Here is a 55,874-nt window from a genome sequence, read left to right as displayed (position 1 = left end):
AGTCGCGAGCTGCGCAGGCCTGCGTCGCGGGCCTCGACGATCTGGCTGGCGGCCCAGATCAGGATGTCGGCATCCCAGATCGTCGCGATGCCGTGTTCGGCCGTGCCTTCCACGCGTACCGTCACCGGCCCCGCGCGGAAGTCGATCGGAACCGTGCGCCGGCTCTTGGCGAGCGAGAAGAACGGGTAGGCCATCAGGTCCTGCACGTCGCGCGCGGGCATCTCGCCCGGCAAGGCATGGAACAGTTCGAGTTGCTCGCGCTGCGGGTCGCGCGGGGACGTCATCGGCTGCAGGGTCCATGATGGTCAACGCCCGCCGTCGCGGCGCAGAGAGAGGCGTTCGGTGCGCAGCTCCACGTACTCCGGGTCACAAGTCGCCTCGAAGCTGCGGGCGTCCGCCCAGGCTTCGAGATCGGACAGCGCGTACATCACGCGCCGGCCGAACTTGCGAAAGCGCGGCCCGCCACCGATCACGCGCTGCTTCTCGAGCGTGCGCGGCGAAAGCCGGAGAAAGGCCGCCGCCTCGTCGTTGGTGAGATAGCGCGACTGCGCTGAGGTTGTCGCCGTGGTCGGGTGGGTCGACACCGGCTGGAGCGTCGATGAAGGTGCGGCTTGTGGCCGCAGCGCAGCGTGTCTCATGAAAGTGGCCTCCGTCGTTGCTGGTCGCCGACGGGCGAATCGCCGCCGGATGGAAGCAGTCTCAGGAAACGCAGGCGTCCTGAGGACGGACGTTCAGGGGTCAGCCGGAACGTCCGTCCCGGGAAGGTTCAGTCTGGAGCAGGCGCCGGTAGCCGCCGTCCACGAGCGCCCGGCCGCGACGCGCGAGCCGGCGCACTTGGGCGCGCATCTCGCCCAGGTCGTGCCACCGCTCTGCCACCGCCTCTGCGCCAAACAATGCCTGGGCGATCTCTCGCTGTGTGGCGCCAGCGCCCAGGCCGTCGAGCGCCTGCAGGCTGCGCATGTGCAGCAGCGCGATGCGGTCGGGCCGGCCATGCGCGTGCGCATGGGCGCCCGGCAACGCAGCGTCGCGACCGTAGTAGCCATCGAGGCGCTCCATCGTGGCGGTCGCCGCGCGCCAGCGCTCGCGCAGCCGCCCGCCGGCCATCAAGCCGTAGGCGTAGGCCGTGCCATGTTCGAGCTCAGGCGAGAACGCAGCGCGCAGCGCGCCCTCCGGGCGGTACACGGTCAGCAGCAAGCGCTTGCCGTCATGCGCGAGTTGCTTGCGTCCCGGCGTACGCCACAGCGCGAAGACCGGCGCATCCGCCACCGCCGCCGCGTCCGGGTGGAGCTGCGGCAGGCCATCAGGGTCGGGCAGCCATACAGGCTGCGCGTGGCGCGCATCGCGCGCGGGGTCTTCTAGCAGGCGCAGGCCCCAGCGGGCCGCATGGTCGGCTTCGGCATGGCTGCCGTCCACGAGCAAGCCATAGTCGGCTCGGTAGTTCGGATTGCGCCGCAGGTACTCCCAAGCCAGCGCTGGCCCGTCCAGCGTCAGGACGTAGAGATATGCGGCCGACGGATGCCATTCGTGAGTGCGTGCGCCCATGACGAAACCTCCTTGCTTGAAAGGGCGTCTCGGGCAGCGGCCCGGCGATGCCGCCACGGCTTCGCAGGAGAGGTCCATCAACGGCAGTGTCGTTGTCTCGGTGTTGGATGGAGGTGGGGAAAAGGCACGCGATGCCGCATGCGGCCGCCCTTGCGCCGCTGCATCCATGATACGGGTGAGCCCGGCCTCTGTAGGTGTGCAAGGTTCCTGAGCCTTGATTCTATTTAATCAACGACTCAGGCAACAACTTTGAAAATCCTGCCACGCGGAAAATCATGGAACGTGAGCTTCTCCCATCCACTGCGCACAGGAAGTGACCGACGTCGATGAATAGTCTCAAGTCTTTCGAGCGCTTCCGTCGCAACGCCTGTCTACTAGCAGATCTCGACGTTTCGCTGTGCGACTCTAAGCGGAATTAGCTACGCGCCGGCGGCAGACGCTCGCGGCATCAAAGGGCACAGTCCGCGAGCCGAAGAGATCATTCAGGAAAGCACGCGCTCAATGCGCAGAGGTTCGCACTACCAACGTTTCGGCTGCACAGCGCTTCACGGTGGTGGGGCCTACAGTAACTCAGAAGCGCGGTCCCGCATCTTGTCTGTGCAAAGCTCCCGCACCATCCGCAGCGCTGGCGTTTCAGAGATGCCTTCAAGTGTGATGAATGCGAACTGAGAAGTCAGGCCCAAGGGGCGGGATAACTGGATCTCCACGAGCTCCTCGCGATCAAGCAGCAAGCGGGCGGCCTCGACTGTCCCAAAGAAAATGGCATCTGTCGTTCGCACCATCTCCAGCAGACTGAAGAGCTCGTCCGATTGGAATCGCAGCGCCTCTTCGAAATGCACCGATTTGCCGAAATAGCTGTTGAGGCTTTGCACCACCTCGTCGCTCAAGCCGAGCCCTCCGGCGACCAACGGGTACTGGCGAAGCACGCTAAAGGTCGGCAGCCCTGCCGCCAAACCAGGATGCCCTCTGCGGCAAATAAACCCGAGGCGCATCGTGGGCAGCAAGCGAATGCTCAGATCGTCACTGGCCGGCAGCAGTCTGCGGTGCATGACCAACGCATCCAGCGTGCGCACGCGCAGGCTCTGAAGTTGAAGCTCAGCAGGCCCGGTGGAGATGCTGATCTTGATGCCCGGGTAGTGCTCGGCAACGTACTGCATCAGCGGGGCCGCCAGCACTGACGTGGGCGCCGGCCCGAGGCCCAATCGCACGTAGCCCATCTCCAGCCCAGCCAGCAGGGCTGCGCTGCGCTTGATTTCTGACGTTTCCAGCTTTACCCGGCGCGCCCGCGCCGCGACGATATCGCCGAGCGGGGTGAGAATCTTGCGCCGGCCAACGCGATCAATCAGCGGCCCGCCAAGCTCGGATTCAAGCGCTTGAATGCTTCGACTGAGCGCGGGCTGCGTCAGGTGCACCGCTTCAGCGGCCAGGCTGAATGAACCTGTCTCGAGCACCGCAAGGAGGTGTTCCAGCTGCTGCAAGTTCACTAAGACCTCTACATGAGTTCAGGTAATGCAAGTTCCACCAATTATGCATTGGACGCTCTCCTTGCGACTGCCTAGCATGAGTTCATATCAACTCGATAACCCACTGACATGGCCGTCAAACCGCTCGTTCTATCTGCCGCATTCAGCCTGATCGGGCTGTTTAGCGTGCCCGGCCATGCGCAGCCGGCGTACCCCAACAAGCCAATCACCGCCGTCGTGCCGCTTCCCGCAGGCGGCGCCGCGGACAGTCTGGCGCGCGCCTGGGCCGACTACATGACCAAGGCACTGGGTCAGCCGGTGGTCATCGACAACCGAGCCGGGGCGAATGGCAGCGTCGCAGCAAGCTACGTCGCACGGCAGCCCGCGAACGGATACACGTTTTTGTTTGGAAGCACATCCAACATGTCGCTGAACCCTTTCTCGTACAAGACCCTGACCTACGACCCGGTCAAGGATTTCGACCCCGTGCTGATGCTCGCGGGAACCGCGCAAGTGCTGGTGACCAGTTCGGCAACGGGTATCAAAAACTTTGACGACTTGGTGAAGAAAGCGCGAGCAACGCCCGGCTCCTTGAACTTTGGCTCAGCGGGTAAGGGCAATTCGACGCATTTGAACGTGGAGTTCGTCGCTCAGCACTACAAGCTGCAGATGACGCACGTTCCATACAGGGGCGCAGCCCCGGCGATGGTGGGCTTGCTCGGCGGCGAGACGCAGATCACGGCCGACGCGCTCACAAGCGTCGTGCCACAGGTTCGAACGGGCAAGATCGTGCCGCTGCTGGTCTTCAGTGACAAACGCTCGGCGGCGCTCCCGGACGTGCCCACGGTCTACGAGGTGGGCATGAAGGATTTCCCTGCAGGGGGCTGGTATGGCCTGATGGCCCCGAAGGGGACGCCCAAGGAAGTGATCGCGCGCTTGAACGAGGAGACGAACAAGTTCTGGGCTGATCCGGCCATGAAGGCTCGCATGCAAGCTCTGTTCATGGAACCGCCAACAGCTCCGGGACCTGACGCCGTCGCGAAGACCATGCGCGATGAAGCCACCGTGTGGGGTCCAATCATCCAGCGCCTTGGCGTTCAGAACGACTGAGCGACACCATGTCTGATGTGAACGTCATTAAGCGCACCACCACGCGTCTGGCATTGCCGAGAGCGCATTTGCCTCGCAGTGAGGACTTCCTGCTGTGGTCGCCGTGTCTGCAGTCGTACGGCTACCGCATCGTTGACCGGCTATTCGCTACTCGGGTGATCCAACGTGGCCCAAACGTTCGGCCCGTGCAGCGGGGCGAAGAGCTTGAGCTCCGCTACGAGCATCAGGGAGAGGCCAGGACGGTGGAGACCTTCATGGACCGCAACAGCGTGGCGGGCTTGCTCGTCATCAAGAGAGGGCAGGTCCTTCTGGAGCGTTATGGCCTAGGACTCCAGCCAGGCGAGCGCTGGAGCACGATGTCGACAGTCAAATCAATGACGGCGCTCTTGGTGGGGGCTGCAGTGCGAGACGGTGCGATCAAGAGTCTCGACGACGAAGTGACCCGCTACATGCCGCAATTGCTGGGGTCGGCTTACGCGCGTGTCACCGTCCGGCAGTTGCTCAACATGTCCTCGGGTGTGGCGTGGACAGAGGTCTACACGGACAAGAATTCCGACGTGAACCGGTACAGCAAGTCGCTGGCGGACAAGATCCCCGGGGGCGTTCTGAGGATGCTTCAAACGCTGCCTGAGCTGCATGAGCCCGGCTCGACATGGCACTACAACACCGCGGACACCTACTTGTTGGGTTGCGTCCTGTGCGCTGCCACAGGACAGACGCTCGCCGACTACATGTCAAAGACGATCTGGCAGCCTTGCGGCATGGAGGACGAAGCGTTCTACACCTTGGAGTCTACAGACGGACAGGAGATCGCTGGTAGTCGTGCAGGGATGTCGCTTCGGGACATGGGACGCCTAGCCGCCCTGGTAGCCGCGGGTGGCAGCCTGGATGGGGTACAAGTTCTGCCGGAAGAATGGAGTGACGCCGTGGGTCAGCGTGCCTTCGATATCCCTGAGACCTTTCACCCCTCGCGCAAGTCCCTAGGGTTGACGGGTTACGGATTCGGGTGGTGGCTGACCGATGACGGCGGCATGTTCGCGATGGGCCACTCAGGCCAGCGCATTTATGTGAACCGGCAGGAGGAACTTGCCGTAGTCAACCTCGCTGTATACCCCGAGCCTCGGTATCAAAGCAGCTCGGAACATGATCGCGACGCAGAGTTGCATAGCTGGATTTGCGCGTGTCGCGAGGCTATATAAGTCTGGGCAGAATGGCGACCGGCAGCTTTGGGGCGAATTGGTCCGGCGCGGCCGACCGTCCGGTTATGGCCCCAGAGGCGACTCACGCTCGGCCAGGTTGGCAAGGCGCCAAAAGCAGACGCTGAGGCCCTCAAGTTGCTCAGCGCTCGACGCTGCCCGCTGAGCGAAACTCCGCTCCTGATGTTTCGAGTCCGAAAATGCGCTCGCGCTCAAGTAAGTCCAGGTGCATCCATACGGCGGTGAGGAGGACCAACTCGAAGCGCCGCTTTGCCTGCCGCAGCACGTTCAGCGTTGGCAGATGGTCTTCCACCCAATCGATTGCAGTGCCCCATGGAGGCGCTCGCCTTCGCGGCGCAGCTCGTCCGTGGGCTCCACTGCAACGACCTGATGACCGCGGCGAGCCAGCGCGGCAGCATCCCGGCCAGAACCCGCGCCGATGTCGAGTACTGCAGCAGGCGGCGCAGGGAAACAGGTGAATCAGGTCGCGATGGACCTCGGCGAAGGTGATGCTGTCGTATTGAGCGGCCAGGGCGGAGGCGTTCGCGCATAGCCGGCTGCTCCGGGGACGTCAGTAGGCATGAGTTGAAGATGAACTGGATGAACAGGATGAACAGGTTCGATAACTTTGATTACCTACAACCTCGGCGGGCGGAAGCCATGGCGCGACGGGACGGCCTACTTCAATCGTTGATCGAGCCGTCGGCCTCAGCGCGACGCACATATTCCGACAGCGGACGCTGGGGCACGAAGTGCTTATCGCGCAGCACCGGCAGGTCGCGCGGACCGCGAATGCTCTGTAGGTCGGACAAGCGCACGTGATCCAACCGGGGCATGCCCATTCCAAGGTCGCACAAGCCGTAGGCCGTGTCTTCGTCGTGCGGATCGAGCTCTACCAGCAGCCAGGTGGCGTGTGCATCCGGCGTGAACAACTTGACCACCGGCCAGGGATCAGCCTCCAGGCCATCGGCAGCGGCTTTGCCGTTGTCGAGCAACTGGCGACGCTGATCTTCGGTGATGAGCGTGGTCACCGACACCCTCTCCGGGCGAAAGGACCGCGCGGAAGCGGTGGAGGGAAGGCGGGTCGCTGCGCAAGCGCGGCGACCACCGGATGGGGGTTGGGGCGGGCCATCATGAAAGGATTCAAGGGGTCAGCATAAAGCAGGCCAACGGGAGCGCAACCGGGGGCAATCCGCAAAATGAATCCTATAGATTGTAGCCCTATAGATGTCGATGCGATGTCATCTTGGACTTGCCCCAAGTCCATTGATGATTCCGAAGAACTCATTTCCTGCTGCTCTCAGATCCCTCCGAAAATCGCGCGGCTTGAGCCAGGAAGCATTTTCGGACGTATCGAGCCGCACGTACATGAGTTCGCTCGAACGGGGCCTGAAGAACCCGACGCTCAGCAAGGTGGACGAACTGTGCGAGGTCATGGAGGTGCATCCGCTCACCTTGCTGGCCTTGACCTATGGGCACGACGCCAAAGGCGCGGACAAGCTGCTCGCGCGTGTGCAGCTTGAACTGGCCGCTCTGCACCAAGTCCCCGACGATTGAACGCTGCAGGGCGCCGCTGGCGGCGCCCTGCTCTACCTGCTACGTCACGATGCGTCCGACCAGCCGCGCTTCGCGCGCATAGGCGCTCAGCCGCTTCTCGGCGCGAAAGTACAGGTCACGCTCTACCGGTAGCCCAAGCCGGCCGCGCACCGCCGCCAGTTCCGACAGGCTCAGCCAGCCAAGCTCGGGGCTACCCAGCCCCAGGTCGCACAGGCCGAACGCATGGTCGGGCTCATTGGGATCGATCTCGGTCAGCAACCACGTCGCGCCGGCGTCCGGCGTGAACAGCTTGACCACGGGGGCCGGGTCAAAGCCATCGTCTTCGAGAGCTTGCCGGCCGTTGGCCAGCAGCACGGTGCGTTGCTCGTCAGTGATGAGTGCGGTCATGGTCTTCTCCTTGGAAGGAATGCCGGGCGGGATTGCCCGGGACCGCGGAGAAGCACGCTGCAGCGCAGCCGTCAGGGTTCGGCAGACGGCCGCAGGCCGCCAGCGTGCGCAGCACGCGCAGACTTTGACGGCGAGACCGGCGTGATACGGTGGGCGGACCCACAAGCCAGCCCTGCCACCACTACCCGCCTCCACCCTGCCTTGGCTCGCGCTGCGCGAGCGCGTCAGCGATGGAGGCCGGAGGGGCGAGACGCCCGCAGCGCAGCGAGGACGACTCGATGCGCAGCACGACAGCGCGACCCGGCTCGCCGGGGGACGCCCGGTTTTACGACCCCGTGCAGAAACTCGAACGCTCGCCGCCATATCTGTTGAAAGACACGAATCCCCGAATCAGCTTTCTCATGAGGCCACGCAAGCACGAAGGCGCATTGGCGATTCCACGTGCATGTGGGAAGGCACGAACGAACGAAAGCGGCTTCCCTTGCAGGAACAAAGCCACGAAGCCACGTTTACGGAAAGTCGCCGATGTGGGGCGTTGCCATTGAGTCCGGCCGCGAGCTGCGACCGGCAAATGAAGCGGCGCCCCGCCGGCGGCCGGGGCGCGGGGGGTGGACGGCGTTCAGTCGCCCTTGCTGCGCGACCAGATCAGGTGGTGCGTGCCGTCCTCGGCCTCGACCAGGCGGGCGTAGATGGTGGCCGGGAACGACGGGTCATCGAGCGTCACCGACAGGTAGGGCCGGTCCGCCTTGCTGATCTTCTTCCACGCCGCACCAATCTCGAAGTTGCCGGCGACGATGCGGTAGTCCGGAGCGTTCTCGCTCTCCTTGTCGTTGGGGACCAGCTTGACCTTGACGTTGAGCGTCAGGGTGCGGACGGTGCCGATGAAGCCGTTGTTCTGTGCGGTGAAGGTGCCGATGTTTGCCATGATGAAACTCCTTGTGGTGGTTGACTGGTCGCGCCCATCGCGGCCTTGTCGGTGATCCGAAGGGCGAGGCACGGGCGGGCTGCACCTCGTAGCGGAGCGAAGAGGCCGCAACAGCGTGGAGGACCGGGAGTGCCCGAAGAAATTTGTCTCGCGAGGAAGCGGCCGAACGCAGTGACAAAGGCGGGGAAATTTGTTCGGGGCGGACGGTTGCTGCCATGAAGCCCGAGGCTTTAGCCGCTGCATCGCCAGGATTCACGACAAGCCAAGGCCGCCCTGGGCGCGACCACCACCGCAAGGGGTCATGGCCGACGCTCAGCCCCACGAACACCACCGGCACCGTCCGCACCCTGCCGCCGTCACGGTCGGTCCCCAGCGCGAGCGATCCGATCCCGGCATCGGCGCCGGCAGCGCCAGCGCGGCGTGGAAGCGTATGGCGGACCGGCTTGGTGCGAGAACCCGGCCTCGGCGGCATCGGGCGCTGCTGGTAGGTGGCTCGGGAATGCCGCAACCTGATCTGGACGGCGGCCCGCGGCGAGGCGGCACACTCCGACGCGCGCCACGCGGCATGCGGTCATAAGCCAGGTTCACGCAGCGCGCTGACCTTGGCCAGGATGCGCGACTCGATGTTCTGGCGCGACGTCGCCACCAGGGTCACGACGGCTTCGCAGACGACTTCATGCGCGTCATGGGCGCGCACGCGGAAGGTCACGCTGCGGTCGCTCAGGCGCTCGACCCATCGGCGCAGCCGCAGTGGCGAGCCCGGCGGGATCGGTCCCAGGTGGTCGATGCGGATGGAACGCCCGACCACCACTTCCGCGTCGGCGTCCGTCAGCTGCTGCACCTCGCGAATACACACCGACTCGATGACCGCGACCAAGTAGCCGGTGGCCAAGCATTCGATCAGTTGCTCCGCGTAGCCGCGGCCATGGGGCAGCCGTGAGAACAGCGAGCGCGCCGTCTGGTCGGCCGGGACGGTGTAGGACTCCTCGAAGAAGACCGCGCTGACCGCTTCATGGTTCATGGGACATAGGAGCAAGAGGAGCGAATGCTTCCGATCCACCGATGCTCCCGTGCAGCGGCCCGACCGCAAACCCGCCGCAGCGTGCGCTGGCGCGCTGCGGCGGGTTTGCGGTTGCCGTGGATGTGAAACGCGCGCGGCAGACCTGCCGCGCGCGTCGCGCCTATGGGAAAAGCCCCGGCCCGCAGGCCGGGGCCCATCATGCTCACACGGCTTCGTGCAGTTCCGGCCCTTCTTCGGCGCCCTCGTCGTCAGCCGCTGTCTCCGTCTCCTGTGCCTCGCGCTGTGGCTCGGCGTCCTGGGTCACGGCCTCCGGCGCGCGGAACATCGCGGGCAGCCAGCCGCTGCCTGCGGCCAGCCGCTCGGCCTCGGCGGCGATCTGCGTCTTCTTGAGCTTGGCGAGCCGGTGCACTTCACCCGGGGCGAATACCTGCACGGCTTCCAGCGCCTTGGCCTTGGACACGTACTCGAAGTAGCCCGCAGCGGTCGGCGTCCACCATTGGCCCATGTCCAGGCCCACGGCCTGCGCCAGCAGCGCGGCGGGCCGGTCGCCTTCGCGCGACGTGATCGCGCTCAACGTGTAGCCGACGCACACCGCTAGCAAGGACAGCAGTTCGGACTGGGGAATCGCCAGCAGCTCAGCGAACAACGCCTCAGGGTCCTCGGGCAGGCGCTGGCCCCAGGCCTCCCGCACCTTGCGCATGCCACGGCGGCCGGAGCATCGGCCACGTCCGGCGCGTGCCGCTCCAGCCGGTCCTGTGGATCGGCACTGATGTTCAGCGGCGAGCCGTGGTAACCCTCCAGCACGATGCGCTGCGCGAGCCGGTGCACCACGGCCACCAACGCGACATGCGGATGGCGTGCCACCTCGGCCTGCAAGGCGGCGGTGCGGTGCGCCGACAGACGGCGCGCCAGCTTCTCGGAGATCGTCAGCGCGGGCGGATTGCCCTCGGTCTGCTCCTGCGTGCCAGCCTCGCGCATATCGTCCCCGGCCTTCGCGCCGCGCTGCTGCACGCGCAGCGCCTTGGCCTCGTCCTCGCGCAGCAGGCCACGATGCACCACCACCGCGCCTTCGGAATCGAGAGATACCACGGCCCCGGCGACCGGCACCGCGCCCACGGGGTAGACCAGCAGCTTGCGCTCGATGGCGTCCAGGTCGTTGCCGATCGCATCCATCGCGTCCTGCCGCGCCTGCGCCTCGTCGTCGCCGATGGCCTCGTTCTCGTCGTCCAGCCGCTCCTGTAGCTTGGCCTGCTCGGCATCGAGCTTGGCGATGCGCTTGGCCTCTGCCTTGCCCGGCTCGCGGCGCGCCGCGCGCACGCGCTGGAAGCGGTGCAGGTCGGCATAGGTGGCGCGGGGTGCCACGTCCACCCAGCCCCAGCCCTCGGCGCGCACCTCGTCGGCCACCGCCGCGAGCTTGTCGCGGGCCAGCTTGTCCAGCAGCACGGCATCGGCGAGGAACACGCCGCTCTGCTCGTCGGCAAACAGATCGCGGCGCGTAGCCCCGCCCGCCTGCTCGTAGGCTTCCAGCCCAACGAAGCGCGCCACCGGGTCACGGCCCGCGTCGATTTCCTCATGGGTCAGGTGATCGCGCAGCCACTCGGGATCGCGCTGCCACTGCGGGGCCTCATAGAACGCGGCTTCCTGCGCCGCGTGGTCGTCGGTGATGGCGAGCGCCATCAACTGGTCAAGCGTCACCGCATCCGCCCGGTAGTCGGCCAGCAGCCGGGGCGAGACGTTGGCGAGCTTGAGGCGCCGATGCACCACCAGCGGCGTCACGCCGAAGTCGGCGGCAATGTCCTCGACGGCGCGTCCCTCGGCCACCAGCGCGGCGAAGGCCTCGAACTGGTCTGCGGGGTGCATGGCCTCGCGCTGCACGTTCTCGGTCAGGCTCACGGTGCGCGCGGCCGCATCCGGCACCAGCAGGCACGGCACCTCATGATCCCTGGCGAGCTTACGGCGCCTGACCAGCAGCTTGAGCGCGGCGAGGCGGCGCCGGCCGGCGACCACCTCGTAGTGTTCGCCATCGGCTGACAGCACCACGGTGAGGTTCTGCAGCAGGCCCACTCGGGCGATGCTCACGGCCAGTTCGGGAATCGACGTGCCGCCGCTCTTGCGCACGTTGCGCGAGGACGGGCGAAGCCGCGACAGCGGGACCAGCAGCAGGTCCTGGCCCGTGCCGATGGCGGCCACGGTCTGCACGGCGGCAGCGATGGCGGTGGTTTCTTGAAGGGTTGCGGTATTCATGGTGAAACTCCTGTTGAACGAGAAAAAGGACAAGCCAACGAACGAAGGGACGAAGGGGCCTTGTTGGCGTGAAGCCCCTCCGCGTGCGGTTGGGGGTCAGGCCTTGAGGCGCCGCATGCCATCGGCCAGCAGCCACAGCGCGCGGTTCAGGCGCAGGTTCTGGTCGATGCCCTGCACAGGGCGGGTGCTCTGGCGGCGGCCATTCGTGGCGCGGCCCTGCAGTCCGCCCTTGATGAGGTTTTCCTGCGTGCGGTTGAACACGCTCCACAGGTCGGGGCGGCGGTCGTCGAAGCGGCGCGGCGTCAGCACCTGCGTTTCGGTGATGGGAGCGGGCTTGCTCTCGTCGTCGTACTTGAGGGCCAGCGCGGCGCGAGCGAACACCTGGGATTCGCCATCGTCCAGCGTGACGGCCTGCATGGCTTCGCGGGACTCCAGCGCGCGGTCGAAGCCGCTCAGGACCTCATAAGCGCCGTCGATGACGTGCACCGCCACGTCTCCCTTGTGGGGCACGCGCACGTCGGCCACGGTGTCGCCGCACACCAGCCCGTTGTGGCAGACGAATCGGAAGGCCCCCGCGAGCATCTGATAGCTGCTGGTCCCATCGTGCGAATTGAGCAGGATGATTTCGTTGGCAACGCCCCGGGCGGTGATCTGGCTTGCATGGCGCAGCCGCAGCATGTGCTTGGTGAAGTCGCGCCGCCCCTCTTGTCGCACGCGGGTCTGGCACGCCATGAAGGGCTGGAAGCCTTCCCCGCGCAGCTTGTGCAACATCGTGGCGGTGGGGATGTAGCTGTAGCGCTCTGAGCGGCTTTCGTGGGGCGCGTCGGCGAAGATGGATGGGGCCACGGCCCTGATCTGGTCATCCGACAGGGGATGTTCCGAGCGCAGCACCGGCGAACGCGGTGCGAAACGGGAAGTGAGTTGCATGGTCTTTCTCCAATGAAGTTGGCTGTTGAAGAAGATCCCACCGGATTCCTAGATTCAGAGCCCTCTTCGGACTCCGATGGGGTCGGCGCGAAGAACCAGGTCGGCCTCGTTGCCACCGTCTTTCCTGAGTTCATCGCCCGCGACGAAAGGGAGCCCGTGGACGGGGGACCGTCAAGGAGACAAGCGCAGGGTTGGTGCGGCCCGCAGGCGCAGCCGAGGACACGGCCCTGCGCGCCTTGACGGCACCCGGCCGCGGGCCACAGTCGCGGACAAGGTGATGGGCCCAGGAAAGACGGTGACTGCGGCAACGGCCGCTCTCGGCGCCGGCACCACGCAAGCGAAGCGCGCAGGCCCGGATCAACGAGCCGGGCCGAAGGCGTCCGCCGAGCAACGCGAGGGAACGATGGAAGCCCGAAGGGGGTGAGACGCCCCGGGCGGCTCGATGCGCAGCACGACAGCGCGGCCGGCCATGTCCGCCTGGCCGGAGACGCCCTGAATCGGATACCGTGACAGACCGTTCAACCCAGACAGCCAGAACCCGGATGAGCACCACGCCGACAACAACAGAGACACGCGTGGCCGTCCTGGTCGACTGCGACAACGTGCCGCCCGACATCCTCGAACACGCGCTGCGCATGGTGGCGCAGTTCGGCCGCGTCGTTCTGCGCCGCGGCTACGGCAACCAAGGCACGCTGGGCAACAAATGGCAGGAAGCCCGGTGCGCCTGGCCTTCACACCCTGCCTGCAGTACCAGTACGCCACCGGCAAGAACACCGCGGACATTGCCCTGGCGCTGGATGCGTTGGAAGCGCTCTTCGACCAGCGGGCCGACACCTTCTGCCTAGTCACCAGCAACTCCGACTTCGCCTACCTGTGCCGCAAGCTGCGCGAGCGCGGCGCCACGGTCTGCATCGTCGGCGAGCCCAAGACGCCCGACGCCCTGCGCAACGCCAGCGACCAGTTCTTTGAATGGACGCGTCCCGAGCCACCCGCGGAAGCCATCGCCGAGGTCGCGCCGAAGGCAACCGCGAAAGCGGAGCCGGCCAAGGCCGAACCAACGAAGCAGGAACCGCCCAAGCCGGCGCCGAAGCGCCGGACACGCTTCCTCGTCGAGGCCGTGTCGCTGCTCGCCAGCGACACGTCCGAAGGCAAGGTGGGCCTGGGCGTCCTGGGCCAGTACCTCAAGCGCACCGACCCGGCCTTCTCGCCCCAGACCTACGGCCACTCGGGAGTGTTGAACATGGTCAAGACCTATGACCTGCTGGCGCCCCAGCAGAAGCAAGGCGGCCATTGGTCGGTGAGCCTGCTGCCCAAGGCCGAGGGCACGGCAGAAGCCGACATGCCGCGTGAGATTAGAGGAAAAAGCCCGTCCCTGACTAGGGACTGTCTGGCTCGGTGATGAAGCCGATCTCGCGCACCCCAGCCTCGCGTGCGGCCGACATGGCCTTTGCCACGCGTTCGTAGCGCACTGCCTTGTAGCCGCGAATTAGCATTTCGGGCTGGGGCGCCTTGCCCGCTTCGGCCGCAAGGAGTCCGGGGAGCGCGCCGTCGTCGATCCTGGTCTCGCTCCAGTAGTAGCTGCCGTCCGTCGCGACGGTGAACAGGATGTTCTGCGGCTTGGTCTGTTCGGGCTCGCTGGTCGCCTGGGCAGGTCGATGTTCACCGCGTGCTTCATCACCGGTACGGTGATGATGAAGATGATCAGCAGGACCAGCATTACGTCGACCACCGGCTTCATATTGATCTCGTTCATCACCTCATCCGGATCGTCTTGGGTTCCTAAGGCCATGGCATCAACCCTTCTTGAGCAGCATCGCCGCGTCGGTCGCCTGGACGAGCGCACGATCCCGCGATTGAAGCGGCAATGGCTGCGCTTGGTTTGTTCCGCTTCGGGCTAGAACGCAGCGAAGCTGTGCACCCCGTCCTAGCTTGCGCCGCTCTGGAACACAGTGACGGGTAGTGGCCCAACGTTTGTGGCTGTGGCCACCCGGTCGTGGCGGGAAGAGCACCTCCCTCACCCCTGATTGGATGTCTAACGGCGTTGCAACCTCCAGGGCGGTTGCGCATTGATGTGCGTATCCGCAGCAGCTCGAAGGTAGGGGCTTGGACCTTGATTCGAGCCTCTACGGCCCCGCTGTGGGCGAATCGAATTTCGGCGCTCATCGACCAGTCCGAAGGGCTGGAGGCACGGCATTCCGTTATTGACCATGCTGAACTCAGCCTCCCCCTTCCCCCAACAGCGAGTAGACAACATACACTCGCAGCTGGCCTCGTAGCCACGCGATGCCGCTGGCCGCCGCGTGTGGCAGCGAACAGACGCCGTAGCGCGTGCAATGCCGAAGGGGGTGCTCGACCGGACGAACCAAGCATGGCAATACCGCTTATGACTGAGGCTGAGGCAAAGTTTCCACCCGTGGACGCGGAGCTTGATGAGATTCTTTGCTGGAACGAGCGCACGCGCGTTGTTCGTCGGCGAGCAGCAAGCGGCCAGGGACACACCATCTGCAAGCAAGCCATCGGTCCGGATGCGCTGGAGCGGATGCGCCACGAGCGGCGGATTCTGGAACACTTGGACGCGGTCGCGGATGTGCCGAAACTGGTGGCGCAGACATCGCCTGACGACACACTCGCGGTTGAAAGCGTGCCGTGCGTGGCGCTGGTGGACGCTTTGCGCGTGGCGCCGCTGGAGGTTCCTGAACTGCTTTCCATAGCGCTGCTGCTGGCGCGCGTCGTCGCCGCCGTGCACAGGGCCGGTGTGATCCACAGGGACATTAACCCCTCCAACATCGTGTTGTGCGGCGCGGACCGGCGCCCGATGCTGATCGACTTCGATCGGGCTACATTGTTTGCCGAGCAACAGCCGGGCTTCACCCAGCCTGTCGAGATCGCCGGCACGCTGGCCTACCTGGCACCCGAAGTGACCGGCCGCACCAGCCGCACGGTGGACCAGCGCGCCGATCTGTATTCGCTGGGCGCGACCTTCTACGAGCTGGCCACGGGACGCCCGCCCTTCGAAGCGGGTGACGCGCTGCAGTTGATCTATGACCATCTGGTGCGCGAGCCCACCGCACCGGTCGAGTTGGACGCACGCCTGCCACAAGGCTTGTCCGACATCATCTTGCGCCTGCTGGCCAAGGAGCCGGACGCACGCTATCAAAGCGCCCACGGCCTGGTTCACGACCTGTCGCGGCTGGGCGCCGCGTTGCAGTGCGGCGACTGTTCTGCCTTTGCGCTGGGGGAGCGAGACTTCGCCGCGCGGCTGGCGCCGCCATCGCGGCTGGTCGGCCGCCAGAGCGAGATCGCGAGCCTGAAACGGGCTTTCGAGAACGCGCTGCATGGAGGCTCGCGCGGCGTGCTGGTGAGCGGTGCGCCGGGCGTTGGCAAGTCCAGCCTGATCAACGAACTGCGTCCGATGGTCGCGGCACGGCACGGCTGGTTCGTCTCGGGCAAGTTCGACAGCCAGCGCCAGGATGTTGCGTCGGACGGCGCCTACCAGGCGCTGCGCGCGCTGGGTCGGATGCTGCTGGCCGAACCCGAGACCGAACTGCGGACCCTGCGCGAACGCATCGCACTGGCCTTGGGCCCCGCCGGCTGCCGCCAGATGGCGCGGGTACCCGAGATGGCCCTTCTGCTGGGCCAGCAGCCCGACCTTGCCGAACCCGATCTGCTCACGGCGAAGCAACAAACGGTCGAGGTTGCACTCGACCTGTTCCGCACCGTCGCCTCGCCGGCACGCCCGGTGGTGATGGTGTTGGACGATCTGCAGTGGGCGGCCGCGCTTCCGATCGCCCTCGTCCATGCCATGCTGACCGACGGTTCCTTGAACGGCTTACTGCTCGTAGGCGCCTATCGCGATGGCGAGGTGGATGCCCTGAGCCCGCTCGCGTCGATGCTGCCGCGCTGGGCCCGGCTGGATCCGCCGCCGCTGTCGCTAACCCTGCAGAACCTGCCGCCTGCCGAACTGGCGACGCTGCTGGCCGAGATGCTGAGGCTGGTGCCGGCACAGGCCGCGTTGCTGGCGCAGGCCTTGCGCGCACACACCGACGGCAATCCCTTCGACACCGTGCAGCTGGTTGACGCGCTGCGCCGTGACGGCGCGCTGGTGCTGGACGAAGGCGGCTGGACCTGGGATGCCAAGGTGATCGCCCGCCACATCGGGCGAGGCAACGTGGTCGATCTGCTGGCCCGGCGCGTTGCAGCCCTGACGCCCGGGACCCAGCAAGTGCTGGATGTAATGGCCTGCCTCGGCGGCGAGGTCGAGTTGCCGCTGCTGCAGGCCGCCAGCGGCGCCTCGGCGGAGGAACTCGAACAGCGGCTTGCTCCGGCGCTGGAAGACCGCCTGTTGGCGATGCAGCACGAGGGCCTGCCGGCGGTGCGCTTTGCCCACGACCGTGTGCAACAGGCCTGCCTGGAGCGGATCGTCCCGGCCGAGCGCGGGCAGCTGCACCTGGCGCTGGCGCGGCGGCTGGGGGAGCTGCCCGAGTTCGAGGCCACGGCAGCGCACCAGTACCTGCCAGCGCTGGACGCCATCGATGACCCGTCCGAATGCCTGCGCGTCGCAACGCTGCTGCACCGCGCCTCAGGCCAGATGAGCGCGTTCAACCCTGCCGTCGCGGAGCGCTTCCTGTCGGGCGCCCTCGCGTTGTTCGGCCGCACGGGCCAGCCCGCCGCGGTGCTGCTGTCCTTGCACATCGAGCGCCATGCGCTGCTCTACAACCTCGGGCGGCTTGATGAAGCCAATGCCTTGTACGCCTCCATCGAGCAGGGCTGCACCGACCCGCTGCAGCTGGCCGATGCCGCCTGCGTGCAGATCAGCAGCCTCACCAACCAGGCCCGGCCGCACGAGGCCGTCGCCCTGGGCACGGTCGTGCTGGCCCGGCTTGGCCAGGCACTGCCCAGCCGCGAGCAACTGGGCGCCCTAATGGGCCAGGGCAGCGCCGTGCTCAGCCGTTGGCTGGACCCCGCTACGCTGGCGGCCGATTTGCAGCGTCCGAACGCCAGCGATCCGCACGCGCTGGCCGCCGGGCGGCTACTCAAACACATGGCCGCGCCCAGCTTCTTCTGCGATCCGGCGATCCTGGTGAGCCTGGTTCTCGCCGGCCAGCGCTTGTGGATCGAACACGGGCCGGCGGCCCAGTTCGTGGGGCCGTTGTCAGTTGCGGCCTTCGTCTGCATCGGGGCTTGGCAGGACTACCGCACCGGCATGGCGGTCGTGCGCCGCATGCTCGATGTCAGCGAAGTGCGGGGATACCACCCCGAGGCCTCGCAGGCCCGGTTCCATATTGCGTTCGCTTCCGGGCACTGGGCCATCTCGCTGGAAGACAATGCCCGCGAAGCGCAGCGTGCCCGCGAAGGCTTGCTGCAGGGAGGCGACCTGTTTGACGCCTGCTTCACCTACGCTCCGTCCATCGACTCGCTTCTGGACAGTGCACCATTGCTCGAACGCTGCGCCGCGGAGACCGATGCGGCACTCGCCTTCGCCGCCCGCACCGGCAACGACGCTGCCGCCGCCAGCTTCGTGTCGCCGCGGCAACTCGTGCGCATGCTGCAGGGCGCCACCGAGGGACTCGGCAGCTTCGACGACGCCGTCTTCAACGAGGCGTCGCACCTTGCCGGCCTAGGCGCCAATCTCGTCGCGGCGGCCAATTTCCATGCCAGGCGCGCCCTGGGCGCGGCGTTTGCCGGGGACATCCCGGTGCTGGTCAGCCATGCCGCGGCGGCCATGCCGCTGCTGGCTGCGGTTCCGGGAACCTACCTGACGGCCATCGCCCACCTGGTGCAGGCGTTGGCTCTGGCGCAGCGTGCACGCACGGCGACGCCGGAGGAGCTCACTCTCTGCCTGGGCGAACTGGACGCCTGCCACGACTGGCTCGCGCTGCGCGCCGCGGATGCGCCGGGCAACTTCCTGCATCTGGTGCGCTGGATCGAGGCCGAGCGCGCCTGGGCCATCGGCGATTTCGGTGGCGCCGCTCGCGCCTTCGATGCCGCGCAGGAGCTGGTCGAATCGCGGCAGCGGCCGTGGCACCAGGCCTTGATCACCGAACGCGCGGCCCTGTGCCTGCTGGAGCATGGACTCCAGCGTTCCGGCGAGAAGCTGATGGCCGAAGCGCGGCGGCATTACGCCCAGTGGGGCGCCACCGCCAAGGTGCATGCGCTCGATCGCACGCATGCGTTCCTGCGCAGCGCAACCAGCGCAACCAGCGCAAGCGAGCCGGCCCGGCCGGGCAGCAGTATCGGCAGTACGGGCGACGCCATTGACATGCTAGGCGTCTTGCGCGCCTCCCAGGCCTTGAGTTCGCAAACCAGCCTGGGTGGATTGAAAAGCAGTGTCGTGAAGCTGCTCGGTACGATGACCGGCGCCACCTCGGTGCTTCTGGCGCTCTGGAACGAGGAGCAGAAGCAATGGCTGCTCAGCACCACCTCCGATGATCAGGCGGCTCCCGTCACGGTTGAGGCGGGCGGTGCCCGCGGGCTGTTGCCGCTGTCTGCCTTCCGCTACGCCGAGCGCACCCTGGAGCCGCTGCTGGTGGAGGACGCGACGCAGGACGACCGCTTTTTGCAAGACCCGTACGTCGCCGGGCTCGAGCGTTGCTCGTTGCTGGTGATCCCGATCCTGAGTCAGGGCGTGCCGCGTGCGGTGCTGCTGCTGGAGAACCGACTCAGCCGCGGAGCCTTCTCTGCCGGGCGGCTGGACGCAGTCACGCTCATCGCCGGGCAACTCGCGGTCTCGCTGGAAAATGCACTTCTGTATCAAGAACTGGAGCAGCGCGTCGAGCAGCGCACCCTCGAGCTGCGCCACGCACAGGCCGAGCTCGTGGGCACGGCGAGGCGCGCCGGCATGGCGGAAATCGCCACCAACGTATTGCACAACGTTGGCAACATTCTGAACAGCGTGAACGTCTCGGCCAACGTGGTCAGCGCCAAACTGCGCGCCTCCAAGAGCAAGGGACTGTCGCAGGCGATGCAGCTGATGGATGCGCACAGCGCCGATCTGGGCCACTTCCTGACCCAGGACGCGAAGGGTCGCCTGCTGCCGGACTATTTGAGGAAGGTTGCGCAAGCCCTGGCGCTGGAGCACCAAGAGGTGATCGAAGAGCTGGGACATCTGAGCACCAGCGTCGACCACATCAAGAATGTGGTGGCCACGCAGCAGTCGTACGCCGGCAACTCCAGCGTGCTGGAGCCGGTACAACTCGGCGAGCTGGTGGACGACGCGCTGCGCATGAACGACGACTCGCTGGCGCGCCATCAGGTGACGGTGGTCAAGGAGTTCGCCCCGGTGCCGCTGGCACAACTGGACAAGACACGGGTGATACAGATCCTGGTGAACCTGATCAGCAATGCCAAGCAGGCGATGGGAGGGGTGAGCCAAGCGGAGCACCGCATCACGCTGCAGGTGGACGTGGTGGGAAACAGCCTGCGCGTGCGCGTCAAGGACGACGGGGTGGGCATTGCGTCCGAGAACCTGACGCGCATCTTTGGGCATGGTTTCACCACCCGCAAGGCAGGCCATGGGTTCGGCCTGCACAGTTGCGCGTTGGCCGCCAAACAAATGGGCGGCACGCTCACGGCATACAGTGACGGTCCGGGCAAGGGCGCGCTGTTTACGCTGGAACTCCCGCTGGCGGGGTCCGGAACCTCGAGTCGCCATGTGACCGAGGAGGCCCCATGAACCAGCAGCAGAACCGCCGTATTCTGCTGGTCGACGACATGCCGGTCATCCATGAAGACTTCCGCAAGATTCTCCTGCCACCGGCCGCCGATACGGGTCTAGACGAGGCCGAAGCCACGTTGTTCGGCACCGTGGCGGCGCCAAGCGCCGTGAGTTTCATCATGGACAGCGCGTTCCAGGGGCAGGAGGCCCTGGCCAAGGTGCGCGGCGCTTTGCAGGCCAGGCAGCCGTATGCGCTGGCATTCGTGGACATGCGAATGCCTCCGGGTTGGGATGGGGTCCAGACAATCGAGCAGCTGTGGCTAAACGACCCACGCCTGCAGATCGTTATTTGCACCGCCTACGCCGACCAGTCGTGGGTCGAGGTGCTAGAACGGTTGGACGCGCGCGATCGCTTGCTGGTGCTGAAGAAGCCGTTCGATCCGATCGAGGTGCGCCTGCTGGCCCTCGCGCTCACCGTCAAGTGGCAAATGACGGAGGACGCGGCATTCAAGATGAATCTGCTGGAACAGGCGGTCGAGGAGCGAACCCGAGAGTTGTCCGACGCCAATATCATTGTCCAGAACAGCCCGACCATTCTCTACCGCCTGCGTGGTGAGCCCTCGTTTCCCCTGATCTACATCTCGCACAACATCACCAAATTCGGCCACGACGCGGCAGACCTGTTGGCGAACCCGGACTGGGCCGATCGTTTGATCGAGCCGGGAGATCAGGCCAGGGTCGCCTCGGCGATGGCGCGCGTGTTGGACAAGGAAGCCCAGGGGTCCTCGATCGAATTTCGCCTGCGCACCGCGGATGGCTCCTTGCGTTGGGTCGAAAACCGCTACATCCCGGTGCGCGACAAGGAAGGACGGCTGGTCGAAGTAGAGGGGATCATCATCGACATCACGGAGCGCAAGGCGGCGGAGGAACACATCGCCATTCTTGCGCGCACCGACAGCCTCACCGGGCTGGCGAACCGGGCCACGTTCACCGCAAGACTGCACCATGCTTTCGCGGCGGCGCAACGCGGCACCACGCCGTTTGCGATCCTGTACATCGACCTGGACCATTTCAAGCCGGTCAACGACACGTTCGGCCACCCGGTCGGCAATCTGCTGCTGCGCGAGGTCGCCCAGCGACTAAAGAACTGTACCCGGGAAACCGACCTGGTAGCGCGACTCGGCGGTGACGAATTCGCGGTGCTGCAGGGCGCCATGGGCGAACCGTCGAGCGCAGCCTTTTTGGCCGGGAAGATTCAGAAGGAGCTGGCGCGGCCTTACCAGCTCAATGGCAACGAAGTGCAGATCTCGGCCAGCATCGGCATCTGCCCCTATGTCGCGGGCAGCGCGGGACCGGATGCCATGGTCGTGCAGGCCGACCTGGCGCTTTATCGTTCGAAGGACGAAGGCCGCAACCGCTACCGTTTTCACTCTGACGATCTAGACCAGGAAGTGCTCGACCGGGTCACGCTTGGCGACGAATTGAGAAAGGCGATCGACAACGACGAGCTAGAGCTGTATTACCAGCCGCAAGTCGAGTTGCCCTCGGGAAACATCGTCGGCATGGAGGCACTGGTGCGCTGGAACCATCCCCAGCGCGGCCTTCTGAATGCCAGTGCATTTATTCCAACCGCGGAGAGAACCGGCGCCATCGTCGTGCTGGGCGCTTGGGTGCTGGACCAGGCGTGCAGGCAGATGAGGCTTTGGCGTGACGAAGGCATGGCACCGCTCATCATGGCAATCAACCTGTCGACGGGCCAGCTCAAGAGTGGCGGTGAACTGGTTCGCGATGTCGCCAGGGCCATCACGAAATGGCGGCTGGCGCCGTCCGATCTAGAGTTTGACGTAACGGAGGCGACCTTGGCCCAGATGACATGGACCCGCAATGAGGTGCTGCCCAAGCTACGGGAACTCGGCGTCCAGATCGCCATCGATGATTTCGGGACCGAATACTCGTCGTTCGAGTATCTCAAGACCTACCGCGTAAATCACCTCAAGATCGCACAGTCCCTGCTCAGAAAAGCCATCGACGATCCGATCAGCGCAGCGACCATCCGCGCAATCATCAATCTAGCGCGCGAGTCCCGCATTGGCATCATCGTTGAAGGCGTGGAAACGCAAGCGCAGCGCCGCTTCCTGAACTCCATCGGCGCGGCGACACTCGCCCAGGGTTTCTACTTCAGTGAAGCAGTAGACGCGGCTCATGCTGGCGATTTCCTGCGTGTGGGCACCATCGGACAGGTCGCCCCTGTTTAAGTGCCGGCCAGGAAAATACAAGTTCCAATGACGGCTGTGGTGGCTGATTTCCTGTATGCGCACAGCCATGCGTTTTCGAGTTCGTTGGTCGCAGCTGCCGGCGCATTGGTCGTCGCTGCCGCAGTGACCTTGGCTCTGTAGCGAGGGACGGGCCCTCACTCGCGAGGTGACCGTGGAAAAAAGGCCTTGATGGGGTTGCTGCGCCAACTCACCTTCTTGGCATCACGAACTCCGCACCCTTGCCAATGCTCTCGGGCCGGCGCAGCATGATTGACTTCTGCTTGGTATGGAAGCGCACACCATTCTTGCCGTAGGCATCGGTCATTTTCCACGCCATTGGCGACGCCTCGTGAGTGCGGGAGAGTCCGGCCATCGTCGCCCGATCGGGCCAGGACCGAAGCGCAAGACCCAAACAGGCTCCCTCCCGCTCTGAGCTGGCGTTGTATCGCTTGGCCGATTGCTGCATGGGTCATTGCGCAGATTGGCATTGCGCGCCGCCTGTGCCGAACAACATACTGCGACGCCGCGCTCGATTGCTGGTGCGGAGAGGATTGGCCTCTCCATGGTGGCGGTTGGCGAAACGCAGGAGAAGTCATGCTCGCGAAATCTCTGAGGTCCCTGCTCTTGGTAGCAGGCGTGCTATCCGCTACAACAGCGCAGGTCTGCGCCCAACCCATCAAGGTCGGCGTCCCAATGATTCTTTCCGGAGCGGGCGCCCAGTTCGGCGTCCCTATCCTGGATGGTGCGCGCCTGTACGCAGATCAGGTGAACGCCAGCGGCGGAGTGCTTGGTCGCAAGATTGAGTTGGTGCCGCGGGACACGAAGTCCCGCCCCGAAGAAGCCGTGCGAGTGGCCAGGGAGCTGATCCTGCGCGACAAAGTGGATTTTCTCGTCGGCACCTTTACTTCAGCCGAGGGAACAGCGATCTCCCAGGTCGCAAAGGAGAACGAGATCGTTACGATCGTTCCGGGACCCAAGACCGACCGCCTGACTGCCCCGGATCAGCTGCATCCCTATATCTTCCGGACGTCCGGAAACACGACCACCGAGGGCCGAGTGGCCGCGGAGATCGTCGCCTCCATGAAAGTCAAGCGAGTAGCGACCATCGCTCCAGACTTTGCGTATGGCCGTGACGCGGTCACGGCCTTTGCCGCTCATCTGCGCAAGCTGGTGCCTGACGTGCAGATCGTCGATCAACAATGGCCCAAGCTCAACGAGTCGGACTACACGGCCTTCGTCACCGCACAACTTGCCGCAAAGCCAGAGGCGGTGTTCTCGGTAATTTGCTGCGGCAACTTCGATGCTTTCGCCAAACAGGCCAACGCGCTTGGCTACTTCAAGCAGCTCGGGCCGCGTCTGGTAGCCGTCGGTGAGGCGGGATCCGTGGAAATGTTGAAAGCGCTGCGTGACGAATATCCGGTGGGGATTTGGGGTAATACCTACGACGCCGACAACTGGGATGCATCGCCTACGCACAAGGCATACATCTCTCGCGTGCGCGAAGTCACCAAGCAGGCCGTTCCTTCCTCATGGGTCATCCAGGGCTATATCTCCATGCAGTTCCTGGTCGAGGCGATCAAGAAGGCCAACTCAGTCGATGCCATGAAGGTTTCAGCGGCGATGAAGGGATTGACCATCGCCTCACCGCAGGGGCCGATCACCATGCGTGCCAAGGATCAGCAAGCCGATCGGGCGCATCTATGGGGCCAGGCGGCCAAGGTCGTCGGTTCGGAGACTCTGGTTCTCACCAACATCCGCAGCATCGCCGTCGGCGGCTTGATGGATTAGTCAGCTCGATCTGAAAGCACAGCCATGGACCTCTCATTTGTTCCAGCACAGTTGGTCAGTGGACTGACGACGGCCATGACGCTGTTCGTTACGGCCTCGGGCCTGTCGCTAATCTTCGGCGTCATGGGGATTCTCAATTTCGCTCATGGCAGTCTGTTCATGCTGGGTGCCTTCCTGCTCGCCTCGTTGGCGCGGTTGCTTGGTGCATCGGGCGTCGGCTTCGTGGCCGCGCTGTTCCTCGCATCAGTCGCAGTGGGGGTAATTGGTGCAGCTCTAGAACGCTGGTTCATCTCACGTCTGTACGGCAAGGAGGAGCTGTTTCAGCTGCTCTTTACCTATTCGCTGGTTCTGGTGCTGGCCGACTGCGTCCGAATGGTATGGGGCGTCAACCAGCAATCCGTGATGCGGCCGGCGATGCTGTCCGGATCCTTCGAAGTCGCTGGTGCGACGCTTTCCCACTACAACCTGCTGCTCATCGGCGTGGGGTTCGCCATTGTGCTCGGTCTGTGGTTCCTGCTGCACCGCACGCGCATCGGGGAGCTGATCCGCGCTGCGTCGCAGGATCGAGAAATGCTGCTGCTGCTCGGAAAGAACGTGCGCTGGATTCAGACCGGCGTCTTCTTCCTGGGGTCCTTCCTCGCCGGCTTATCGGGTGCGCTGATGGCGCCCCTGGTGTCGGTGGTTCCGGGCATGGACTCCGAGATCATCATCGTACTGTTCATCATCGTGGTGATCGGCGGGCTTGGCTCATTGGCCGGCACACTTGCGGGTTCGCTGGTCTACGGCGTCGCCTATTCATTCACCGTGTACTTCTTCCCTCAGCTTGCTCTGTTCGTTGTCGCAGCACTCATGGTGATCACCCTCACCTTGCGACCGCAGGGCCTTCTCGGTCGGCGGATTGGCTAGCGTTCTCGCAAAAAGGTCCATCATGAAGAGTCATATTGAAGCCACGCTCGCTCTGATCCTCTTTCCTCTGGCGCTCGGCATCGGCATCTTCGGCTCCCGCCTCTGGTTGAACTTTGGTGCCGAGGTGGCGATCTGGGCATTGTTCGCCGTAAGTCTAAATCTCTTAGTCGGCTTTGGCGGCATGGTGTCGTTCGGTCATGCCGCCTACTTCGGCCTCGGCGCCTATGGCGCGGGACTCGCCGCCATGCGCTGGGGCATCGGGCTGGTTCCGGCCACATTGATCGGCATGGGCTTGGCGGCACTCTTCGCATTGCTGTTCGGCATGCTGTGCGTACGGCGATCGAAGGTCTATTTTGCGATGCTGACACTCGCATTCAGTCAGTTGGTGTGGGCGGTGGCCTTCCGGTGGAACGATCTCACTGGCGGTGATCAGGGAATCAACGGCTTGCCGATGCCGCAGTTCGGGAACCTGCTCGGGTGGACCAATCAGCGCTGGTTCTACTGGATCTGCCTTGTGCTGCTGTGCGCCGTCCTGTACCTGTTGTATCGCCTGGCGCGCTCTCCGTTTGGCACCCTGCTCAATGCGGCGAAGCTCAACCCGGAGCGCGTGCAGTTTCTGGGTACCTCGGTGCCGAGGGTGCAGCTGGTGGCCTTCGTGATCGCCGGCGCGCTGGCCGGACTCGCTGGCGCGCTATTCGCTTTCCATACACGAGGACTTTTTCCCGACTATCTGTTCTGGACAAAGGGTGCCGAGGCGCTGAACATGGTCGTTCTGGGCGGCATGAATCAGTTGCTCGGACCGGTGCTCGGAGCAGCCATGCTGCTGTTGATCAATCAGGAAGCTACCGCGTTTACTGAGTACTGGTCCGCAGTGACCGGGGTGATGCTCGGTGCGCTGATCCTCTTCGCGCCCGGGGGGCTGGCCGGCGGTCTGCAGCGTCTGCTTGGGGTTGTGACGCGCAAGCGTGCGAGCAAAGTTGACCAATCTGCACCAGATCTTGAAGCCGAACTCCGGAGGCTCCAATGAGCGTTCTAATTGAGATCGAGGGCCTGAGCAAGACCTTCAGCGGCTTCAAGGCACTGAGCGATGTAGGTTTTGCCATCCCCGAGGGCAAGATCACAGCGGTGATTGGGCCGAACGGCGCGGGCAAGTCGACCTTGTTCAACCTCATCACGGGCAAGCTTGTACCCACCAGCGGGGCAATCCGACTTCGAGGCCGTGATATCACCGCGCTGCCACCGGAGGCTCGGGTACGCAGCGGGTTCGGCAGGACTTTCCAGCGCACAAGTGTTTTCAGTGAAATGAGTGTGCGGGAGAACCTCCGGACGGCACTGTTGTGCCAGGGAAGTCAGGTCTGGTCGTTCTGGCGCGCGGCAACAGCGTTCTTCGAGTCGGACGTCCAGACGCTCGCGTCGCGCTTCGAGCTCAGTGACGCGTTGGATCTGCCGGCCAAGACCATGTCGCACGGCGATCAGAAGCAGCTCGAGTTGGCCATGGCCGTCGCGCAGACGCCCAAGGTGCTGTTGCTAGACGAGCCTCTGGCAGGAATGTCGCCGGTGGAGACACGGACAGCCGTCGCAGCGATCGTCGACGAGGTTCGTCAGCGAGGCATCACGCTCCTTTTCACGGAACATGACATCGATGTTGTGTTCGAGATCGCCGACGTGATCGTGGTGCTGGACAAAGGGCGCTTGATCGCCAGTGGACCAGCGGCGCAGATCCGTTCCGATGCGAGGGTGCAGGCTGTCTATCTCGGCCAGAGCGACGCGCTCGAGGCAACAGAACTGCAGTGACCAACAGGCTTTCTCCGAACCTATCCGATCATGAAACCAATCCTCGAAGTTCTTGCGCTCAGGGCGGGCTATGGCTCTAGCCAAATTCTCTTTGACATCACGTTCAATGTCTATGACGGCGAATGCGTCTGCCTGCTTGGCCGTAACGGGATGGGCAAGACGACCACCATGCGCAGCGTACTCGGCCTCACTCGTCGCCTCGGTGGCAGCGTGCGCTTCCGCGGCCGCGATCTCGGCCGAGCTTCGGGTTTCGAGGTTGCCAGGCTGGGCATCAGCCTTGTGCCAGAGGACCGACGCATCTTTGCTGATCTGACCGTCGAGGAAAACTTGCGAGTTGCGGATGCGCGCGGAGAATGGACGCTGTCACGCGTCTATGCGCTCTTTCCCGAGCTTCAGGAGTTCGCGACTCGCAAAGGCGGGCTGCTGTCGGGTGGACAGCAGCAGATGCTAACCATTGCGCGTTCGCTGATGACATCCCCTCGCCTCCTGCTGCTCGACGAGCCGTCGGAAGGGATTGCCCCCATTGTGGTGCAGCGGCTGCGCGACCAGATCAGGGAACTCAAGCGGTCTGGGCTGACCCTGGTGCTGGCCGAGCAGAGCCTGGCTTTCTGCCTGGCAGTGTCTGATCGGGTCGTTGTGCTTGAGAAAGGACACGTTCGCTACAGCGGAACAACCGCCGCATTCTCGAGCGATGCTGCATTGCAGAAGAGGCTGCTTGGCGTAGGGCACTGATTCACACTACTAAAGAAAACTATATGACAGCAATGATCATCGAGAACGCGCCGGCGGAAGCGTACGGCCCCTCAGATCGCAGATTCCCCCTGCGCAAGCGCGAGGGCTTCGTTCCCCAAGTGCAGCGCTGGTCCTTCCAACTGCCTCCCGACTGCATGCAGATGCGCGTGGGCTTCCTGGCGGTGCAAGGCCCGGACGATGCGACGCTCGAGCAAAGCGCCTTCTTTCGATGGGCACAAAATGCGCTGTCGCATGCTGCCGGGCCGACGACCTTTGATCACGCTCGCTTCACCGACGCGCAGGGATTGCGCAATCACGTGATTGCTGCCTACTGGGTTGACGAGTGTCGGTTCGAACGCTGGCGCTCTGACGACGTGCTGCAGTCGTGGTGGGCCTCGAACGAGCGTTTGCACGACAAGACGGGCGTGTGGCGCGAGATATTGCGCGTGCCGCGTGAACGCCAGGAGAGCATCTACTGGCGGGACTATCCGGCAGGTCTGATGTCGAGCGACGAGGTGGCGATCTATCCGACCCCCTACTGTGGCTACTACGGTGCAATGCGTGACCGCATTCCGCTGGCCGCGCGTGATCCCCTGAATGCACCAGAAGACTTCGGGCTTGTTGAGCAGACCGGCCGTGCTGGATACGGCGAACGCTGGCGTATTACCCCGCCTCACAATCTGGCGGTGATCCGCTCAGCCAATACGTGGGGACGCATGGACGAGGAGCAACTGGCCGACTACGAGAAGAATCTCAGGCAGCCGCTGGAGAACGGCATGGACTACTTGCGCGAATCACCGTTGCCTACCGGATGTGCCTCGTTGCGCATGCAGCGCACGTTCGACTCGCAGGGGCGTCCACTGCCCGAGGAGCATGCGCTCGGGCATTTTCTTTCGCTGCGCCACATGGAGGCCTGGGCGGAGAACCATGCGACGCATGCGGCAATCTTCACGGCCGCGATATCCCGGTACAAGCGCTACGGGACCGACAATCAACTGCGTACCTGGCATGAGGTTTATGTGCTTCCCGCCGGCGATCAGTTTTTCGAGTACATCCATTGCGGCCCGGAAACCGGTCTGCTGCGATGGTTCGACGGCGAGCGTGTGGGCTAAGAAAGCTTCCTTCGCGGCACCGGGCTTCCGCCACCCGAGTGGGCCAGCCCGCACTGGAGTCCAAAGGCGTGACTGAAATTCCGCGCGCAGCGAAACGGTCGCGGTCCCGAGGGCCCCCTTCGCCGGGGCCGCATTCAGAATGCCTCCGGACGGGGCCAAACACGGGCGCGTTAGTAGCCACGCGGATCCACGTCGGGGGGACCGTTAAGCCATTCTTGCTCTGACTCAAAGAACTGCTGCAGGTACTCGGTGACGGCCCGGATTCGGGCGGAGTATTGGAGATCATGGTGCACGCTCACCCAAAGCGTTCGCATCGCCCTCGCCGTATCAGCGAGCACCGGTACTAGGGTCTCCTCTTTCACCACGGAGAACTTGGGCAGCAACACCAGCCCCAGCCCAGAGGCTGCGGCGGCCATCTGCGCCAGCATGCTGTTGGACTGGAAACTCATGTGAGGTCTTGAGATCAGTTCATCGAGCCAGCGTACAGCGTCGAGCTGAATCAGGTCGTCGAGATATCCTACGAACTGGTGCTTCGGGAGGTCGGCCAGACTCGCGGGTGTTCCGTGTCTCTCGAGATAGCTCCGCGAGGCATACAGATACAGAGCGAACGAACCCGCCGTCTCGCATGCGAGACCCTGACCGATCGGCTTGAAAAAGCTGACGAAGACGTCGGCTTCCCTGCGGCTAACATTGACAACCGAGGGGGAAGTCACGAGTTCCACCCGCAACTTGGCGTGCTTGCACAGCAGCGTGTCGAGGTGGCGAGCCACAAAGGTGGTGCCGATGCCCTCCATCATGGCGATGCGCACGCTGCCCGACGGCTCTCTGTCGGTTCCGCCCAGTTCTTCCTGCAGCGACAGGACCGCGCGCTCCATGTTGTCAGCCTGAAGCGCAAGGACATGTGCCAGCTCCGTCGGCTTGAGTCCGGCGCGGCGACGTTCGAACAGGGGACCGCCCAAGCACAGCTCCAGCTGTGACAGACGACGGCTGACCGTAGAGTGATCGATGTGGAGTTGCCTGGCCGCCTGCGACAGGCTGCCAGTGCGATTGATATGCAGGAACAGGCGCACATCATCCCAGTTGAGATTGGCGAGAGGTACCTTTTTGGTCGTCATGCAGCCTTCGTGGTCGTATGCAATGTTGCTCCTTCGCCTCAGATATCAGTTTGTATATTGATGCGCAATACAGACGAACACTACGCTCGAACGGCAACGATGGAAACGGGTAAGCAATTTTCGTTCCCTCGCTAGCGGCCATTGCGCCACCGCAGTCGCCGGATCATCGCTTTTGACGCGTGGGCTGGCGCGCGAGGGCGCGAGCCGCCGTCGACGTGACGAAGATGGGTCCGCTGCCCGCTGTTGAAAAGGCCGAACTGGCGAGCGGGGCCGAGAAGATTTCAGCCTGTGGGCTGCTCGACGTGGGCTTGGCGCCGGTACAGGAAGTCCATTAGCGCTCGCCTGCACTCTGCATAGGTTTGGTCAGTAGCCAAGCTGACGCGATCGCGTGGGCGTGCAATGGGGACGTCCAGGATCTCTCCAATTCGTGCAGCAGGCCCGTTGGTCATCATGACGATGCGGTCCGCAAGGAGCACTGCCTCGTCCACGTCGTGCGTGACCATGACGACGGTGCTTTGGGTCTTCTCGACGATGCCGAGCAACTCGTCCTGCAACTTGGCACGCGTGAGCGCGTCGAGCGCACCGAAAGGTTCATCCATCAACAGGACCTGAGGTTCCATGGACAGCGCCCTGGCGATTCCGACGCGCTGCTTCATGCCACCGGAAATTTCGCTGGACTTCTTGTGCGCGGCCTCCGCCAGGCCGACCATTTCAAGCGCCGCCTCGGTGCGGTGATCGACCGCCGAGGCGGACTCTGCCCGAAATACGCTGCGCACGGCCAGGCGCACGTTGTCGAAGCAGCTGAGCCAAGGCAGGAGAGAATGGTTCTGGAAAACCATCGCGCGCCGAGGGCCCGGTCCCCGGATGACCTCCCCGTCGCACGAGACGGTACCCGCGGTCGGCGATGCCAGCCCTGCGAGAAGATTGAGCAGCGTGGATTTGCCGCAACCGGAGTGGCCGATCAACGCAACGAACTCGCCCTTTCGGATCTCGAGGTTGATCTCGCTGAGCGCCGGAAAGTCGCCCTTGGGCGTGCTGAAGGTCTGCCGCACACCGCAAACCCGCAGGAATCCAGGCGTCACGCTCGAGGTCACCGGAGCAGTGGAGAAAGTTGGACACAACATGGTCTGGCCCTTCATTCACGGAAGCTGAGATGCTTCATCAGTGCACCCAGCAATTGGTCGAGCACCAAGCCGACAACGCCGATCATCACGATGGCCACGATGATGCTGGAGATCTGCAGGTTGTTCCATTCGTTCCACACGAAGAAGCCAATGCCGCTCTGGCCTACAACCATCTCCGCCGCCACGATCACCAGCCAGGCGATGCCGATCGAGATGCGCATGCCAGTGAGGATCATCGGAACAGCCGCCGGGAAAACGATCTTGCGCGCGCGCTCCAAGGGCGTGAGTCCGATCACGCGACCGACATTGGTCCAGTCCTGACGCACGCTCGCGGTGCTGTAGAGCGTGTTGATCAGGATGGGCCAGATCGAACAGATGAAGATGATGAAAATCGCCGAAGTGCCACTGTCTTTAAGGGTGTAGAGCGCGAGCGGCATCCACGCCATGGGCGAAACAGGCCGCAGCAACTGGATGACAGGATTCAGTGCCCGGCCCAGCCATGGAACCAGCCCCAACAAGAAGCCCAAGGGAACGCCGACCAGCACAGCCAGAGCGTAGCCGCTGAACACGCGCCTGAGCGAGTCGAGCAAGTGCCAGGCAATGCCCAGGTCGTTTTCGCCATTCCGGCGGAATGGATCTGCGAACAGTTCGGCGGCGCGCTTGAACACGTCGACTGGGGTTGGAATGGCCGAGCGCTCCACGGACACGCCAGGGCTCTTGCCCATCAGCTTGTCGTAGTCCGAAAGCTCTGCCGGTGCGGTGGGGCCCCCGCTGGAGGCGAGTGCCTGCCAGACTGCCAGCAACAGCAGTCCGATCGCGAAAGTGATCAACCAGGAGCGTGTGGTCGAAATCGCGCTCTGCATCATCACACCTTGCCCAGCGACTTCAGATAGTCGGCGGGACGGTCGGAGTCGAAACTCTTGCCCAGAATGGTTTCCTTGCGGAAGCCAACCTCGGGTGCCCTGCCACCGCGCTCCTCGATGAGGCGCTTAGCGTCCGTTGCCAGCATGACTTGGCGGGCAAGGCCCTTGTAGTCCAGATCCTCCTTGATCATGTTCCACCGGCGCATCTGGGTCAAAAGCCACACCGCGCTCGAATAATGCGGAAAGGGCTGAAAGTCGATTCGGCGCGGCAGCGTCTTCACGTTGCCAAGGCCATCGGCATACCTGCCGGTGAGGACTTGGTCCACAACAGTTTCCGGTTGGTTGAGATACTGAGGCTGAGCAAGAATCTTGGCCATCCCAACGCGGTTGGTGGGCTCGGACACATGCAGGCTCGCCGCGATGATCGCGCGGTAGGCGGCCATGAAGCTGTTCGGATGGGCCTTAATCCATGCCTCGGTTGCGGTCACCGAACAGCAAGGATGTTCCGGCCAGATTTCGCTCGAGACCAAGTGAATGAAACCCGCCCCTTCGTACACCGCCCGTTGGCCGCCTGGCTCGCCGCCGAAAAAGCCGTCTATGTTGCCCACCCGAAGGTTGGAAACATACTCGGATGGAGGAACAACGCGATAGGACACGTCTCGGTCCGCGTCCAGCCCTGCCGATGCGAGATAGTGGCGCAGTTGGAGCATCTGATGAGATTGCTCGAACGGCACCGCGAACCTGAATCCCTTCCAGTTCTTCGGGTCGCGGTTGTCCTTGTGCTTCATCGCAAGGACCAGCGAATTGCCGTTCTGGTTGAGCACCGTCATCACTCGGGCCGGAATCGGTGCGCCGCTGATGCCGGCGGACATAGCCAGAGCAACAGGCATCACCTGCTGGGAGATGTCCAGTTCACCGTTGACCATCTTGTCGCGGATCAGCGCGATTCCGGCGATCTTCTGCAGGCTCAGTTCCAGACCCTCGCGCGGGAAAAGTCCGAGCTGCTCCGCATAGATCAGCGGTGTCGCACAGGTAATAGGCAGAAAGCCGACCGCGAGGCGCTTTTTCTCTGGCGCGCCCTTGCGCTCCTGCGCAACGGCGGCAAGCTGGGTCAGCGGCGTAAGCGCCGTGAGTGCGGCCAGCGCCCCTGCTCGCCCCAGCGTCTTGACGAAGGCTCGGCGCAGGCTGCGCTCTGGGAAGAGGCCGTGCAGCATGCCTTCGGCCATGGCACCAGCCAGCGCGTTGTCGCAATTGGCCGGCGTTCCTGCGAGACACTCTTCGCTATCGCCATGCGTGTTGCCGCATGCGCAGAGGCCTGCGCTGGAAAGGCGAACGTACTCGTGAGATGGGTTCATAGTCCCTCCAAGCTGGGTTTAACGGAGCAGGTCCGCGACACCGTGATAGTGAGCATGTTTCATGCAAATGGCGGTCAGGAAATTCGCAACCCTCTGTGCGCAGATCCTCCATGGCACCAGCGTAGGCGGCGCGTCCACACGGCGCGTTCGGCTTGAATGGGCGATTGCCATTCGCACGGACTTGCCTTGAATGGATGCACTAGAAAGCTTCACGAGCTTAGATCCAGTGGAGCCGGCAAAAACGCACCTCTCATTGCATTTTTCGTGCATCTGTGTGGCCGTACCGGCAACTATCCTATGAACCTCAGCAACGCACAGCGAGTACCTGAAATGAGTTCATTGCCCCGGGTGAAGGTTGCCGCCGCCCACGCAGCGCCGGTGCTGCTCGACAAGACCGCGACGACCGAAAAGGCCGTGTCCATCATCAAGGAGGCCGCCCTTCATGGCGCGCAGGTGATCGCGTTCCCGGAGACGTACATCCCCGCGTTCCCAGTCTGGGCGGCCCTGTGGGCACCCATCTACAACCACGATCTATTCGAGGTGATGGTCGAGAACAGCGTCTACCTGCCGGGGCCCGAGGTGGCCTTGATTGCCGCGGCCGCCAAGCGCTTTGGCGTGTGCGTATCGATGGGCATCAGCGAACGCAGCACCGTCAGCTCCGGATGTATCTGGAACTCGAACATCCTGATCGGTGAAACGGGTGAGTTACTGAACCATCATCGCAAGCTGGTGCCGACCTTCTACGAAAAGCTGGTCTGGGCTGCAGGAGACGGACAGGGGCTTCGCGTGGCCCAAACGCGTTTCGGGCGCATCGGCGGCTTGATCTGCGGCGAGAACACCAACCCGCTCGCGCGCTTCTCGCTCATGGCGCAGGCAGAGCAGATCCACGTTTCCAGTTGGCCGCCAATGTGGCCCACGCGCAAGCCTTCAGGAGGCGGAAATTTCGACAACGTCGCGGCAAACCGAATTCGGGCATCCGCCCATTCATTCGAAGCAAAGGCCTTCGGAATTATCTGCGCGAGCTTCATGGACAAGGCGATGCGTGACTTTCTCGTGGATCGCGACCCGGCCGTGGCAGAGGTGGTCGACGGCACGCCCCGCGCCGCATCGATGTTCGTGGACCCCACCGGCACGCAGATCGGCGACACGCTTCAGAACGAGGAAGGGATCGCCTATGCCGAGTTCGACCTGAACAAGTGCATCGAGCCAAAGCAGTTCCATGACGTGGTGGGCTACTACAACCGATTTGACGTCTTCTCTCTGGGTGTCGAACGCCGCCGCCATGAGCCTGTTGCATGGTCGGGGCAGGCAGATCCGCAGTTTCCTCGGCTGCTCGACGATGAGATGACTGCCGGGGTGCTGGATGAATAGCGCCGCGTTCCTGCCGCCGCTGCCCGAAGGCGCGGAGCGATCGGTCGTCACTGGCCGATGCCCGGGATTCCATCTTAGGCCGCCACCCGCCCCCGCGGGGCTGCGTGACTTCATCACCGCCGATGCACAGCTCTTCGAGACCATTCACATGTGTTCGGTCGAAGTTGATGCGAGGCGCTGGCGTCTGCAGGTAGACGGGCTCGTCCGCAGGCCTTTCTCCATCGACCTGGACGGACTCCGGCGGCTGCCATCGGCCTGCATCACCGCATTCCACGAGTGCTTTGGCAGCCCCCTGGTCCCTGCTGACGGCAACCTTTGGCGGGTAGGCAACGTCCGCTGGACGGGTGTGCCGCTGGCTGTGCTGCTGGAGCACGCGCAGCTCGAGACGGGTGCCACCCATGTCTGGTCAGACGGGCTCGACAGCGGCGAGTTCGGCGGCCGCAAGATGAATCGGTATTGCAAGGATCTGCCGATTTCGAAAGCGCTGTCGCACGAGGTGCTTGTGGCCTACGAGATGAACGGCGCACCCCTAACCCGCGAGCGTGGGGGTCCGGTCCGGCTGGTCGTGCCAGGTTGGTTTGGCACCAACATGACCAAGTGGCTCTGCCGGCTGTCGGTCCAAGCCAGGCGCGCAACCTCGCCCTTCACAACCGTCTGGTACAACCGCGACAGCGAGCACGAAGGTAAGGTCATTCAAGAACCCGTGTGGGCCGTCGAACCCAATTCGCTGATCACTCATCCCGCGCCCGGCGACACCGTCTCCACAGATGATGTGGAAGTCAAGGGCTGGGCCTGGAGCGAGAACGGCATCAGCGGCGTAGCTCTGAGCGCCGACGGCGGGGCAACCTGGCAGGAGGCCGAGGTCCGGCCTCGACGAGAATTCGAATGGCAGCAGTTCGCGGGGACGCTTCCGCTGCCGCGAAAGCCCGGTCCGATGAGCATCGTCGCGAGAGCTCGGAATGCCGATGGATCGATTCAGCCACTGAACGGGACGCGAAACGCGGCCCACTCAGTCCGGACTCAGCGGGTTCTATCGGTAACGTGAACAGTCACCTCAACATTCTTAAACGGCGCGCGCGAGATGGCCGCGGCGACATTGACTGTCTTCAGGCGCTGGGTCCTGCGCGAGCAGATGTCCATTCGCAATATCGAAAGGTGTAAAGGCCCGGCTGCTGTGCTTCGTCGGCGCAGTGGTTTCGGGTTTTGCCTGGTCGACCGCCGTGCTCGGTTCGCTGATCCCGCTGGCGGCGCCCTTCCTGCAGGGCGATACAGGGGTCGGCGGCGTCAGCGCCATCGGCTTCATCCCGTTCTCGACCAATGGCGCGCTGGTGCTCGCCAACGCCACGGGCGTGGACCGCGACGTGTTCTTCCGGCAGCTGATGGCGTCTGGCGCCATCTTGACGCTGGTGGCTCCCGTGGTGGTGTGGCTGCTCTTCGTGGTGCTCTGAGGCACCTCCGTTTCGATCGACTTTCAACCCCCCTCCTCTCATGACCCCCAGTTCCTGGACCTCCAAGGCCGACGACCGCAACGCCCGGCTCGCGCGCGCGGCCGCTGCGCTCGGGATGCGGCTCGCCGGCAAGCGTGTCGAGACCGAAGCCATCGCCACCCTGCTCGAAGCCGTGCTCGCGCCCGGCGACCGTGTTTGCCTCGAGGGCAACAACCAGAAGCAGGCCGACTTTCTCGCGCGGGCCCTGGTGCAGATCGATCCGCAGCGCATCCACGGCCTGCACATGGTGCAGTCGGTGCTGGCGCTGCCGGAGCATCTGGACGTGTTCGAGAACGGCGTGGCCGCCCGGCTGGACTTCAGCTTCTCGGGACCGCAGGGCACGCGGCTGGCCAGGCTGGTATCGGCCGGGCGCATCGAGATCGGGGCCATCCACACGTACCTCGAACTGTTCGCACGCTATTTCGTCGACCTCACGCCCAAGGTCGCGCTGGTCGCGGCACAGGCAGCGGATGCAGAAGGCAATCTCTACACCGGCCCCAACACGGAAGACACGCCGGCCATCGTCGAGGCCACGGCGTTCTCGGGCGGCATCGTGATCGCGCAAGTCAACGAAATGGTCGACGGCAAGACCACCAAGCTGCCGCGCATCGACATTCCCGCCGACTGGGTGAGCTTCGTCGTCAAGGCGCCGCGGCCGAACTTCATCGAACCGCTGTTCACGCGCGACCCGGCGCAGATCAGCGAGGTGCAGATCCTGATGGCGATGATGGCGATCAAGGGCATTTATGCCGAGTACGGCGTGCAGCGCCTGAACCACGGCATCGGCTTCGACACGGCGGCCATCGAGCTGCTGCTGCCGACCTATGCCGAGTCGCTCGGCCTGAAGGGAAAGATCGGCAAGCACTGGGCGCTCAACCCGCACCCGGCGTTGATACCCGCCATCGAGGCGGGCTGGGTGGAGTCGGTGCATTCCTTCGGCTCCGAACTGGGCATGGAGGACTACATCCGCGCGCGCTCCGACGTGTTCTTCACCGGCCCCGACGGCAGCTTGCGCAGCAACCGCGCGTTCTGCCAGGCGGCGGGCCACTACGCCTGCGACATGTTCATTGGTTCAACCTTGCAGATCGACCTCGACGGCAACAGCTCCACTGCTACGCTGGGCCGCATCGCCGGCTTTGGCGGTGCACCCAACATGGGCGCCGATGCGCGCGGCCGCAGGCACTCGAGCCCGGCCTGGCTCAAGGCCGGACGCGAGGCGCGTGCCGGCCGCACCGGCGCCGCCGGCACGCCGCGCGGGCAGAAGCTGGTGGTGCAGATGGTCGAGACCTTCCGCGAGCACATGCAGCCGGCCTTCGTCGACCGGCTCGACGCCTGGACGCTACAGGAGCAGGCCGGCATGGACCTGCCGCCGATCATGATCTACGGCGACGACGTATCGCACATCCTCACTGAAGAGGGCATTGCCAACCTGCTGCTGTGCCGCAGCGACGCGGAGCGCGAGCAGGCCATCCGCGGCGTGGCCGGCTACACCGCGGTAGGCCTGGCGCGCGACAAGCGCGCGGTCGAGAACCTGCGCGACCGCGGCGTGATCCGCCGGCCGCAGGACCTGGGCATCGACCCCCGGCAGGCCACGCGCAACCTGCTGGCCGCACGCAGCATGCGCGACTTGGTGCGCGCCTCCGGCGGCTTGTACCAGCCGCCCAAGCGCTTCAGAAACTGGTAGCAGGAGATTCAACGATGAGCGACGTTCCCGCAGGGCTCGAAACCCTGGACTTTTCCTTTTCCGGCGGCCAGCCGGCCGGTGTGTTTGCGCCGGTGCTGGTCGGCGTGGTCGGCTCGGGCAACCTCGAGGTGCTGCTCGAGCCCGCCGGCGGCAACAGCTGCGCGGTGCGTGTTGAAACCTCAGCGCGCGGCTTCGGGCCGATCTGGCAGGCCGTGATGAAGGACTTCCACGCGCGCCATCCGCTGGCCGGCCTGCGCGTGTCGATCAACGACATGGGCGCCACCCCCGCGGTGGTGAGCCTGCGCCTGGACCAAGCGGTGGCTGAGATCACTGGAGGCCGACCATGATCAGCTATGCCGAATGCTCGGCGCGCGAGCGGCTGGCGCTGCTGCTCGACTCCGGCAGTTTTCACGAATGGCTGCCTCCGAGCGAGCGGGTCACCAGCCCGCATCTGGCGCAGCTCGGCGTGCCCTGTGCGTTCGACGACGGCGTGGCGATCGGCCGTGCGACGCTCGACGGCCACGAAGTCTTTGTGGCCGCTCAGGAAGGTGCTTTCATGGGCGGCGGTGTCGGCGAGGTGCACGGCGCCAAGCTGGTCGGCCTGCTTCAGCGTGCGCTGCGCGACCGGCCGGCGGCCGTGCTGCTGCTGGCCGAATCGGGCGGCGTGCGATTGCACGAGGCCAATGCCGGACTGATCGCGGTGTCGGAAGTGATGCGCGCCCTTCTCGACGTGCGCGCCGCCGGCATCCCGGTCGTGGTGCTGATCGGCGGCGCCAACGGCTGCTTCGGCGGTATGGGCATCGTGGCGCGCTGTGCCGACCACATCGTGATGAGCGATGCCGGGCGCTTGGCGATGTCGGGGCCCGAAGTGATCGAGGCATCCCACGGCGTCGAGGAATTCGATTCGCGCGACCGCGCGCTGGTCTGGCGCACGACCGGCGGCAAGCACCGCTGGCTGACCGGCGATTGCGACGCGCTGGTCGAAGATGACGTCGCGGCATTTCGCGCGGCAGCTGTCGCGGCGATCGATGTGTCGAAGCCTTTGACCCTCGCGGTGCTGGAGGCGGAGCACACATTGCTCATGGCGCGTCTGCACGCACTGCCCTCCGATACCGCCGGCCACGATGAAGCGACGCTGCTCTGGAGCGCACTCGGCATCGCCGACGCGCAGCAGGTGCCTGAGCTGCCGGTCGAAGCCGTGCGCGCGCTCCGCGTTCGCTAACCGAGGAGCATCACATGCAATGGAATTCCCTTGTCACCCAGCTCTTCGGCTCCTACCACGGCATGCGCGCGGACGGCGATTTTCTTCGAGGTGAAGTGATTTTCGAGGACGAACCGCTCACAGTGATCGGCACCACGAATCATGCGCCCATCGGGGTCAGGCTCGCGCTGGCCCAGGCTCGTGTGGTGCTTGACTCGGTCACGCGGCATCCCGGCCGATCGATCCTGCTGCTGATCGACACCCAGGGCCAGCAGCTGCGCCGACGTGACGAGTTGCTCGGGATCAATCGTGCGATGGCGCACCTTGGCGCGAGTATTGACCTGGCTCGGCGCCGCGGCCACCGCGTGATCGGCTTGGTGTACGACCAAGCGCTGTCCGGAGGCTTCATCACCTCGGGGTTGATTGCCGACGCCTGCTACGCGCTTCCGGAAGCCGAGATTCGCGTGATGCGCATCCCCGCCATGGCCCGCGTCACCAAGCTGCCGGAAGAAAAGCTGACTGCCCTGTCGCAATCCAACCCGGTGTTCGCACCGGGCGTGCAGAACTATGTGGCGATGGGCGGCGTGCGGGCGCTTTGGCAGGGCAACTTGCAGGCCTGCCTCCGCGAGACGCTGGTCGATACGCCGACGGAAGACCGGCGCGCGCAGGACGGCGCCGAACGGGGCGGGCGCCAGCTTGCCGCCGCCGTCGTTCAGCGTGTGCTGGACGCCGCGTGAACCTCGCCTGAACGTCGAATCGGCACCATGGTCCCTTTGCGCCGCCATCAACTCGTCCGGCTGTCCGAGGCGGGCTGGAACGCCGTTTTGCTCCAGCCATGGGACAGGCAGGCACGCGAGTGCCTGACGCACTGGGCCACACATCAGCTTCCACTGGTGGTGGCGCGTCAAACCATCGATGCCGCCGCCAGCGGATCAATCGCGCTCGGTCTGCCCTCACCCGCTCGCTGGGACCGGCGTCGGCTGGCGTTGCAGGTGCCGCGCAGCGCAGTGCTTTTCTTTGACGAGTTCCCGCGCCTGGCCGAGGTGTACAGGCTGCTGCCGCCGTCGACGCGGGCGCCCGTGCGCAATCTGCTCGCGCGGCTCGACGCATGCCATGCGACAGCGCACGTATTCGGCAGCTACGGCTGGCAAGCGATCAGCGGTCTCGCGCACGTGCGGCCCGGGTCCGACCTCGATCTGTTGGTCAGCGTCGAAGGGGCGGCGCACGCGGATGCGGTTGCGCATGTGCTCCAGTCCTTCGGCGCCATGCGGCCTGCCCCGGACGGCGAGCTCCTGTTCAACGACGGCTCAGCGGTGGCTTGGCGTGAATGGAACGAGTGGCGCGCCGGACGCGCGCGGGCCGTGCTGGTCAAGCGGCTCGATGGCGTGAGCCTGCAACCGATAGTGCCGGGTGCGGGCAAGTCGACATGACGGAGCTGCCCGAATGAAAAGCTCCGCCCGCTCCCTGCAGGCGCAAGCGCCGCTCACGCCGTCGATGATCGGGCGCGCCGCCACGCTCGCGCTCTACGACGAACTCTCGCTGTCGCCGAAGCCCGGTCTGGTTACGTTGATCGACCGCGGCAGCCACGACGACATGGACGCGCACACCTTCATGCGCAGCCTGTTCTCGCTGCGCCGCTACTTCGTGCAGATTGCCGAGGCCGGCGCTGAAGGCGCTGATTTTCCGGTGCTCGAACGGCATGGCATTGCGGCTGAGGCGCGCATGCTCGCCGCCACCGGCGGCGTCAACACCCACCGCGGCGCGATCTTCATGCTCGGCCTGTTGTGCGCCGCAGCGGGCGCTGCACTTCAAAAGCAAGGCGGCGCATTGCGCCCTGCGGGTTTGCGCGATGCGCTGTGCCGTCACTGGGGCGATGCGCTGGCCAGTCGCAACCAGAAGCCGTCCGCATTGCCCGGTGGCATCGCTGCGCGGCGCCACGGCCTGCGAAGCGCATCAGAAGAGGCGGCGTTGGGTTTCCCGGTGCTGTTCGAAACAGCCCTGCCGGCATTGCAGCGCGCGCTGGCCCTTGGTCTCACGGCTCGCCAAGCCCGGCTCGATGCCCTGTTCCACATCATAGCGGTGCTGGACGACAGCAACCTGGCGCACCGCGGCGGTCTTGCAGGCCTGCGTGGCGCCCAACGCGCGACCCAAGGCTTCCTGGATCGGGGAGGCATCGCACGACCCCGAGGGCTCCGGGAAGCGCAGGCCATTGCAGACGATTTCGTGCGGCAGCGGCTGTCGCCCGGCGGCGCGGCTGACACGCTCGCCGCTGCCTGCTGGCTCCAGCGCGTGTGTTTGGCCCCATGAGCTACGCGCTGCTTTTTTCCGGCCAGGGTACGCAGCACCCCGCCATGCTTCCCTGGCTGGCGGACGACGCCATCGTGCGCGGCATGTGCGCGCAGCTTGGCATCGGCGATTGGCGCAGCGCGCTCGCCGATCCGGAGTGGGCCGAGCGGAACAGCAATGCGCAATTGCTCCTGACGAGCCTTGCGTTGGCAGCCTGGGCGCAGCTCGCGCCCCTGGTGCCACCGCCGGCTGCGGTCGCCGGCTACAGCGTCGGCGAGCTGGCCGCCTTCAGCGCAGCCGGCGTCATCGATCCCGGCGCGGCGACAGCGCTCGCGCCGCAGCGAGCCGAGGCAATGGACCGTTGCGCCGCGCATGCGCCCGGTGGCTTGCTGGCTGTCAGCGGCCTGCCAGAGCAGAGCCTCGAGCAGTTGCGCATCGAAGCGGAACTCGAGTTCGCCATTCGCAACGGCAATGCCAGCGTGGTTCTCGGCGGCCCCTTTGCCGCGCTGGATGAGGCCGAGCGCATGGCCGTGGCAGCCGGCGCGCACTGCGCGCGTCTGCGGGTCAACGTCGCGTCCCACACGCCATGGATGCGCGAGGCCGCAAAGAGCTTTTTTCAGACCCTTGCGCAGGTGCCTTTACGAGCGCCTCGTGTCGTGCTGTTCAGTAACACGGGGGATCGCATGCGCGATGCGAGCTCTGCCCGCGCGGCATTGGCGGCCCAGATCGCCCAGACGGTTCGCTGGGACGAATGCATGGAAAACATCATGGAGCGCCAGGTGAGCTGCGTGCTGGAAGTGGGGCCGGGCCAGGCGCTGGCGCGCATGTGGAACCAGCGCTATCCCACCGTTCCGGCACGCGCCTGCGACGACTTCCGCAGTGCCGCGGCCATTGCAGCCTGGTTGAACAGCCATGCGGACTGATGAACCAGTCCGCTCGGCGTCTTGAATCGAACAACAGGAGGTCCATCGTGACTACCAAAGAACCCTCAACCGCTTTCGTTCCCACGCCGGAGATGAAGGATGCTCACGTGTACGGCATGGCCGCGTACGACAAGCTGGTGGCCGAGGCGGAGGCCGACTCCAGCGGCTACTGGTCGCGACTTGGGCGCGAGTTGCTGAGCTGGAAAACGCCGTTCACCAACGGGCTCGACGACAGCCAGGCGCCCTTCTTCAAATGGTTCGAGGACGGCACGCTCAACGTGTCCTACACCTGCCTCGTCAAACTGACAGCTCCGGCTTGCTCATCCAGCAGGCAGCACATTTCGTGAGGCTCGAGGCGGCGCTCACCAGGTGGCAGCGGCCCGCTAGCCCTCGTGCAGCACCTCGACGGACGGCCAGCGCCCCTCATGCACCAACGCAAGCATGGTGCGCCGCAACTGCGACGCGGTGTGGCGCACGCCGGTCGCGTGGCGTCGCGCCTGGCTCACGTTGACCGACCAAGATCGCGTGGAGCCCGTCGATCGGCGCTGCGCTGAGCCCTTCCATGGCCGGGTCTCGTGCAACGCACAGTAGGGCATGGCCGTGAAGCCCAAACCCTCCTTGACCAGCGCCCCTCTCAGCTTGTAGGTGGAGCATGGCCGCCATGCCTCGTGGCGCTCCTACAAGATCGGTGTCGGCCAAATGCTCAATCACCAGCACCCGCGATCACGCGGCGCTTGCTAGCCGGTGAGGCCGCACTCGACCCGCCCATCCCTGCGGGGCCGCGCAGCCTGCCACATCATTGTGGACGTCCTCTCGATTCAGCCGGCTGATGCTCGACTTTCTGTATCGCAGGCACGCGCAACAGGACCGACGCGCCCCAATGCCCTATGCGCCGGCCGGCACGCGGGGCTGACGTCCTTTCAGTCGAGGACGATCCTGCGATCGGTCACGAGCTTCTTCATTTGGCCGATCTGTTCCTTGACGTAAGCGTCGAACGCGGTCGCCGACATGGGATTTGCTTCCGCGCCCATTGCATCCAGTTTCACTTTGATGTCTGCGCTCTGGAGGGCAGCGTTTGCTTCCTTGTTGAGCGTGTCCACGACAAGCTTTGGCGTACCGGCAGGCGCGAGCAGCCCGAACCAGGGATCGAAGGCGTAACCCTTCACGCCGGACTCGGCGATCGTCGGGAGCTGTGGTAGAAGTGTCGCCCGCTTCGCGGTGGTGACAGCGACCGCTCGAAGCCGGTTGTCCTTGACCATCGGCAGTGCGCTGGAAATCGGGCAGAACATCATGGTGACTTCACCTTTCAAAACTGCGTTCACCGCTTCCGGGATGCCCTTGTAGGGTATATGTTGGATCTCGGTTTCCGTCATCGCCTGGAACAGCTCGGCCGTGAGATGCGTGGCGCTCCCCACTCCTGCTGACGAGAACGTCAGTTTTTCCTTGCTCGACATCGACGCCCGGATGACACCCGCGACCGTTTGAACAGGAAACGAGGGGGAAACAACCAAGATTTCAGGCACCAGCGCGCCGTACGCCACGCCGGTGAACGCCGTTGCCGTGTCGTATGGAAGCTTCTTGTACAGAGCCGCGGTGGCCGCGTGGCCCGCTGAAACCATGAGAAGCGTGTAGCCGTCGGCTGGACTCCGTGCGACAGCCTCGCTAGCCACAATCGCACCCGCGCTTGGCCTGTTTTCTACCGTCACCGGCTGCCCGTAAGCCGCAGTCATCTTGAGCGCGATGAACCGGGCCAGCGTGTCGCTCGGACTGCCTGCCGAGAAGCCCAACAGGATCCTGATCGGCTTGGATGGGAACGCCGCCTCGGATTGCGAGAATGTGAGGCCGGGGGCGAGCAGCGCGCTGCTCGCCACGAACGCGCGGCGGGTCAAATGCATTGGAAACTCCTGAGTGGATTACGCGGACGGCAGCCAGTCCCCGCTGGCTTCGAGGAAGTCGTAGTGGGCTCCGCTTTGGACAAGCAAATAGCGGCACGGTATGGCACCTGCATTTCGCAAACGGTGCACAACGCCCATGGGGATCACGCAATGCTCGCCTTCCCGCAAGATCTGTACCGACGTCGTCTTCCGCCCCACGTCCGCCACCTCGAATGACACTTCACCCTCGAGGCAGAAGCACCAATCGGTCAGGTGCGTGTGCGTGTGCCATCGCACATGCTGGCCCGGGGCAACGTTGAACTCGCGCGCCTGAACGCGTGGGCCGCTGGCCAGGAGTTGTATCCCGCTTACCTCATGCTTCGGCGATGCATTGCCGCCTTTCAGCGCGGTAGTGGGGGATTGAGAGTCCATCGTCATATGTGGTCCTTCAACACAAGGTACCACGCACGCCAACCAGGGCGCAAAGCGTGTTTTCGCACTCGACTTTGCAATCGTGCAACGCCGTCGGCGATGCCGCTCGGGTTCAACTCAGGGCCGCTGATCTGCAACTGACATCGGCAGCGTGTGGTCGACGTCGCAACGAATCTCCTCGTAGGCATGCCTTCCGAGGTTGCAGATCAACTCGTTGCGTGGTACCGCGAGCAGGCCTGAGATGGCTTCGTGCTGCTTCCGCCTTACATACCGGGCGCAGCCGATCGATTCGTTACACGGGTTGTGCCGGAGCTGCAGGCACGGGGAGCCTTTCGTACCGCATACCCAGGCACGACGTTGGGGGGAATACTTTGGGACTGTCAGTTCCCGCAGGCTGTTGATTCAACATCTCTCGCTTCAAGCCCGGCAATCCGCACTGCGAGACACCGCGTGCATCGCATGAGCACCTGTCATGCACTGCGGAGTTCGCCGGGCTACGCTGCGGTGTCCTGCCGCCCCACTCGATGGTTTCCGAGAGCCGTAAACCGGCATGAATGCTTGCTTTGAGGGGTCGGGATATCGTACTTTACCGTCGCTTTTACCGTCATTGCGCCTTTGGGTCATGGTGCACCCGATGAGGCCCCCTTACGTACGATCGCATTTACTGAAGCAAGACTGTGCTCTTGTTTGAAGCCTACAACCCCAGTCCAGAGTTACGCCAGTCAGCTTCAGGGAAGGCCCATTGGTGCCCAGCGTGAACTGCCCCAGCCGTTCATCGCGCCCACGGCGGCTCGCAGCATCTTCAGCTCCCTGAAGGCTGTAGCCCCAATCCGCCAGAGTGCCAGAGCGAACCAACACTCCATTGGTCGAGGCAATGCCCGAACAGCCAGGCCAGAGAGCCTGCGCTATGCGGCCGAGCACCATGAGCAGTCCCTGTCACGCTCCATATGCGTGCAGCTCAACACCCTAAACATAACGGACATTCGCGCGACGAAATGAATCTTCAGACTGCCTCGCGACTCTTCCCAATGCGCCGAGAGCTCGGTCTTCGGGTCTTCGGGTCTTCGGGTCTTCGGGTCTTCGGGTCTTCGGGTCTTCGGCAGTGTCGCGATTTTCGACTGGCGGCTAATGTCCATTCACTTCGGGGTGCGCAACCAAGACCTCCACGCCTGCTTGCTCCAGCGAACGCCGCACCTCATCGCTGATGCCATCGTCGGTGAAAACGCGCGCGACCTTGTCGAGATGCGTGATCCTGAAGATTGCTTGCGCCTTAAACTTTGAGGAGTCGACGAGGACATTGACGGACTGGGCCGCGTCCACAAAGGCTCGATTCATCACTGCCTCCTCGGGCGTCAGCATGCCGATGCCCCCGGTCGCGGAGATCCCGTGGACGCCGAGGAAGACCGCTCTGACCGTGATGTCCTCGAATGCGCCTGTTTCGAGGCGGCCCACACTCGTCATCTTCTGAAAGTCCACGGTGCCCTGCAGGAGGTGGACCGTGGCGTTTCTGCTCTTGGCCAGCTCCATCGCGACGGTCAGTCCGTTGGTGACGACGTGAAGGTGGTGATGACCTCGCAGCGCTTCCGCGAGGTGCCTGCACGTGGTCCCGCCGTTGATCAGGATGCAATCGCCGTCCGACACTGATTGCGCGGCCAGCTCCGCGATGGCTCGTTTCTCGCGGGAGTTTTCCCTCTCGCGCTCCGCGTAGCTCACGCTCTCGTAGCGCGCCCAACCCTCTGCATAAACCTCGTTGCCGGGAATCGCGCCCCCTCGCGTGCGGGCCAGCACGCCGCGCTCCTGCAATTCGATGAGGTCACGGCGGACGGTGATCGGAGAGGTCTGAAAACGCTCCGCCAGCACGCTGACTTCGACGACGCCACCCCCTTGCAACAGGGCGACGATTTCTTTCTGGCGAGCTGCTTTGAGCATCTGTTTTCTTGAATTTCAGGACGGTTTGACGCGCCGTGTGCGCGCGTGATCGATGCTGAAACTGTACCGCCGGTATTTGTCACGAGTTTGACTCATCGTGTTCGTAACATCCAATATATGAACAATAACGATCAAATACGAACAGTCGTCTTTGATGTCGATGGAACCCTTTTCGACACCTTGCCCTCCCTCGCAGCGGCGGCCAATGAGGTGCTGGTGCTGGCCGGTTTGCAGGCCGTCGAGCCGCAGCATCTTCGTCCTGCCTTGAGCCAGGGCATCATCGCGCTGTTCCAGAGCGCGCTTCGGCTTCAGGCAGCGCCTGTGCCGCTCGCGCTGGCCTCGCGACTCGAAGATGCCTTCGCGCACCGCTATGCATCGCACTGGCTACACCAGGCCGTGGTGTACGACGGCGCCCTCGATCTGCTGTCGATGCTTCGTGCGCAGCGCATCGCCCTAGGCATCTGCACAAACCGCGATCAAGACTCGACTCGCACGCTGCTGGACAAGGTAGCACTGACCGGCTTCTTCGACGCGATCGTGGGCCTGGGCGACACCGCGCATCCCAAGCCAGACGCCGCGCCCTTGCACCTCGCACTGACCCAGTTGGGCGCGACGCCGCAGACAGCGCTCTTCGTCGGGGACTCCGGCATCGACGCCGCGTGTGCCCAGGCGGCTGGCGTACGGCTGGCCGCCCACCTCGGCGGCTACGCCGCGGATCCCGACGACTTGCGCCCCTGCACCGTGGCGTTTTCGGGCTACGCAGAATTCCACAGCTGGATGGCCGCCCGGACACCGACTCAGTCAACGGCGGAGACGAATCACCATGTCTGACATCCAGATCTCGGGCCTGACCAAACGCTTCGGCAGCGCGGCCGTTCTGCAGGAACTCGACCTGACCGTGCGCGACGGCGAATTTCTTACCCTGCTGGGTGCGTCCGGTTGCGGCAAGTCCACCTTGCTGAAGCTGATTGCCGGCCTGGACACGCCCGACACCGGCACGATCCGCATGGGAGACCGCGACCTGCTCGCCCTGTCGCCCAGCGCGCGGGACTGCGCGATGGTGTTCCAGTCCTATGCGCTGTACCCGCACATGACCGTGCGCGAGAACATCTCGATGCCGCTGGTGATGCGCGGCCTGGGATTCTGGGGTCGCCTGCCGGGGGCACGCGTGGTGTCTCCCGCGGTGCGCCGCCGGCTCGCCGACATCCATGTCAGCGCGCATGAAGTGGCCCGGCGACTCGCCATCGACGGATTGCTCGACCGCAAGCCGGCGCATCTGTCGGGCGGCCAGCGCCAGCGCGTGGCCCTGGCGCGCGCCATGGTTCGCCACCCGTCCGTGTTCCTGTTCGACGAGCCCCTCTCGAATCTGGACGCCAACCTTCGGCATGCGCTGCGTGCCGAGATCCGCCAGCTTCACGACCAATTGGGCGTGACGTTCATCTACGTCACGCACGATCAGCACGAGGCCATGTCCATGTCGGACCGTGTGGCGGTCATGCGCGAAGGCCGCATCCTTCAGGTGGCGCCGCCCGAAGAGCTGTACATGCGACCACAAAGCCTCGAGGTCGCTCGATTCGTCGGCGCGCCGCGGATCAACGTCGTACCGGGCGAGATCCGCGCCGACGGCGAGATCCACTGCTTGGCGCAACGCATCGCGGATGCCGCGGCGAACAGCGGGCCCTGCCATGTCGCCTTCCGGCCCCAGGCGGTCACCCTGGCGAAGGCGCATGGCCTCACCGTGCGCGGCGTTGTCGGCCATGTGGAGTATGCCGGTACCGAGTTGATGGCCTCACTGACCCTGCCAAGTCAGGGCGAGGCCTGCATCGTTTGCCTCCCGGCAGGGACCGCTGCGCGCGCAGGGCAAGAGTTCGAGATCACCGTTCCTTGGGAGGCGCTGCATGTCTTTGACGCAGGCGGTCAACGCCTGTCGATCGATCCATGCGATGCCCGGGCCCGGGTTGCCTGAACGTCGGCCATGCGCATTCCTTCCCTTTCCACAGCTTCGCTTCTCGCGCCCGCGGGACTTCTTGCGACGCTCCTGCTGTTCATTCCCGTGGTGGCCGTCCTTCTGATGTCGCTGACCGATTGGCAGTTCGGCGCCACCACGCTGAACTGGGTCGGCTTGCAGAACTACGCCGAACTCTGGTCGGACGCGGTGTTCCGGAAGTCCGTGGCCAACACCCTCGTTTACCTGGTCCTGGTCACCGGTGGCTCGATCACGCTGGGCCTGAGCCTCGCACTGTTGATCGAATCCGATCGATCTGGACGTGGCTTCTACCGCACGGCCTTCTTCATGCCGGCCGCTTCTACGCTGATCGCGATGGCGGTCGTGTGGGAGTTCCTGCTGCATCCGAGCGCCGGGCTCGTTAATCACCTGCTGATGCAGGTTGGCGTCGCCCCCCAGAACTGGCTCAACGACCGCCGGCTCGCGCTGTGCTCGCTCGCTGCGATCGGCATCTGGCAGATGTCGGGGCTGGCCCTGGTGTTCTTCCTGGCCGGGCTGCAAGGGATTCCGCGCGACGTGCGCGATGCGGCGGAACTCGACGGCATCGAGCGTCCGTTCGATCGCTTCCGCTTCGTCACCTGGCCGTTGCTGGGCCCCACCACTTTGTTCGTCATCACCGTCTGCGCCATCCGCGCACTGCAGGTCTTCGACACCGTCCATGTACTCACCAAGGGCGGGCCGAACAAGGCCACCGAAGTGCTGCTGCACACCATCTATGCCGAGGGGTTCAGCTTCTTCCGCATGGGCTACGCCAGCGCCATGACGGTGGTCTTCATTGCAGGCATCTTCCTCTTGACTCAGATCCAGCACGCCGCGCTGGAGCGCAGGACGCACTACGCATGAAACGTCCTTCCCCTTCCTTCCGGATTCTTCGCCACGTGGTCCTGATGGCCGTGGCGCTGGTCTTCCTGATGCCGTTCATCTGGATGGTGCTGACCTCGCTCAAGCCTGCCGACGAAATCTTCGGCAGCGAGATCCATCTCTTTCCGACGCGCTTTGCCGCGGTGGAGAACTACACCCTGGCGCTGACCAAGGTCCCCTTGCTGCGCTACCTGTGGAATGGCGTGCTCGTCTGCGCGGGCATCCTGGTGCTGCAGATCCTGGTGGCACTGCCTGCCGCCTACGCCTTCGCCAAGCTGTCGTTCCGTGGCAAGCCGTGGGCATGGCGCCTGGTGATGCTGGCGCTCATGGTGCCGTACCAGGCCACGGCCATCCCTCTCTACGTGATGCTGTACCACGCGGGCCTGCTCGACACGATGGCCGCGCTCATCCTGCCTTTCAGCGTGTCCGCGTTCGGCATCTTCCTGATGCGGCAGTTCTTTCGCACCGTGCCCGACGACCTGATCCATGCCGCGCGACTGGACGGCATGGGTGAGCTGGAGATCGTCTGGCGCGTGATGCTCCCCACCGCCATGCCCGCCTTGCTGGCGTTCTCGATCTTCTCGGTGGTCTGGCACTGGAACGACTATTTCTGGCCCCTCCTGGTCATCAATTCTCCCGATCTGGCGACACCGCCATTGGGAACCATGTTTTTCCGCAATGAGGAAGCAGGCAGCGCGTTCGGTCCGTTGATGGCCGGCACGGTGCTGATCACGGCGCCGCTGGTGCTGCTGTTCGTCGTCGCGCAAAAGCGCTTCATCGAAGGTGTGACGCTCACCGGCGTCAAAGGTTAAACCGCAAGGAGTTATGCAATGAAACGACTGTTCAAGAAAACTGCCGCCCTGACCGTGTTGATGGCCACGGGCCTGGCACAGGCTCAGCAACCGACCGAGATCGTGATCGACTACGCGTACGCGGATCTCTTCAAAGAGGTCCATGAATCGATCGCAAAAGACTTCATGGCGAAGTTCCCCCAGTACAAGGTCACGTTCCGTGCGCCCACGTCCGACTACGAGGTCGCGGCACAGCAGGTGCTGCGCCAGGCCGTGACAGGCCAGCTGCCTGACGTGTCCTATCAGGGCCTCAATCGCCAGCGCGTGTTTGCCGACCGTGGTCTCGCTGTCGACCTGACGCCCTTCATCAAGGCGGAGAAAGGCTGGGCGGGCATGGGCTACGACCAGGCGCTGCTCTCACTGGGGCAGGTCAAGGGTCAGCAGGTCGGCATCGGCTTCGCGCTGTCCACACCCGTCATCTACTACAACGCCGACCTGATGCGCAAGGCGGGCGTGGAGCCTGATGGCTTCCCGACGACCTGGGAAGCCATCATGAACGCGGCCAAGAAGTCGAAGGCGGCAACGCCCGGCACCGACAGCCTGCACGTCGAGTGGGACATCACCGGCAACTGGATGTGGCAGGCCCTGGTCTTCAGCAACGGCGGCACGATGTTGACCGCCGACGAGAAGAAGGTGGCCTTCGACGGCCCCGCAGGTAAGGCTGCCATCCAGACCCTCGAGCAGCTCGTCAAACTAGGCGAGATGCGCAACATCTCCTATTCGGCCGCCTGGCAGGACTTCGTGAGCGGCAAGCTCGCGGTACTGGCGACGACCACGGCGCGCCTGGGCAGCATCACGAAGCAGGTCGGCGGCAAGTTCGAGATTCGCACCGCCCGCATGCCCCTGGCCAAGGACGGCCGCCTGCCGGCCGGCGGCAATGCAGCGATGATGTTTTCCAAGGACCCCGCCAAGCAGACCGCTGCCTGGGAATACATCAAGTTCGCCACCGGCCCGCTGGGCGCGACGACCATGGTCAAGGCAACCGGCTACTTCCCGGCCAACACGCTGCCGGCGAACGACCCGAAGCTGCTGGCACCCTTCTACAAGGCGAACCCCAACCACCTGACCGCCATTGCGCAGATGCCGGTTCTCACGGCCTGGTATGCGTTTCCGGGTGACAACGGCTTGAAGATCACCGATGTGATCAAGGATCACCTGCAGACCGTGGTCTCGCAAGAGGTGCAGCCCGCCGTCGCCCTCACCGACATGAGCAAAGCTGTCCAGGCGCTGCTGTCGCGCTGATCGCAAGGCACGACCATGCTCAAGTTCATCCACATCACGGACATACATCTTGTCGAGCAGGGGCGCGCCCTCTACGGGCACGACCCCGGCAAACGGTTCGAGCGCTGCATCGACAGCGTGATCGCCGAGCACGCGGACGCATCGTTCTGCGTGATCACCGGCGACCTCGCCCATGTCGGCCACCCGGACGCCTACCGCCAGCTGTCGGTGCAATGCGCGCGCCTGCCGATGCCCGTTCATCTGATTCTCGGCAACCATGACAGCCGGCCCAACTTCAGGGAACGCTTCCGCCAGGTGCCGGTGGACCACAACGGGTTCGTCCAGTACGAGCAGGCTGTCGGCAAGTTCAGGGGTCTGTTCCTCGATACCAACGAACCGGGAACGCATTCCGGCGTGTTCTGCGAACAGCGGGCCAACTGGCTTGCCCAGCGTCTGGCGGAGGACGATGCACCGGTGCTCCTGTTCATGCATCATCCGGCCTTCCCCCTTGGCATCCCGGTCATGGACCGGATCGGCCTAGTCGACAAGGAATGGTTGCTGACGGCATTGAAGGGCCACGAACACCGCATCAAGCACCTGTTCTTCGGCCACATCCATCGGCCCATCTCGGGCACCTGGCGCGGCATCCCGTTCTCGACATTGCGCGGAACCAACCATCAGGTGGCATTGCACGTCCAGGAATCCGAGGACATCCCGGGAAGCTTCGAGCCGCCACAGTACGGCGTCGTGCTGATCGACGAAGAGTCGGTAATCGTGCACCTGCATGAGTTTCTTGACCACAGCGAAAGATTCTGGCTGGGCGCATAGCCCGAGGATGCAATTTGGGCGCGCTCAGCATCAGCGGGGGGCACTGAACCCAGAACTGACCAGATGGAGCCGGAAGCGGAAGATGGAAACGTGTCTTTCAGAGCCGTCGCAGACTCGTACTTGGTCCGTGCGCGTCAGGGCGGTGGCACGGTCATAGTTTCGCTGCCGCCGGCGGACTGCTGCAGATAGTGAATGCGCAGCATCTTTTTGCGATGGCAAAGGGCGGGCTGTTGAGTTCCATGCAATCCTGACCCGGCATTGGAGTGAACCCCTGCGGCTGGACCACGGGCAAATCAGAACTGATACGCTGACCGGGCCTTCAACCAGGAGAAGGTCATGTCATCAAGAAGTCCATAGGTGTCGCGCGTCGCCTCGTTGATGACTCATTCGAAAGCTCAGGGCTGGAGCTGTCGATGTCGAAAACGCCGCGGTACACGCCTGCGGATTCGACCTTGGAACTAGCGTCGTAGAAACGACCGCGGTGTGTCTTAGCTCTCACCGCTGCCCCAAGTACGTCCGCCTGCAGCCCAAGAAACCTTTCTTCTTGTACTCCACAGCTCCCCTGGCTACGCTGCGGTATTCTGGCGCCCCACTCAATGGTTACCGAAGTCCGGGAACCCGCATGAATGCCAGCTTTTTGGGGTTGGGGCATCGTGCTTTACCGTCACTTCTACCGTCAGAAAACGAGCGCTTTTGCTGGCGCGGGAGATGGACACGGTTTGCGGGGCGGCTATTCCAGCGCATCCATCGTGACCGAGCCAAGACTATGTAAGCACATTTGCATGTCTTGGGCTTCCATGATCGCGAGTCAAGAGTTGCACGTTCACTACCTCGTTTGGCGGCTCTTCTACAAGGACTGGGGGTTCGCGAGATGCCCACGCACACAGCCTTGACCTGCGCTTCGCCGTCGACACGCAGCATAATGCGCGCACCCGGCTGCACACCCGAATGGCGCTGAGCGCTGTCGGACGGGCTGCAGCATCAGCAGCTGCCGAAGCGCCGCTCCGGAATCCTACGATCTGCTTGACACGGCAGCAGATCGTGTGATCAGGGCGGGTTGACAGCCTGCTTTTGTAGCCATTTCATTCGTTCAGCGAGCCGGCGCTTCCACTCCTCGGCCAGCCCGGGAACGGCAATCAGCTTCAAGACATCGTCGACGCATGGCCGATGGCACAACTGAACTCGCCAGAACTCGTCGATGGAAAACCGGTCTGTCCGTCGATCGACCAGTTCCATGCGATCTCCTGGCTGAATGCTTCCCCCTTCAACCACCCGGTAGTACCAACCCGTGATCCGCTCCTGTGCAACGAACATCGACATCCGCTCCGCATCGAAGCGGTGATTGATCTTCCAGCATGGGCTGCGAGGCTGGGAGACCTGCAAAGCAACACTGCCGATCCGGAAGACATCGCCCAGGTGCACGTTGAGTTCGGAGAGATGGTGCGCTGATATGTTTTCTCCCAGGCTACCTGGGACCAGCGCGGGCGCGCTCGCGGGAAAGGCCCGGGCCAACAACGCGTAGTTCCCCGCCGCATAGTGGTGAACTGCCTTCTCAGGTCCGCCGTGCACCCTTCTGTCGCCGTGCTCGTCTCCTACGATACCTTGCGGCTCTACGCGAACTGGTCCAGAAATTCTTCGCTTGTAGATGCCGGTGCGCTGCCCTTCGGGCTCTAGGAAACTTAACCCTCCGGCAAAGAGCAGATCGATATTCGAAGCTAAATCCATCGCACTTTTTTCGTCGTACTTGTCATGGTTGATACGACTTTACGGCTCTTGATCGATGCTGTAAAGTGATCGCTGGAGATTCCAATCATCACCATATCGGATAGATCATGGAAATGCGCCAGTTGAAGATCTTTTGCGCGGTTGCTGAGCACGGCAGCTTCACGGCGGCGGCCGATAAGGTGCATACAGTCCAGTCCAATGTCACCATGCGGGTGAAGGAACTCGAGACAGAGCTGAATCAACAGCTGTTCGTGCGACAAAAGAGCGGCGTTGTGCTCACGTCTGCAGGTGAAACTTTCCTTGGCTACGCACGTCGTATCTTGCAGCTTACGGATGAGGGTCGAAGCGCTTTGCTGGACACTGGAGTGCCGACAGGACTGCTTCGGCTTGGATCAATGGAGACGACCGCAGCGATACGGCTACCTCAGATCTTGACGAAGTACCGCGAGAGATATCCTCAAGTTCGGTTGTCATTGCTCACAGGCACAACCGCCGAACTGATCAAGGCGATCGAAGCACACCAACTTGACGGTGCGTTCGTCGGCGGCTTCCATCAGAATTCTGCCCTCACCCAAGAGGAGGTGTTTAAGGAAGAACTGGTCCTCGTGAGCTGCAGCGAGTTCGCTTCACTTCCAGCTCTCATCGAGAAAATACCGCAGCAAACGGTCTTGGTTTTTCGAACGGGCTGCTTTTATCGTTCGACGCTCGAGCATTGGTTCTATCAGGTCGGACTGGTTCCCAATCAGATCATGGAAATGGGAACCCTTGATGGAATCCTGTCATGTGTCGCGTCCGGAATGGGCATTACTTTGCTGCCTAAATCCATCGCGGAGAATTTCAGTGCGCGGCAGGCGATCCGATGTCACGAGCTCCCGCCCGAGTTTGCGAATGTCACCACCGTCTTCATCCGACGGAGCGACACCATGAACACTTCTGCGCTGAAAGCATTCACCGGGTTGGCTCAGGAGCAGTCGTTCCAACATGAAGCCATGAGTCAGGCTGGACGGCTGAGTGGAAAGACCACGAGTACGGTCATGACGCCTATCAATCCCGAGCCTTCCAAATACGCAAGAAGATCGGCTCTGCAAGAAGTATCGAACCTGTAATGGCCACGCATGTAAGGACAGCTGTCGAGTCGACGCCGCACAGCACGGCGCCACCACTTGCCATGGCCGGGGGATGCCGAAGACGGGTGAACTGCAAAGACAGCAGGAGCAGGCAGCTAATCAGGAATGCGGTGGGTCTCCCACCCTGCCCCAGCGTCAACCAGTTCGCGAACCACAAGCCGAGGGCGGCCGCGCCTACCGCGCTGACTATGTGCGAGATGAGCTGAGTTGCAACTCGCGCCAACTCGGCCCTTCCCCGCACATGTGTGGTCATGGCAGTGATGAGAAGCGGAAACGCCGCAACTTCGGCTGCCAGCATTCCCGCTACATGAACGCACGCGGCACAGACGATCAGTGTGCGAAGAAACGATGTCTGCATGGCGCGATGGCACGTAGATCGAACTTGGGCACGCTCCTGCGCCCTTCATGCCGCCAGAGGAAGTTCTTCATGAATGGGATGATCCACGTTGCCAAGCTGTGCAACCAGCCGATCTGAGCGGAGTGGTAACCCCTGAATGAGTTCGGTCATGCGTTCTGCCGCGGGAACAACGCTGTGGATCTTTCCCACACCCTGGCCTGCGTACAGCGATAGCTTTTTCGCCATTTTTGGCTTGTCGATCGCACGAGCGCCGCCTCCAACAAAACGCAACAGGTTCCACTTGTCTCGATTGGGAATCACCCGATGCGGCGTTCCGTATGTCCAGCCGAAGGAATATCCAGTTCGATACTCGACGTCATCTGTCGTCGCCTCGACGATCTTTTGCTTGTAGAGCGGATGCGCATTCGATTCATCGCTTGCAACGAACGCAGTTCCCACGAGCACCCCCGAAGCGCCAAGGCACATTGCCGCCCTGACATCGTCGCGATTTGTGATTCCCCCTGCGGCGAGGACTGGCCGTCCTTTTGCACATTCGACGATCGCGGGGAGCAGCGTCATCAAACCGATTGTTCCCCGGTTCAAATGCCCGCCGCCTTCACAGCCTTGTGCCGCGATGATGTCGGCGCCGTGCTCGATTGCCT

General features: G+C 63.9%; 51 protein-coding genes and 4 pseudogenes (2 of these 55 cut by a window edge). 31 read left to right on the top strand and 24 right to left on the bottom strand.

Annotated elements, in window-relative coordinates:
• From ACSFBC_RS25495 to ACSFBC_RS25480, 4 genes are all read right to left on the bottom strand, one after another.
• Positions 1-284, bottom strand: partial view of a replication initiator protein A gene (locus ACSFBC_RS25495; protein ID WP_435513122.1) — the 5' portion only. Its footprint begins 598 nt before the window's first position; 284 of the gene's 882 nt are visible here — the first part of the coding sequence; its start codon is at positions 282-284; its stop codon lies beyond the left edge, outside the window.
• Between the two features lie 21 nt (positions 285-305).
• Positions 306-638: a helix-turn-helix transcriptional regulator gene (locus ACSFBC_RS25490; RefSeq protein WP_435513121.1), complete on the bottom strand. Its 333-nt coding sequence runs from the start codon at positions 636-638 to the stop codon at positions 306-308.
• A gap of 100 nt (positions 639-738) precedes the next feature.
• A complete protein-coding gene (locus tag ACSFBC_RS25485) occupies positions 739-1,542 on the bottom strand; it encodes a DNA -binding domain-containing protein (protein ID WP_435513120.1) in 804 nt (267 codons plus the stop codon).
• 560 nt (positions 1,543-2,102) lie between these two features.
• On the bottom strand, positions 2,103-3,026 hold the full coding sequence (locus ACSFBC_RS25480) for a LysR family transcriptional regulator (RefSeq protein WP_435513119.1): 924 nt from the start codon (positions 3,024-3,026) through the stop codon (positions 2,103-2,105).
• Positions 3,027-3,134: 108 nt separating this feature from the next.
• Here ACSFBC_RS25480 and ACSFBC_RS25475 point away from each other — a divergent pair, with 108 nt between their 5' ends.
• Together ACSFBC_RS25475 and ACSFBC_RS25470 are read left to right on the top strand one after the other, a co-directional pair.
• On the top strand, positions 3,135-4,115 hold the full coding sequence (locus ACSFBC_RS25475) for a Bug family tripartite tricarboxylate transporter substrate binding protein (protein WP_435513118.1): 981 nt from the start codon (positions 3,135-3,137) through the stop codon (positions 4,113-4,115).
• An 8-nt stretch (positions 4,116-4,123) separates the two neighbouring features.
• Complete coding sequence (locus ACSFBC_RS25470) at positions 4,124-5,314, top strand: serine hydrolase domain-containing protein (RefSeq protein ID WP_435513117.1); 1,191 nt, start codon at positions 4,124-4,126, stop codon at positions 5,312-5,314.
• Between the two features lie 139 nt (positions 5,315-5,453).
• On the opposite strand, the gene ACSFBC_RS25465 is transcribed toward ACSFBC_RS25470, so the two are convergent.
• The 3 genes from ACSFBC_RS25465 to ACSFBC_RS25455 form a co-directional block, all read right to left on the bottom strand.
• Positions 5,454-5,624 (bottom strand): hypothetical protein, encoded by a 171-nt coding sequence (locus ACSFBC_RS25465; protein WP_435513116.1) that lies wholly within the window; start codon positions 5,622-5,624, stop codon positions 5,454-5,456.
• Entirely contained in the window at positions 5,600-5,719 is a 120-nt protein-coding gene (locus ACSFBC_RS25460; protein WP_435513208.1) for a hypothetical protein, read from the bottom strand. Before ACSFBC_RS25460 ends, ACSFBC_RS25465 begins: the two co-directional genes overlap by 25 nt.
• A 275-nt stretch (positions 5,720-5,994) precedes the next feature.
• Positions 5,995-6,342, bottom strand: coding sequence for a DUF2958 domain-containing protein (locus tag ACSFBC_RS25455; RefSeq protein ID WP_435513115.1), 348 nt, complete (start codon positions 6,340-6,342; stop codon positions 5,995-5,997).
• Between the two features lie 238 nt (positions 6,343-6,580).
• Here ACSFBC_RS25455 and ACSFBC_RS25450 point away from each other — a divergent pair, with 238 nt between their 5' ends.
• The gene (locus ACSFBC_RS25450; RefSeq protein WP_435513114.1) at positions 6,581-6,868 is read left to right on the top strand and encodes a helix-turn-helix domain-containing protein; all 288 of its coding nucleotides are present in this window, start codon (positions 6,581-6,583) and stop codon (positions 6,866-6,868) included.
• A 39-nt stretch (positions 6,869-6,907) separates the two neighbouring features.
• Here the strand turns inward: ACSFBC_RS25450 and ACSFBC_RS25445 are convergent, their stop codons facing one another.
• The 5 genes and pseudogenes from ACSFBC_RS25445 to ACSFBC_RS25425 form a co-directional block, all read right to left on the bottom strand.
• Positions 6,908-7,255 carry a DUF2958 domain-containing protein gene (locus ACSFBC_RS25445; protein WP_435513113.1) on the bottom strand — a complete coding sequence of 116 codons (348 nt, stop codon included), beginning with the start codon at positions 7,253-7,255 and terminating at the stop codon, positions 6,908-6,910.
• 619 nt (positions 7,256-7,874) lie between these two features.
• Positions 7,875-8,180, bottom strand: a complete 306-nt coding sequence (locus ACSFBC_RS25440) for a DUF736 domain-containing protein (RefSeq protein ID WP_435513112.1) — start codon at positions 8,178-8,180, stop codon at positions 7,875-7,877.
• A 571-nt stretch (positions 8,181-8,751) separates the two neighbouring features.
• Positions 8,752-9,201, bottom strand: a complete 450-nt coding sequence (locus ACSFBC_RS25435; RefSeq protein WP_435513111.1) for a thioesterase family protein — start codon at positions 9,199-9,201, stop codon at positions 8,752-8,754.
• Between the two features lie 202 nt (positions 9,202-9,403).
• Positions 9,404-11,445 (bottom strand): annotated as a pseudogene (locus ACSFBC_RS25430) (ParB/RepB/Spo0J family partition protein).
• 96 nt (positions 11,446-11,541) lie between these two features.
• Complete coding sequence (locus ACSFBC_RS25425; protein ID WP_435513110.1) at positions 11,542-12,372, bottom strand: DUF932 domain-containing protein; 831 nt, start codon at positions 12,370-12,372, stop codon at positions 11,542-11,544.
• A gap of 703 nt (positions 12,373-13,075) precedes the next feature.
• Between ACSFBC_RS25425 and ACSFBC_RS25420 the strand changes: the two genes are divergently transcribed.
• Positions 13,076-13,771 (top strand): NYN domain-containing protein, encoded by a 696-nt coding sequence (locus ACSFBC_RS25420; RefSeq protein ID WP_435513109.1) that lies wholly within the window; start codon positions 13,076-13,078, stop codon positions 13,769-13,771.
• Here the strand turns inward: ACSFBC_RS25420 and ACSFBC_RS25415 are convergent.
• Positions 13,749-14,125 (bottom strand): annotated as a pseudogene (locus ACSFBC_RS25415) (ExbD/TolR family protein). The gene ACSFBC_RS25420 and the pseudogene ACSFBC_RS25415 sit on opposite strands and share 23 nt — an antisense overlap.
• Between ACSFBC_RS25415 and ACSFBC_RS25410 the strand changes: the two are divergent.
• The 3 genes from ACSFBC_RS25410 (at position 14,028) to ACSFBC_RS25400 (ending at position 22,281) form a co-directional block, all read left to right on the top strand.
• Positions 14,028-14,270, top strand: a complete 243-nt coding sequence (locus tag ACSFBC_RS25410; RefSeq protein ID WP_435513214.1) for a hypothetical protein — start codon at positions 14,028-14,030, stop codon at positions 14,268-14,270. The pseudogene ACSFBC_RS25415 and the gene ACSFBC_RS25410 overlap by 98 nt on opposite strands.
• A gap of 515 nt (positions 14,271-14,785) precedes the next feature.
• Positions 14,786-20,044, top strand: a complete 5,259-nt coding sequence (locus tag ACSFBC_RS25405) for a trifunctional serine/threonine-protein kinase/ATP-binding protein/sensor histidine kinase (RefSeq protein ID WP_435513108.1) — start codon at positions 14,786-14,788, stop codon at positions 20,042-20,044.
• On the top strand, positions 20,041-22,281 hold the full coding sequence (locus tag ACSFBC_RS25400) for a putative bifunctional diguanylate cyclase/phosphodiesterase (protein WP_435513107.1): 2,241 nt from the start codon (positions 20,041-20,043) through the stop codon (positions 22,279-22,281). The genes ACSFBC_RS25405 and ACSFBC_RS25400 overlap by 4 nt, the downstream gene beginning before the upstream one ends.
• Positions 22,282-22,489: 208 nt before the next feature.
• On the opposite strand, the gene ACSFBC_RS25395 is transcribed toward ACSFBC_RS25400, so the two are convergent.
• A complete protein-coding gene (locus tag ACSFBC_RS25395; RefSeq protein WP_435513213.1) occupies positions 22,490-22,654 on the bottom strand; it encodes a hypothetical protein in 165 nt (54 codons plus the stop codon).
• Positions 22,655-22,875: 221 nt separating this feature from the next.
• On the opposite strand from ACSFBC_RS25395, the gene ACSFBC_RS25390 reads away from it, so the two are divergent.
• The 6 genes from ACSFBC_RS25390 to ACSFBC_RS25365 are packed head-to-tail and all read left to right on the top strand — an operon-like array spanning position 22,876 to position 28,613.
• Positions 22,876-24,069 (top strand): ABC transporter substrate-binding protein, encoded by a 1,194-nt coding sequence (locus ACSFBC_RS25390; RefSeq protein ID WP_435513106.1) that lies wholly within the window; start codon positions 22,876-22,878, stop codon positions 24,067-24,069.
• Between the two features lie 24 nt (positions 24,070-24,093).
• Positions 24,094-24,975 (top strand): branched-chain amino acid ABC transporter permease, encoded by an 882-nt coding sequence (locus ACSFBC_RS25385; protein WP_435513105.1) that lies wholly within the window; start codon positions 24,094-24,096, stop codon positions 24,973-24,975.
• 22 nt (positions 24,976-24,997) lie between these two features.
• Positions 24,998-26,002 (top strand): branched-chain amino acid ABC transporter permease, encoded by a 1,005-nt coding sequence (locus ACSFBC_RS25380; protein WP_435513104.1) that lies wholly within the window; start codon positions 24,998-25,000, stop codon positions 26,000-26,002.
• Positions 25,999-26,769: an ABC transporter ATP-binding protein gene (locus ACSFBC_RS25375; protein ID WP_435513103.1), complete on the top strand. Its 771-nt coding sequence runs from the start codon at positions 25,999-26,001 to the stop codon at positions 26,767-26,769. The genes ACSFBC_RS25380 and ACSFBC_RS25375 overlap by 4 nt, the downstream gene beginning before the upstream one ends.
• Positions 26,770-26,799: 30 nt before the next feature.
• The gene (locus ACSFBC_RS25370; protein ID WP_435513102.1) at positions 26,800-27,501 is read left to right on the top strand and encodes an ABC transporter ATP-binding protein; all 702 of its coding nucleotides are present in this window, start codon (positions 26,800-26,802) and stop codon (positions 27,499-27,501) included.
• 32 nt (positions 27,502-27,533) lie between these two features.
• Positions 27,534-28,613 carry a phenylacetaldoxime dehydratase family protein gene (locus tag ACSFBC_RS25365; protein WP_435513101.1) on the top strand — a complete coding sequence of 360 codons (1,080 nt, stop codon included), beginning with the start codon at positions 27,534-27,536 and terminating at the stop codon, positions 28,611-28,613.
• A 170-nt stretch (positions 28,614-28,783) separates the two neighbouring features.
• Here ACSFBC_RS25365 and ACSFBC_RS25360 read toward each other — a convergent pair whose 3' ends face one another.
• From ACSFBC_RS25360 to ACSFBC_RS25345, 4 genes are all read right to left on the bottom strand, one after another.
• Positions 28,784-29,728, bottom strand: a complete 945-nt coding sequence (locus ACSFBC_RS25360; protein WP_435513100.1) for a LysR family transcriptional regulator — start codon at positions 29,726-29,728, stop codon at positions 28,784-28,786.
• Positions 29,729-30,009: 281 nt separating this feature from the next.
• Complete coding sequence (locus tag ACSFBC_RS25355) at positions 30,010-30,852, bottom strand: ABC transporter ATP-binding protein (RefSeq protein WP_435513207.1); 843 nt, start codon at positions 30,850-30,852, stop codon at positions 30,010-30,012.
• Between the two features lie 11 nt (positions 30,853-30,863).
• Positions 30,864-31,715, bottom strand: a complete 852-nt coding sequence (gene ntrB / locus ACSFBC_RS25350) for a nitrate ABC transporter permease (protein WP_435513099.1) — start codon at positions 31,713-31,715, stop codon at positions 30,864-30,866.
• A gap of 2 nt (positions 31,716-31,717) precedes the next feature.
• A complete protein-coding gene (locus tag ACSFBC_RS25345; protein WP_435513098.1) occupies positions 31,718-33,070 on the bottom strand; it encodes a CmpA/NrtA family ABC transporter substrate-binding protein in 1,353 nt (450 codons plus the stop codon).
• Between the two features lie 297 nt (positions 33,071-33,367).
• On the opposite strand from ACSFBC_RS25345, the gene ACSFBC_RS25340 reads away from it, so the two are divergent.
• From ACSFBC_RS25340 to ACSFBC_RS25290, 11 genes and pseudogenes are all read left to right on the top strand, one after another.
• Entirely contained in the window at positions 33,368-34,441 is a 1,074-nt protein-coding gene (locus tag ACSFBC_RS25340; protein WP_435513097.1) for a carbon-nitrogen hydrolase family protein, read from the top strand.
• Entirely contained in the window at positions 34,434-35,486 is a 1,053-nt protein-coding gene (locus ACSFBC_RS25335) for a molybdopterin-dependent oxidoreductase (RefSeq protein WP_435513096.1), read from the top strand. Before ACSFBC_RS25340 ends, ACSFBC_RS25335 begins: the two co-directional genes overlap by 8 nt.
• A 118-nt stretch (positions 35,487-35,604) precedes the next feature.
• Positions 35,605-35,889 (top strand): annotated as a pseudogene (locus ACSFBC_RS25330) (SLC13 family permease); the annotation flags it as partial.
• A gap of 40 nt (positions 35,890-35,929) precedes the next feature.
• Positions 35,930-37,612: a malonate decarboxylase subunit alpha gene (gene mdcA, locus ACSFBC_RS25325; protein WP_435513095.1), complete on the top strand. Its 1,683-nt coding sequence runs from the start codon at positions 35,930-35,932 to the stop codon at positions 37,610-37,612.
• 14 nt (positions 37,613-37,626) lie between these two features.
• Positions 37,627-37,959, top strand: a complete 333-nt coding sequence (gene mdcC, locus ACSFBC_RS25320) for a malonate decarboxylase acyl carrier protein (protein ID WP_435513094.1) — start codon at positions 37,627-37,629, stop codon at positions 37,957-37,959.
• Entirely contained in the window at positions 37,956-38,834 is an 879-nt protein-coding gene (locus tag ACSFBC_RS25315) for a biotin-independent malonate decarboxylase subunit beta (RefSeq protein ID WP_435513093.1), read from the top strand. Before mdcC ends, ACSFBC_RS25315 begins: the two co-directional genes overlap by 4 nt.
• Before the next feature lie 14 nt (positions 38,835-38,848).
• Positions 38,849-39,550: a biotin-independent malonate decarboxylase subunit gamma gene (locus ACSFBC_RS25310; protein WP_435513092.1), complete on the top strand. Its 702-nt coding sequence runs from the start codon at positions 38,849-38,851 to the stop codon at positions 39,548-39,550.
• A gap of 27 nt (positions 39,551-39,577) precedes the next feature.
• The gene (gene mdcG / locus ACSFBC_RS25305; protein WP_435513091.1) at positions 39,578-40,243 is read left to right on the top strand and encodes a malonate decarboxylase holo-[acyl-carrier-protein] synthase; all 666 of its coding nucleotides are present in this window, start codon (positions 39,578-39,580) and stop codon (positions 40,241-40,243) included.
• Between the two features lie 13 nt (positions 40,244-40,256).
• The gene (mdcB, locus tag ACSFBC_RS25300) at positions 40,257-41,120 is read left to right on the top strand and encodes a triphosphoribosyl-dephospho-CoA synthase MdcB (protein ID WP_435513090.1); all 864 of its coding nucleotides are present in this window, start codon (positions 40,257-40,259) and stop codon (positions 41,118-41,120) included.
• A complete protein-coding gene (locus ACSFBC_RS25295; protein ID WP_435513089.1) occupies positions 41,117-42,022 on the top strand; it encodes an acyltransferase domain-containing protein in 906 nt (301 codons plus the stop codon). The genes mdcB and ACSFBC_RS25295 overlap by 4 nt, the downstream gene beginning before the upstream one ends.
• Before the next feature lie 116 nt (positions 42,023-42,138).
• Positions 42,139-42,318 (top strand): annotated as a pseudogene (locus ACSFBC_RS25290) (acetyl-coenzyme A synthetase N-terminal domain-containing protein); the annotation flags it as partial.
• Between the two features lie 87 nt (positions 42,319-42,405).
• Here the strand turns inward: ACSFBC_RS25290 and ACSFBC_RS25285 are convergent.
• The 4 genes from ACSFBC_RS25285 to ACSFBC_RS25270 form a co-directional block, all read right to left on the bottom strand.
• Positions 42,406-42,528 carry a hypothetical protein gene (locus ACSFBC_RS25285; RefSeq protein ID WP_435513088.1) on the bottom strand — a complete coding sequence of 41 codons (123 nt, stop codon included), beginning with the start codon at positions 42,526-42,528 and terminating at the stop codon, positions 42,406-42,408.
• Positions 42,529-42,942: 414 nt separating this feature from the next.
• Positions 42,943-43,917 (bottom strand): tripartite tricarboxylate transporter substrate binding protein, encoded by a 975-nt coding sequence (locus ACSFBC_RS25280; protein ID WP_435513087.1) that lies wholly within the window; start codon positions 43,915-43,917, stop codon positions 42,943-42,945.
• Positions 43,918-43,935: 18 nt separating this feature from the next.
• Positions 43,936-44,328, bottom strand: coding sequence for a cupin domain-containing protein (locus tag ACSFBC_RS25275; protein ID WP_435513086.1), 393 nt, complete (start codon positions 44,326-44,328; stop codon positions 43,936-43,938).
• Between the two features lie 1,125 nt (positions 44,329-45,453).
• Entirely contained in the window at positions 45,454-46,257 is an 804-nt protein-coding gene (locus tag ACSFBC_RS25270) for a DeoR/GlpR family DNA-binding transcription regulator (protein ID WP_435513085.1), read from the bottom strand.
• Between the two features lie 117 nt (positions 46,258-46,374).
• On the opposite strand from ACSFBC_RS25270, the gene ACSFBC_RS25265 reads away from it, so the two are divergent.
• Genes ACSFBC_RS25265 through ACSFBC_RS25240 form a run of 6 tightly spaced genes read left to right on the top strand, consistent with a single transcriptional unit; the run spans position 46,375 to position 52,023 of the window.
• The gene (locus tag ACSFBC_RS25265) at positions 46,375-47,088 is read left to right on the top strand and encodes an HAD family hydrolase (protein ID WP_435513084.1); all 714 of its coding nucleotides are present in this window, start codon (positions 46,375-46,377) and stop codon (positions 47,086-47,088) included.
• Positions 47,081-48,223: an ABC transporter ATP-binding protein gene (locus ACSFBC_RS25260; RefSeq protein ID WP_435513083.1), complete on the top strand. Its 1,143-nt coding sequence runs from the start codon at positions 47,081-47,083 to the stop codon at positions 48,221-48,223. The genes ACSFBC_RS25265 and ACSFBC_RS25260 overlap by 8 nt, the downstream gene beginning before the upstream one ends.
• A gap of 9 nt (positions 48,224-48,232) precedes the next feature.
• On the top strand, positions 48,233-49,105 hold the full coding sequence (locus ACSFBC_RS25255) for a carbohydrate ABC transporter permease (protein ID WP_435513082.1): 873 nt from the start codon (positions 48,233-48,235) through the stop codon (positions 49,103-49,105).
• A complete protein-coding gene (locus tag ACSFBC_RS25250) occupies positions 49,102-49,935 on the top strand; it encodes a carbohydrate ABC transporter permease (protein WP_171022582.1) in 834 nt (277 codons plus the stop codon). The genes ACSFBC_RS25255 and ACSFBC_RS25250 overlap by 4 nt, the downstream gene beginning before the upstream one ends.
• Positions 49,936-49,953: 18 nt before the next feature.
• The gene (locus ACSFBC_RS25245) at positions 49,954-51,216 is read left to right on the top strand and encodes an ABC transporter substrate-binding protein (RefSeq protein WP_435513081.1); all 1,263 of its coding nucleotides are present in this window, start codon (positions 49,954-49,956) and stop codon (positions 51,214-51,216) included.
• Between the two features lie 15 nt (positions 51,217-51,231).
• On the top strand, positions 51,232-52,023 hold the full coding sequence (locus ACSFBC_RS25240) for a phosphodiesterase (RefSeq protein ID WP_435513080.1): 792 nt from the start codon (positions 51,232-51,234) through the stop codon (positions 52,021-52,023).
• Positions 52,024-53,070: 1,047 nt separating this feature from the next.
• Here the strand turns inward: ACSFBC_RS25240 and ACSFBC_RS25235 are convergent.
• Positions 53,071-53,748, bottom strand: coding sequence for an MOSC domain-containing protein (locus ACSFBC_RS25235; RefSeq protein WP_435513079.1), 678 nt, complete (start codon positions 53,746-53,748; stop codon positions 53,071-53,073).
• A 107-nt stretch (positions 53,749-53,855) separates the two neighbouring features.
• Between ACSFBC_RS25235 and ACSFBC_RS25230 the strand changes: the two genes are divergently transcribed.
• Positions 53,856-54,854 carry a LysR family transcriptional regulator gene (locus ACSFBC_RS25230; RefSeq protein WP_435513078.1) on the top strand — a complete coding sequence of 333 codons (999 nt, stop codon included), beginning with the start codon at positions 53,856-53,858 and terminating at the stop codon, positions 54,852-54,854.
• 424 nt (positions 54,855-55,278) lie between these two features.
• On the opposite strand, the gene ACSFBC_RS25225 is transcribed toward ACSFBC_RS25230, so the two are convergent.
• Positions 55,279-55,874 carry the 3' portion of an NAD(P)H-dependent flavin oxidoreductase gene (locus tag ACSFBC_RS25225; RefSeq protein ID WP_435513077.1) on the bottom strand. The gene runs 412 nt beyond the window's last position, so the window shows 596 of its 1,008 coding nt (coding positions 413-1,008); its start codon lies off the right edge, out of view; the stop codon is at positions 55,279-55,281.

The organism is Variovorax frigidus (genome assembly GCF_051216515.1).
Classification (GTDB): Bacteria; Pseudomonadota; Gammaproteobacteria; order Burkholderiales; family Burkholderiaceae_C; genus Variovorax.
This window is presented reverse-complemented; position numbering and strand designations above follow the sequence as displayed.

What these genes read in the sequence shown, in the direction of transcription:
- ACSFBC_RS25420 (WP_435513109.1), top strand. Translation starts at nt 13,076, where the DNA reads ATGGCAGGAAGCCCGGTGCGCCTGGCCTTCACACCCTGCCTGCAGTAC.
- ACSFBC_RS25390 (WP_435513106.1), top strand. Translation starts at nt 22,876, where the DNA reads ATGCTCGCGAAATCTCTGAGGTCCCTGCTCTTGGTAGCAGGCGTGCTA.
- ACSFBC_RS25340 (WP_435513097.1), top strand. Translation starts at nt 33,368, where the DNA reads ATGAACCTCAGCAACGCACAGCGAGTACCTGAAATGAGTTCATTGCCC.
- ACSFBC_RS25295 (WP_435513089.1), top strand. Translation starts at nt 41,117, where the DNA reads ATGAGCTACGCGCTGCTTTTTTCCGGCCAGGGTACGCAGCACCCCGCC.
- ACSFBC_RS25490 (WP_435513121.1), bottom strand. Translation starts at nt 638, where the DNA reads ATGAGACACGCTGCGCTGCGGCCACAAGCCGCACCTTCATCGACGCTC.
- ACSFBC_RS25335 (WP_435513096.1), top strand. Translation starts at nt 34,434, where the DNA reads ATGAATAGCGCCGCGTTCCTGCCGCCGCTGCCCGAAGGCGCGGAGCGA.
- ntrB (WP_435513099.1), bottom strand. Translation starts at nt 31,715, where the DNA reads ATGCAGAGCGCGATTTCGACCACACGCTCCTGGTTGATCACTTTCGCG.
- ACSFBC_RS25250 (WP_171022582.1), top strand. Translation starts at nt 49,102, where the DNA reads ATGAAACGTCCTTCCCCTTCCTTCCGGATTCTTCGCCACGTGGTCCTG.
- mdcG (WP_435513091.1), top strand. Translation starts at nt 39,578, where the DNA reads ATGGTCCCTTTGCGCCGCCATCAACTCGTCCGGCTGTCCGAGGCGGGC.
- ACSFBC_RS25375 (WP_435513103.1), top strand. Translation starts at nt 25,999, where the DNA reads ATGAGCGTTCTAATTGAGATCGAGGGCCTGAGCAAGACCTTCAGCGGC.
- ACSFBC_RS25240 (WP_435513080.1), top strand. Translation starts at nt 51,232, where the DNA reads ATGCTCAAGTTCATCCACATCACGGACATACATCTTGTCGAGCAGGGG.
- mdcC (WP_435513094.1), top strand. Translation starts at nt 37,627, where the DNA reads ATGAGCGACGTTCCCGCAGGGCTCGAAACCCTGGACTTTTCCTTTTCC.
- ACSFBC_RS25315 (WP_435513093.1), top strand. Translation starts at nt 37,956, where the DNA reads ATGATCAGCTATGCCGAATGCTCGGCGCGCGAGCGGCTGGCGCTGCTG.
- ACSFBC_RS25345 (WP_435513098.1), bottom strand. Translation starts at nt 33,070, where the DNA reads ATGAACCCATCTCACGAGTACGTTCGCCTTTCCAGCGCAGGCCTCTGC.
- ACSFBC_RS25400 (WP_435513107.1), top strand. Translation starts at nt 20,041, where the DNA reads ATGAACCAGCAGCAGAACCGCCGTATTCTGCTGGTCGACGACATGCCG.
- ACSFBC_RS25470 (WP_435513117.1), top strand. Translation starts at nt 4,124, where the DNA reads ATGTCTGATGTGAACGTCATTAAGCGCACCACCACGCGTCTGGCATTG.
- ACSFBC_RS25275 (WP_435513086.1), bottom strand. Translation starts at nt 44,328, where the DNA reads ATGGACTCTCAATCCCCCACTACCGCGCTGAAAGGCGGCAATGCATCG.
- ACSFBC_RS25355 (WP_435513207.1), bottom strand. Translation starts at nt 30,852, where the DNA reads ATGTTGTGTCCAACTTTCTCCACTGCTCCGGTGACCTCGAGCGTGACG.
- ACSFBC_RS25475 (WP_435513118.1), top strand. Translation starts at nt 3,135, where the DNA reads ATGGCCGTCAAACCGCTCGTTCTATCTGCCGCATTCAGCCTGATCGGG.
- mdcB (WP_435513090.1), top strand. Translation starts at nt 40,257, where the DNA reads ATGAAAAGCTCCGCCCGCTCCCTGCAGGCGCAAGCGCCGCTCACGCCG.
- ACSFBC_RS25255 (WP_435513082.1), top strand. Translation starts at nt 48,233, where the DNA reads ATGCGCATTCCTTCCCTTTCCACAGCTTCGCTTCTCGCGCCCGCGGGA.
- ACSFBC_RS25260 (WP_435513083.1), top strand. Translation starts at nt 47,081, where the DNA reads ATGTCTGACATCCAGATCTCGGGCCTGACCAAACGCTTCGGCAGCGCG.
- ACSFBC_RS25370 (WP_435513102.1), top strand. Translation starts at nt 26,800, where the DNA reads ATGAAACCAATCCTCGAAGTTCTTGCGCTCAGGGCGGGCTATGGCTCT.
- ACSFBC_RS25440 (WP_435513112.1), bottom strand. Translation starts at nt 8,180, where the DNA reads ATGGCAAACATCGGCACCTTCACCGCACAGAACAACGGCTTCATCGGC.
- ACSFBC_RS25485 (WP_435513120.1), bottom strand. Translation starts at nt 1,542, where the DNA reads ATGGGCGCACGCACTCACGAATGGCATCCGTCGGCCGCATATCTCTAC.
- ACSFBC_RS25230 (WP_435513078.1), top strand. Translation starts at nt 53,856, where the DNA reads ATGGAAATGCGCCAGTTGAAGATCTTTTGCGCGGTTGCTGAGCACGGC.
- ACSFBC_RS25410 (WP_435513214.1), top strand. Translation starts at nt 14,028, where the DNA reads ATGTTCACCGCGTGCTTCATCACCGGTACGGTGATGATGAAGATGATC.
- ACSFBC_RS25265 (WP_435513084.1), top strand. Translation starts at nt 46,375, where the DNA reads ATGAACAATAACGATCAAATACGAACAGTCGTCTTTGATGTCGATGGA.
- ACSFBC_RS25310 (WP_435513092.1), top strand. Translation starts at nt 38,849, where the DNA reads ATGCAATGGAATTCCCTTGTCACCCAGCTCTTCGGCTCCTACCACGGC.
- ACSFBC_RS25425 (WP_435513110.1), bottom strand. Translation starts at nt 12,372, where the DNA reads ATGCAACTCACTTCCCGTTTCGCACCGCGTTCGCCGGTGCTGCGCTCG.
- ACSFBC_RS25385 (WP_435513105.1), top strand. Translation starts at nt 24,094, where the DNA reads ATGGACCTCTCATTTGTTCCAGCACAGTTGGTCAGTGGACTGACGACG.
- ACSFBC_RS25445 (WP_435513113.1), bottom strand. Translation starts at nt 7,255, where the DNA reads ATGACCGCACTCATCACTGACGAGCAACGCACCGTGCTGCTGGCCAAC.
- ACSFBC_RS25270 (WP_435513085.1), bottom strand. Translation starts at nt 46,257, where the DNA reads ATGCTCAAAGCAGCTCGCCAGAAAGAAATCGTCGCCCTGTTGCAAGGG.
- ACSFBC_RS25380 (WP_435513104.1), top strand. Translation starts at nt 24,998, where the DNA reads ATGAAGAGTCATATTGAAGCCACGCTCGCTCTGATCCTCTTTCCTCTG.
- ACSFBC_RS25450 (WP_435513114.1), top strand. Translation starts at nt 6,581, where the DNA reads ATGATTCCGAAGAACTCATTTCCTGCTGCTCTCAGATCCCTCCGAAAA.
- ACSFBC_RS25435 (WP_435513111.1), bottom strand. Translation starts at nt 9,201, where the DNA reads ATGAACCATGAAGCGGTCAGCGCGGTCTTCTTCGAGGAGTCCTACACC.
- ACSFBC_RS25245 (WP_435513081.1), top strand. Translation starts at nt 49,954, where the DNA reads ATGAAACGACTGTTCAAGAAAACTGCCGCCCTGACCGTGTTGATGGCC.
- ACSFBC_RS25280 (WP_435513087.1), bottom strand. Translation starts at nt 43,917, where the DNA reads ATGCATTTGACCCGCCGCGCGTTCGTGGCGAGCAGCGCGCTGCTCGCC.
- mdcA (WP_435513095.1), top strand. Translation starts at nt 35,930, where the DNA reads ATGACCCCCAGTTCCTGGACCTCCAAGGCCGACGACCGCAACGCCCGG.
- ACSFBC_RS25360 (WP_435513100.1), bottom strand. Translation starts at nt 29,728, where the DNA reads ATGACGACCAAAAAGGTACCTCTCGCCAATCTCAACTGGGATGATGTG.
- ACSFBC_RS25365 (WP_435513101.1), top strand. Translation starts at nt 27,534, where the DNA reads ATGATCATCGAGAACGCGCCGGCGGAAGCGTACGGCCCCTCAGATCGC.
- ACSFBC_RS25395 (WP_435513213.1), bottom strand. Translation starts at nt 22,654, where the DNA reads ATGGCCGGACTCTCCCGCACTCACGAGGCGTCGCCAATGGCGTGGAAA.
- ACSFBC_RS25235 (WP_435513079.1), bottom strand. Translation starts at nt 53,748, where the DNA reads ATGGATTTAGCTTCGAATATCGATCTGCTCTTTGCCGGAGGGTTAAGT.